Here is a 57,671-nt window from a genome sequence, read left to right as displayed (position 1 = left end):
ATGTTCTCGGCGCCACAAATGCGCAGTAAAGCAGTCACCGCCGCCATATTGCCTTCCGCAAAGCTCCCACCCATGGCGCCGTCGATGGCCCTTACCACATTCACCTTCAGCTCATGGTTGCGATTCACGAAAGGATCGATAAAACTCACTTGTACGCGCTGACCGGCGGTAAAGCCGCTATGCTTGAGCCGTTGAGCAGTCTCTGTGGGATAAGTGACATAAACGCCTTCCGGGCAGAAATCCGCAATTGTGCATGACAGGCCGCTCAATCCCTTAAAGTCGAGAGATGCGCTCAACTGTATGGGGCGCCGTTGACTCGCACGCCGCTCCTGTTCTCTGCCGCTGATTTCGGACATGGGTTTCTGTTGGTTAAGTTTATTAACTAAGAAGGCGCCGGTCGCCGTTATCGCTCCGCCCGCATCAGAGCGCTATTACCAGTATAGACAGCCAATAAATTTTTGGAGAAAGAGTTCGCCGATGGCTTTACTAAAAAAAACCTTTCCTTTATCTCCAGTTATAAAACTTTTACCTCTGTTACTGATGGGGTTGCTGGTTCTGGGAGGCTGTCAATCTACGGGGTTTATGCTGCAGGCGATTCAGGGGCAGTGGGAGATTTTGCAGAAAAAGCGTCCCATTGAAGAAGTCGTGCAGGAAGACGCGACACCCGCCAACCTCCGGGAACGGCTTGAGTATGTCATCCAGGTCAGAGAATTCGCCGCCTCCTTACACCTTCCCGTGGAGGAAGCCTATAGCGAATATGCTGATCTTGAGCGTCCCTATGTCGTTTGGAACGTTTTTGCCGCGCCAGAATTTTCTATGCGCAGTAAAACCTGGTGTTACCCCATCGCAGGCTGCGTCGCCTACCAGGGTTACTTCGCCGAGCAGCCCGCCCATCAGGCTGCTGAAGCATTGGCGAGTGAAGCGTTCGACACCCATGTAGGCGGCGTCCCGGCCTACTCAACCTTGGGCTGGTTCGATGACCCGGTCCTGAATACCTTTATATGGTATGACCCAGTGGATCTGGCCGGACTGCTTTTTCACGAGCTGGCGCATCGCAGACTGTATATAAAGGGAGACACCGCTTTCAATGAGAGCTGGGCGACCGCCGTCGAGCAGGAAGGAGTGCAGAGATATATCCAATACACTTCCAGCACCTCCTCTCAGAATACTCCACCTCTACTCAGCGCCTACTCTGCAGACGCCATTAACGCGCGCTACGCCGAACGCGCCCAGAGCCGGGAACAGTTCGTCGCCTTGGTGAAGCAAACGATTAGTGAACTGGAAGCGCTTTATAAAGAAGACATATCTGCGGAAGACAAACGCGCCCGCAAGACTGAAATCATTGAGGCATTACGCGCCCGATACGCAGAGCTGACGCAACAGCGCAAGATATCTTCAGGCTATGAGCGTTGGTTCAGTGCGCCAATTAACAACGCCAAGTTACTTACCGTCGCCAATTACCACCAATGGACGCCTGGATTACGTTACAAAATCCGCGAGCTGGGCGACCTCAATGCATTTTATCAGTGGTCGGGATCTTTGACTGACCTGACTAAAGAGGAACGCATGGAGGTATTGAGAAAACTGAATGAACTGGCGCAGCCAAGCGTGGCCAGTTCATTTGAGAGTGAGACAGATAAATAGAGGACGGCGAGCACTTAGTCCAGATTTTTCACAAACACCTTCGAGTTGCGTTGCAGGTTATACATGCTTTGCTTTTTCACCGGCAAATCCGCTACCTGCCCCAGCTGAAAACCCCGCTCGATAAACCAGTGGGCTGTTTGTGTGGTCAGAACAAAGAGTTTGCTCATATTGGCGGATTTGGCGCGCCGCTCAGCGTAGGCTAACAGCTGGTCGCCACGGCCCTGCTTGCGATAGCTGTTTCTGACCGCGACACAGGCCAGCTCCACGCAGCGCTCATCTTCGAACTGGTACAGGGCGGCGCAACCTATGATAGCGCCGTCGCGATCATCTACGATGAAGTTGCCAATTTCCTGCTCCAACAGCTCGCGAGACCGCCTTACCAGTATGCCCTGCTCTTCCAATGGCCGGATCAGCGCTAATATGCCGCCGACATCGTCAATGGTTGCAGGGCGAATCTCATCGTAGGAATCATCCGTGATTAAGCTGCCTACGCCATCACGCGTAAACATTTCTTGCAGTAAGGCGCCGTCTTCCGCATAGCTGATCAGATGCGCTCGCCGCACGCCATTTTGTAAGGCGCGACAAACTGAAGAAAGTTGCCGATATTCTTCTGTGTCGGAGGATAAATTTTGCAAATGCTGCAATGCATCATTCACTGACAAATCACGCAGAACACCGCCATCCGGCCCAGTCAGTCCACGTTTAGGGCCAAAAACGATCAGCTTATCCGCCTTCAACGCCACTGCAGCGGAAGCCGCTACATCTTCACAAGAGAGATTGAAGACTTCTCCAGTCGGCGAATATCCTAAGGTAGGCAACAGGACGATCTGTCCCATCGCCAACAGCTTGTGAATGGGCTCCGCCTGGACTTTACGCACAAAGCCCGTATGGCAGTGGTCAACTCCATCCACTACCCCCACAGGTTTGGCGATAACAAAGTTGCCGCTGATCACCTGCAACGCAGCGCCGTGCATGGGAGAATTCACCAATCCCAAGGACAGCTTGGCCTCCAACTCCGTGCGCAAACGTCCAACCGCCTCACACACGCAAGGCAACGCCTCCCCATCAGTAATACGCACGCCATGATGATGGTGGGATTGCAGGTCGGACTCCTGCAGTCTGGCCTCAATCTGCGGCCGGGCTCCGAAAGCAACGACCAGACGCAGGCCCAGACTGTTGAGCAGAGAGATATCCTGCACAATTGTGTTTATTCCAGCATGCGCCAGCGCTTCGCCAGTAAGAAGAATAACGACGGTCCGGCCACGATAGGCGTTAATATAAGGCGAAGAATGTCGGAACCAGTAAACCTGCTGCGCTGGATCGCGTTGCACGGCGCCGCCGGATTGCGCACCGAGGGAGGGAGGTTTTTCCTGATTTAATTCATTCATAGTCGCCAGTCTCAATTCTTTCCTGGGCGTATCCCAGGCGGTTAATCCAGCCATACGCTCATACTGAAGCTCTACTCACTCTCCAACAGAAGCGACTGCCGCTTAGCATAAGGCAATTTGCAGATTTGAAAAGTCCGGGGAAATAACTTATTCGGAGCACTATAGACACAGACGTCGTATAAGCTCTTCCAGCAGTTTCATCATAGGGGGAATTCGATCCAGAGACACGTATTCATCAGGCTGGTGCGCCTGATCAATGTCTCCAGGACCCAGGACAACCGTTTCCGCTCCCAACTGCTTGAAAAACGGGGCTTCCGTCGCAAACGCTACGGTTCCAGAGGCTTTGCCCGTCAGCTCTTCGCATATGCGAACCAAACGACTGTCTTCACGTTCCTGGAAACTGTCTACGCCGTCAAACAGAGGACGTAACTGAATATCTACTTCATGCTTTTCCGCAATGCTACGCAATTGGCTGCGTATGCTGTCACGCACCGTCTCCATGGGCATTCCCGGCATTAAGCGCACGTCGTACTGCAGTTCGCAACTTTTACAGATTCTGTTGGGGTTGTCGCCGCCATGGATGCACCCCAGATTTAAGGTTGGATAAGGGACCTCAAAACCAGGATTGCTGTATTGCTCCACCCATGACGAGCGCAACTCTCTCAAACTGATCATCACATCCGTCATCGCCTCCAGCGCATTGCGTCCCAACGCGGGTTGCGACGAATGGCCAGAGCGGCCTTCTACTTTGATGGCGTCCATCAAAATGCCTTTGTGCTGCCGAATGGGCCGCATACCGGTCGGCTCACCGATGACGACGTAGTCGCCGTAATTTTTGGCCGCCTGCATAAGCCGTCGCGCGCCATCCATCGAGCTTTCTTCATCCGCAGTAGCGATCAATGTCACCGGTTTGCGCAGATACGGCAGAGCTGGCGCCAAGGCGGCCAGCGCCAGAGCGAAAAAGCCTTTCATATCGCAAACGCCCAAGCCGTACCACTTGCCATCCCTTTCACTCAGCTTGAACGGATCGCTATTCCAGGCGCCATCGTCATAGGGCACTGTATCCGTGTGCCCCGCCAGCACCAAACCACCTTCGCCCTGCCCGGCCTTGGCGACTAAATTCCATTTATCGCCTGCTTCGTTCACTGGCAATAACGCAACATCCATCCCCAAGGTTTCGCACCATTGCGCCAATCGCTCCACCACAGGGCGGTTACTTTGATCCCATCGCGGCAATGTGCTGCTCACGGAAGGAATGGCGACTAGCTCGCGGATCATGGTTTCCAGCTTCGGCAGTTCGGGCATGCGCACTCCTCAGGCTTGAATGTTATAACGGCCCCCTTCAGGCAGCCGCGTTATGGCTATTTATATACCTTAATCTCTGCAATATCGCGCTTCTTGATATGGAAGCTCACCGACCCCGTCTGCAATGGCACAGCTACGTCTATCTGGTATTCCAGCACTTTTTCGATGCTGCCTTCGATCAACTTACCGGAATTTTCCTTCAGCCTAACGGGATACCCCACATATGCATCAAGCTCTTCCACTTCGACTTGACGATAAGCCTTTTCAACCTTGGGCGGCGGCGGTTTGGGAGCTTCCACAACCACAGGCGGCGGCGACAGAAACGCCTTCAACTTAGCCTGATCGATGGTTGCGCTCAAATCCGGGATCATGACTTGGTTCATGCGGAGTTGCAGCCCCAGCGCATCTACGATGGAGCTCATGTCCATAAAGGCCAGCAAGCTGTAGTCCAGTTCCTCAACAGGATTCAGAATAAACTCAAAAGAACCATCGCCTTTTAAGTAGTCTGCATACGCATTGATCATATCAGCGCTTGGCGTGACGCCGGCCTCAGCCATAATTTGCTGGCTCTTCTCCACACTTCCTTCTACGAATTGCGCAGGGCTGTCGCCTGTTTTCTTAGTACAGAACAAAGTCAGGCGTTTGATAAAGGATGCATCTTCATACAAATACGTTAGATATTTGAGGCGTGGCAACTTGGTTCCTTCAGATGGAGGCCAAGAGAAGTTTCGGTCCACATCAATATCCAGGCGCCCCTGGATATTGCTTACACCTTGGATATCTGTGTTAAAAAACAGACTCAACATGGAAGACATTGAGTTGTAGTTATATCCCCAGGATGCGTCGACCTGAAGGCGGTCATATCCCATTTCACGCATCTCTTTAACATCGACGCCATCTACGTCACCGCAGTCGATCGCCAGGAACTCCCCAATATCATGGGAACCATTGGGCTCCGATTTGTAGTTCTCCCAAGAGTCCACCATCGGCAGATTAGCGTGAACCACCGAAATTTCCAGCGAATCAGGCATCGCTGCATCCGCGCTTTGCGGCGAACGACGATTCAACGGAGAGTAGTAGTCAAGCATGGCGAATACAGAAGGAAACTTCAGACTAATTTCCTGAATAGGAATAGTCTCCCTTAACTGATAAGGGGTAACTTTAATATCCTTAATAATTATCTCGCCTTCCAGGTTGGAGCTGATCCAGCCATAATCCACCGCCATATGAAGCGCCGTCGCTTCTTTAAATCTAGCGATAGCCTGATCCGTCTGATACCAGACCAATCCTTTGAACGCCCCATAGGCCCCTAATACAACTAAAAAAGTAGTGACTATAAATTTCTTCATGAGGTCAGCATCCGAATATTTGCTTACTAATCAATGCGCGACTTAATTAAAGCAGCCTAGTCCGCAAAAACAAACAGGCCCGGTGTGAACCGGGCCTCAGCCTGAAGGCTTTTCTGCGGTTTGGCGCTAGATCAGGCGTCGTCGCAGCCTTTGCGGGTTATCAAGGTGCCTACGCCTTCATCGGTAAAGATTTCCAATAGCGTGGCGTGGGGAACCCGGCCGTCGATGATATGGGCGCTATGCACGCCATTTTTCACCGCTGACAGGGCGCATTCGATCTTGGGCAGCATTCCACCGTGAATAGTGCCGTCAGCGATAAGTTCGTCGACTTGCTTTGTGCTCAGGCCAGTCAACACTTTGCCTTCCTTATTCATCAGGCCGGCGATATTGGTAAGCAACATCAGCTTTTCCGCCTGCAGTACTTCAGCAACTTTACCTGCGACCAGGTCGGCGTTGATATTGTAGGACGCGCCATCCTGACCGACGCCAATAGGCGCAATAACAGGAATACAATCGCTGTCAGTGAGCATGGTGATGATATCTTTGCGTACGCCCGTTACTTCCCCGACATGCCCAATGTCGATGATCTCCGGCTTTTGCATATCAGGCGTGGCGCGGGTGACTTCCAGTTTTCGCGCAGTAATGAAGTTGGCGTCTTTGCCAGTCAAACCGATAGCTTTACCGCCATTGCGGTTGATCAGGGCGACGATGTCTTTGTTAACCGAACCGCCCAGCACCATTTCCACCACGTCCATGGTTTCACTGTCCGTGACACGTAGTCCGTTTATAAAACTGGATTTGATATTAAGTCGCTGCAGCAAATCTCCGATCTGCGGGCCGCCGCCATGCACAACGATAGGATTGATCCCTACCAGTTTCATCATGACCACATCTCGGGCGAAGCTGTTTTTCAACTCTTCATCCGTCATGGCGTTGCCGCCGTATTTGATCACAATGGTTTTCCCCGCAAAGCGCTGTATGTAAGGCAGCGCTTTGCTCAATACCGCCGCAACCTGGAGGGCGTTATCTCGATCAAGCATAATTCCGTTAGTCTCCTGCGAATCTCAACGCACAGTTTCAGCGAGCCCACTCCCGGACCCGCTGTGATTTAAAAAGGAATAGACAAAGAAGGGTCCACGGCCAACAACTGGTCGCGGAAAACTTTTTGAATGCGCGCCAGCGCTTCCTGACTCTCCGCTTCAAAGCGCAGCACCAGCACTGGCGTGGTATTGGAAGCCCTGCACAGGCCCCAGCCATCAGCGTACTCAACTCTCACGCCATCAATACTGGACACGTTACCGTCGCCCCAGGATGCGTTTTGAGACAGTTTTTCCATGACCATAAACTTGCTGCTGTCACTGACCGCAACGTTGATTTCCGGGGTGGAAACATCTTCCGGGAACTCGTCAAACACAGCGTCTGCGTTGCGCTCATCGATACCAAGAATTTCCAACAGACGAGCGGCGCTGTATATGCCATCGTCAAAACCGAACCAGCGCTCCTTGAAGAAAATATGGCCGCTCATCTCTCCCGCCAACAATGCGCCCGTCTCTTTCATCTTGGCCTTGATCAGGGAGTGTCCGGTCCGCCACATGATCGGACGGCCGCCATAGCTGGAAATAAGGGAGTTCAGTCGGCGGCTGCATTTCACGTCGAAAATAACATCAGCGCCGGGATTACGGGAAACGACATCCTTGGCGAACAACATCAACAGACGGTCCGGCCAGATAATCTTACCTTTCGCCGTAACCACGCCTATGCGGTCACCGTCGCCATCAAAGGCCACGCCAATATCCGCCCCCACTTCCTTCACCTTGGCGATAAGCGCTTGCAGGTTCTCCGGCTTGCCCGGATCTGGGTGGTGATTTGGAAAGTTGCCATCCACCTCGCAGAACAGCGGCGTTACTTCGCAGCCCAGTTCTTCAATCAGCTTGGGCGCAATATCGCCAGCAACGCCATTACCCGCATCCAACACCACTTTAAGCGGCGCAGCAACAGCAATATCATTGACGATGGCGTCGATATAATTCTGGCGGATATCCTGATTTCTCAGCTCCCCCTGCCCTTTAATATAGTTCTGCGTACGTATCCGCTGCAGCAGCTTCTGAATCTCAGCCTGCGCCAACGTGTCTCCCGCCAACATCATCTTAACGCCGTTATACTCGGCGGGATTATGGCTGCCAGTCACCATCGCGCCAGAGAGCGTTTGCGTATGATGCGCAGCAAAATAGAGTACTGGTGTAGGCACCAGCCCCACATTAATGACATTAACGCCGGTCGCCATAATCCCTTGCGCCAGCGCCTTCGCCAAAGCTGGGCTGGATTCACGGCCGTCATAGCCCAGGCACATGTCCGTCACATTTTTCTGGCGCGCTTCAGAGCCCAGCGCTCGCCCGATCTCGTACACCACTTTAGCATCCAGGGTATCGCCCACTACTCCGCGAATATCATAGGCTCGGAATATGGTATCGGAGACATTCACAACCTGGGATTCGTTGACCTCCATTGACGCGCCCTCGCCAAAGTCTGAGGCAGGCTCGTCATCGTGTAACCCCAGCAGATCGTCGTCCTCTCCCAGCATGCTGATATCCAGCGCATCATCATTAAACAGCGGCGCAGCCTCCTCTTTGGCAGGCTGAGGCGCTTTCTTAGCCGGAGCCGCCTCAGCCCCTGAGTCAGCAGCCGTGGCTTTGGATTTAGTGGGGATTGAGCGCTTCACAACTGTCTGACGCGCCTGATCCAGCAACACGACCATAGAATGGAACGCAAGCAAAGAGATCTTGGGCGAACTCGGCTTTTCTCCCATGATGCAGGCTTGGCCAAATGCAGTGACCGCGGAAATATCCTTGCGCACCTTCTTCGTAAGCAAAAACACGGGCGCAGCCGCTAATCCCGCTGCTAATAAAGCAATAGCGAGCGCGACGATCCACAACATCTGGTCGCTATATGAAAAGCGGGCGGACTCGTTGGGGTAATACGCCACTTGCCATTGCGGCAGCGCCGTACCGCCCACAAGCTTGTCGCCTGAGCCTTGGCCATGTTCTATCACCACTCGTTGCTGTCCGCCAACGGACTGCAGCAGCTGATACTTCCCACCGCCAGTCTGGCGCCAGGTCGGCTCCAGAATCTCAGTGCTGAACATCACTAAAACCGTGCCCACAATCACGTTGGAATCTGTTTGCACCGGCTTTACGACTTGAATAAACCATTTTTCGTTAGATACGAAGGCTTCCAGGCGCACCGCCTTGCCTTGTTCTACATTACGCACCATATCCAGGCTGGCGAAGCTCACCGGCACCGGAGTTTCCGTGTCGCGCACGCCTCTTCCCTTCTGAAACGCCACCGCCCGCACTGCGGCAGGCAACGTTTTAGTAGCGATACCTGTAACTTGCGCACGCACTTGATCATCCACAAATCTGGCAGCGTCCACACTGCCCGCCAAGACTGCGACCTGATCCTCGATAAATTTCAGACGGTTATTAATGACGGACACCGCCGCATCCAGATTACTCTTCTGGGTCGCGGCATTGACTTCATCCATCAAGGGCTGCAGTACCGTGGCTTTTAATACAAAAGCGGTGACGACGACGCAAACCGCCGCCAAGGCTGCGCTCAATCCGGCAAAAAGCCCCGGACCGGCAAGCCCTTTGGTTTCCGTCTGTTTGCTTTTATTCGCTGGGGCCGGCTTGGGCTTCTTTGCGCCGTTACCGTTCGCTTTGCCGTTAGTCTCCGCCTGCTTCTTTTTCATCGGTTTCATTGATAAGCCAATTTACCTTTTGTTCGCATTTCGCCACATGGCCTCAGCACGCCCTTCGCACACTGAAGCTAACGTCATGTAAAGAATACACATTTACTGCAACTCGGCCTACGCCGCTTAGTTGCGGCGGTTATCAAAACGAGCAAATGCTTATTTAGTTCCCGTTGAACCAAAGCCGCCTGCGCCACGAGAGCTGTCATTAAAATCGTCAACAATCTCAAAACCAACCTGCACCACAGGCACAATCACCATCTGCGCTATGCGTTCGCCAACATTAATGGTGAATGCCTCGTTCCCTCTGTTCCAACACGAGACCATGACCTCGCCTTGATAGTCCGAGTCAATCAGACCAACCAGATTCCCCAGGACGATTCCGTGCTTATGTCCCAAGCCTGAACGGGGCAGTAGCATAGCCGCCAATCCGGGGTCAGAGAGATGAATCGCCATTCCCGTGGGTATAAGCGTAGTCTCCCCTGGTTGAAGCGTGACAGGTTCCGCCAGACAGGCGCGCAAATCCAGACCAGCGGAGCCGTCAGTTGCGTATGCGGGTAGTGGGATTTCCTTGCCCAGACGTTTATCCAGAACCTTCACGAGTAATGCTTGTTTCATGAAACTCAGACCAAATTCAATTATCAGTAGATAGTGTTTTTCGATATTGCTGGACGATGTGAGACATTAGTTGTCCCGCCAGCGCCTGCTTGGATTGTTTAGCTATTGGAATCACCTCATCCCGGCTAATGAGGGAAACTTCGTTATCATCGCTGTTAAAACCGATGTCTTTGCGAGAAACATCATTCGCGACGATCAGATTAATATTTTTACGCTCCAACTTGCCGCGCGCGTACTCTTCCACTTTCTGGGTTTCCGCAGCAAAGCCAACCGTAAATGGAGCGTTTTGCAAGGCGGCGATATCCGCGAGAATGTCAGGGTTGCGCGTCAATGTAATCTGTAGCTGCTCAGCGGTCTTTTTCATTTTTTGGTCAGCCGTAGCTACAGGCCGATAATCCGCGACCGCCGCTGCGGAAATGAAGATATCAGCACCCGCCTGCACCGCAGCCAAGGCTTTCGTATGCATTTCCAATGCGCCTTCCACATTAACGACCTTCACTCCGCCGGGCTTAGCCAAGGCAACCGGACCGGAGATCAAAGTGACCTGAGCCCCCATCCCGGCCGCAGCCTCCGCCAAGGCATACCCCATTTTTCCTGAGCTGTCGTTACTGATGTAACGCACCGGGTCAATACGTTCACGGGTCGGCCCAGCAGTAATCACGACGCTGCAGTTCCTAAGCTGATCTCCCAAGGCGAAATACGCTTCCGTCAAAGCAAGCATAGCAGCCGGCTCCAACATCCGCCCGGGCCCCAAGTCTCCACAGGCTTGCTCACCTGCATCAGGCCCCCATATAAAGGTACGAGGTCGCAGCGAAACCAGTTTTTGCACATTCGCATGAGTCATTGGATTGCGCCACATGGCTTGGTTCATCGCAGGAGCCACCGCCAACGGCGCTTCACTGGCGAGCAGCACAGTGGTGAGCAAATCATCCGCTAATCCGCCCGCGATTCGGGCGATAGCATCCGCGGATGCCGGCGCAACAATGATTAAGTCCGCCCAACGGGCCAATTCGATATGCCCCATCCCCATCTCGGCTTCGGGGTCCAAAAGACTGTCTCTAACGGGTCTGCCTGATAGCGCCTGGAAGGTTAACGGGGTGATAAACGCTTTTGCGCCTGACGTCATCAACACTTGTATTTCAGCGCCGCTTTTTACCAACAATCGGGTTAGTTCAGCGCATTTATAGGCGGCGATTCCACCCGTGATCGCCAGTAAAACTTTTCTGCCGGTAAGCATCGCGTTACTTCACTCTGTCCCCGTTTTGACTGGGGCTACGATAGCACCAGTCCGTTTTTTTTTCATCGCATTTGTATATAATAGCGGCCGTTTTGATTGCCGCAGCATATCAAAGCAAAGATGTATTTAATGGATGAACAAATCAGTAAAGGGATTTTGTATGCCTATCTCCGATTGGCCAAAGGCCGACCGTCCTCGCGAAAAGCTTATCGCCCATGGCGCCAGCAAATTAAGTGAAACCGAACTTCTCGCTATATTCTTCCGAACCGGCTCTCGCGGCCGCAGCGCGGTGGATCTTGCTCGCGACACCATTAACCAGTTCGGCGGGCTTCGCCCCTTACTGGACGCCAGCCTGGATGAATTCACCCAGGTTCCTGGTTTAGGCGAAGCAAAATACAGTCAATTGCAGGCGGCGACGGAACTCGCCAAGCGCTACCTGCAGGAAAAAATGCAGCGAAGCCATAATCTCACCAGCCCCGAACTGACGCGGGAATATCTGAGCGCCCACCTGCGACATTATCCTTATGAGGTTTTCGCCGCCTTATTTCTGGACAACCAACATCGCGTCATCGCCTACGAAGAGTTATTCCGCGGCACTATCGACTCCGCCAGCGTGCACCCACGGGAAGTGGTGCGCAGAGTGCTAAAACACAACGCGGCGGCTATAATATTCGCTCACAATCATCCGTCCGGCGTCGCAGAGCCGAGTCTTAGCGACAAGGAAATCACAGAAACTCTCCGCAAAGCGCTGAGATTGGTTGACGTGCGAGTTCTGGACCATATGATTGTCGGCGACGGAGAAGTCGTTTCTCTGGCGGAGCGGGGTTGGATTTAAACTCTCCGCCCATATAAAGAAGCGCTTGCGACTGAAAAGCATAAAGAGATGCGCCAAGCCCTTTGGAAATTGTGCAAAAAATGCAAAATATTTTGCCTTGAAAGCCTCTTTCTGCTATAAAGTCGTGCTCATTTTTACGGGTCTGGGTAAAGCGGGAAATTCTCCACCCAGAAGCAGGAATTTTTCAGTACCAACGTTTGGTTGGAGGCGAGTCAAATGTCTAGAGTTTGTCAGGTTACGGGCAAAGGCCCAATAACTGGTAACAATGTTTCTCACGCAAACAACAAAACCAAGCGCCGTTTTCTTCCGAATCTGCAAACTCATCGTTTCTGGGTCGAGAATGAAAAGCGCTTCGTTAAGTTGCGTGTTTCTACTAAAGGTATGCGAATCATCGATAAAGTCGGCATTGATAAAGTGCTGAGCGATATTCGCGCACGTGGCGGCAAGGTTTAAGGAGCTATATTATGCGCGAGAAGATCAGATTGGTTTCTTCAGCTGGAACCGGCCATTTCTACACTACTACTAAAAATAAGCGCACTATGCCTGAGAAAATGGAGATCAAAAAATTTGATCCTGTTGTTCGCAAGCACGTTGCTTATAAAGAAGCCAAGATCAAGTAAGCATCTTACTTCTTCAAGATAACGGCCAAGCCCTTTCAGCTTGGCTGATGAAAGCCCGGCCTAGTCGGGTTTTTTTACGCCTGTCCTTTTCCATACCCTACTGGCAACGCCACATCTACCGCAACAGGGAGGTGGTCAGACACGGGAAAACATACCACACCAGCGTTTCTGATCTGCAACCCGGGGCTAACCATAATATGATCAAGGGAGCGCTCAGGACGCCAGCTCGGAAAGGTATTCACTCGCTCAGGTAAAGACACCAGAGTCGTGCGTCCCAGCGCCGTAGAGCTTAGCAACTGTTCCGCATGGTTGTTCAGATCCCCCATCAAAACAACATGCTCATATCCGTCAATTAACTCGCAGACATGCTCCAATTGCTGACATTGCGCCTTTTCACCCAATGACAGGTGCAACATCACCACAACAAGAGGATTAGTGGGATCGCCATAAGTTGCGATAATCGCGCCCCGTCCAGGAATAACGCCAGGCAACTTATGTTGCGTAACCGAGTTCGGCCGATAACGACTCAACAGCCCATTACTGTGCTGAGCAATACGCCCAAGATTTCGATTCAACTGTTGGAACCAGTATGGATGCCCGCTCTTCTCAGCCAGATATTCCACCTGATTGACAAAGCCGCTACGAATACTGCCGCCATCGCACTCCTGCAGCGCTACCACATCATACTGGCTCAGCAAAGCAGCGATACGATCAAGGTTTTTATTACGGGACTGACTAGGCAAAACATGCTGCCAGCTACGCGTCACATAATGACGATATGCCGCAGTCGAAATGCCTACTTGAATATTAAAACTGAGAAGACGGATATGTCTGTGGTGGGGAAATTCTTCAGCTGCATTCATGTCGCCCTCCATGACGGGAGAGCGACGAGGTAGTAGGGCGCCGAACTTATCTCTGAACTTTTGATACACGCCCCAGCACTCCTACTACGTTAGTTTAGTTAGCGCCCTCTCAAGAACCTTTTGCTTGGCGCTCTTTATCTATCAGGAAGTCGGCAACCTTCAGCATATCCTCGTAAGTACCGCCACGAATAGCGTCTATGCGGTATTTACCATTAACCACCAACGCAGGCACCCCTGTCGCACGGGCAGAAAGCGCACGTGAAGCGGCTTGCTCAACTTTGGACTTCACACTGAAAGAATTATAGGCCTTTTTAAACTGTGCTTCTTCCACGCCATACTCAGCGAAGAATTTAGCCAAATCATCTTCGGAGTTGATGGACTGGTGATCTCTCGCCAGCGCATCGAACAGCGGCTGATGCATTTTTTCTGAAACGTCCAATGCTTCCGCCGTGTAGAAAGCCTGAGCATGAGCCTTCCAGATCTTATTGAAAGCCGCTGGCGAACGGAAGAAGCTTACATCTTCCGGCAAACTCTTTTTCCAAGCGTTAACCAGAGGATCAAACTTGTAACAGTGAGGACAGCCGTACCAGAACAACTCCACCACTTCGATCTTAGAAGCGTCGCGCACCGGAATCTGCGCCGGCAACGTTTTATAGTGCTGTCCTTCAACATAAGTCTCAGCCCTGGCCGCCAGAGCAACCAGACCCAAAGTCATTATTAATAGAATCCTGGCGAACTTCCGCATTTACGATCTCCGAGCTCCGTTGATTAGAAAATATTTGCAGGCATGCTGTAAGGAAAAAAGTTTTACCTCTTAGCATTCATTATGCAACTCCAGAGCCGCGCTTATGACAAACAATTAATATGGCTGCAAGCTGCGATAACAAAAAAGGCGGCCAAAGCCGCCTTTTTCGAACTGGTATATTCCAGGCTGCGATTAGTGCAGGCCCAGAATATAGTTAGCTAATGCTTTGATCTCTGCATCGCTCATATTGGCGGCGATGTCGCGCATGATGCGGGTCTCGCCATCATTGGAGCGGTCGCCAGAACGGAAGTTCTGTAATTGCTTGGCGACATAGTCAGAATGCTGGCCGCTTAGACGAGGAAATCCTGCTGGGAAGTTGCCTGCACCATTGGGAGAATGGCAACCGGAACAGGCGGGGATGCCTTTGGCGGCGTTACCTGCGCGATAAAGCGACTCGCCCTTCTCTAGAGAAGCCTCACTGGCGGAGCCGACTGTTGCAGGCTGACTGGCGAAGTATGCGGCGATATCCTCGATATCCTGGTCTGACAGGTTATCTGTCAATCCAGCCATTTCCGGCACTGCGCGATTTCCGGACTTGATATCGTGAATCTGTTTGATCAGATATCTCTCCCCCTGCCCCGCCAGTTTGGGGAAGTTGGGAACGGCGCTGTTACCGTCAGCACCATGGCAGGCCGCGCAAACTGCAGATTTGGTCTGTCCCGCCTTAGGGTCTCCCTCAGCGTGCGCCAGGCCAACCATACCCATCGCCAGCACCAAACCAGTTACGAAAATTCTCATTGTTGACCCCATCAGCTACCTATTTAATTTGCAATTACATTGTTGAGGCGCTTTGATCCAAGATACCCCAAGCACAATCAGTATCTTATTTTACCAATTCGCGCATGCTGCAATTACGTGAAAAGAACTGGATTATCTTTCCACGCCCTTAAAACGGTCTGGTATTATACATAAAACACTCAAAACATGAACGAATAAACAACGCGACATCGTCATTCAAAAACGCAGCCTCAAAGCGATGCTGCATCCACTCATTTTTCAATATTTGCAAGCATTAAAGGTATGACCCAAACCACCAAACGCCCCGTCTCATATCAAAGCGCCCGCTTCCTTATGAGCGCAGAACAGTTGCAGCAGTGTCCGCCTGATATGGGCGTAGAGGTCGCCTTCGCCGGACGCTCTAATGCAGGAAAATCCAGCGCTCTGAACGCGATCACCCAAAATGGGAAACTGGCGAAGACATCCAAGACGCCGGGCCGCACTCAGCTTATTAACTTCTTTACCCTGAATAGCGAAGGCTGCCGACTGGTCGATCTTCCAGGTTATGGCTACGCCAAAGTACCAAAAGCCATGCTTGAAAAGTGGCGGAGCAATTTGCAGCGCTATTTAGAACACAGATTGACGCTAAACGCTTTGATCCTGGTCATGGATATCCGACATCCTCTCAGCCCCTTTGACTGCAGCATGCTTGACTGGTGCGAAGCGCGGGGACTGCCGACACTGGTGTTGCTAACGAAAGCAGACAAACTCAAGTTCGGCCCCGCCAAAAGTGCGCTTCAAGAGGTAAGAAAAGAGCTGAAGAAGAATTGGAAGTTCCCTGTCGAAGCGCAGCTCTTTTCCTCCGTCAGCAAAACGGGAGTTGAAGAAGCCCACGCATTTATGGACCGCTTTTTTATTCCGCCTGACGACACGGCTTCAGATATTGAGGAAACCGCTGAGCCCCAAGCATAAGCATCTCACGACCAGCGACTCATAGACCCAGGTCATTGAGAACGCTGGGGGAGTAATTCTGCTGTAATCCGGTCACTTGATCATAAAACGCGGGCTGCAGATACGGCGCTTCCAGACAAATAACCTGATATATCCCATGCTTGAGAGTGTCTTTACGGATCAAGGCGCTCTCTTCGCCTGCGGCGGTTTTTAGAAACGACATCCAGTTCGTCACCACCAGCCAGACATTTAAAGCCAGAGATCGACGCAAGTGGTCGGAAACCGGCCTTAAAATACCAGACAGCTCCATTCCCCTGATGATATTCACCACACTGCCGATACAGCGCTGCGTGAATTTACGATAGTCAGCCTTCAAGCGCTCATCTGACTCAAGATAATGCTCCAGATCCCGATGGAAAAAGCGGTAGCTCCATAAGCCATCGAATACTGACTCAAGATAATCAAACTGATCCTCAACAGTCAGAGGCCGCCCCTCCGGGGCTTGTAGATAGTGATCGACCAGCAGCTGATACTGTAAAAAAATCTCGTAAATAATGTCCGTTTTATTGCGGAAGTGATAATAGAGATTGCCCGGAGAGATGCCTAAGTGAGAGGCGATATGATTAGTAGTGATATTGCGTTCTCCGCGCTCATTAAATAAATCCAGACTGGCTAAAATTATCTTTTCTCTAGTGTTCATTACGACTGCTCTGATCCAAACCGGCGGCTTTCATTATGAATAGTTCCTTCTACACATCCAGGCCTTGACACCTAGAGTATATACTCTAAAAATATAACCACTGATGCAAGCGTAGAAAAACAAAAATCAGCACCATGGGGCAAGACGCCCAGGAGGCGATAATGGCGGCGGACGTTCTCACGATCACAACTAGCAAAAAAGAAATTCAGCACCTGCACCGGGCGTATCAAGCGCAAAAGCGCGCGTTTGACCACGACCCCAATCCCAGTTACGAAGTGCGGCGCGACACCTTGATTCGCTTGAAAAAAGCGTTGCTGAACAATCAAGAGGCGTTGCTTGACGCCATTAATGAAGACTTTTCCTCCCGCTCTCGCGACGAAACGCTTTTAGCGGAGTTTATGCCCGCCATTCAAGGCATCAACTATACGCTGAAGCACCTTAAATCCTGGATGAAACCCTCCCGCCGGCAGGTTGGCCTACTGTTTTTCGGTTCCGAAAATTCAGTCCACTACCAAGCGCTGGGCGTGGTAGGCGTCATCGTTCCCTGGAATTATCCTCTCAACCTGGCGGTTGGTCCTCTTATTACCGCATTAGCGGCAGGCAATCGGGCGATGATAAAAATGTCCGAGTATACGCCGCGCACTTCCCAGGTATTCCAGGACCTCATGGCCAACACCTTTAGCGAGGATCTGGTTTCCGTAATCGTTGGTGAAGCGGATGTCGCCGCCGAGTTCTCTCGCCAGCCATTTGACCACCTGATATTCACTGGCTCCACTACTGTCGGACGCATGGTCATGCGCGCCGCGGCGGAAAACCTGACGCCCGTGACGCTTGAACTAGGCGGCAAGTCTCCCGCAGTCATCTCGAAAAACCTTCCGATTACTGACGCAGCGGAGCGTATCGCATTCGGTAAAGCCTTTAACGCCGGCCAAACCTGCATTGCGCCGGATTATGTCTTGTGTCCTGAGGATAAGGTCGAGCCTTTTATAGACGCCTTCAGGGAAAAGTTTCGCAAGCTGTATGCAACATTGAAGGACAACCCGGACTACACCGCGATTATCAACGATCGCCAACACAAACGTCTTTGCGGCTATTTAAAAGATGCGGAGGACAAAGGCGCTACATTGATTGAATTGAATCCGGCCAATGAAGATTTCAGCCGCGGCACCCGCAAACTCCCATTGACGCTGATTATCAACGCCACGCCAGAGATGAAAGTGTTGCAGGAGGAAATATTCGGACCTCTGTTGCCGATAGTTCCCTACCACTCCATCGATGACGCCATTCGCTACATTAACAACCGTCCTCGCCCTTTGGCGCTCTATTACTTCGGCTACAAGAAAAGCGAGCAGAAACATTTGCTGGAGCGTACTCACGCAGGCGGCGTCTGCATCAACGATACGCTAGTGCACTTCGCCCAGGACGACCTTCCGTTTGGCGGCATCGGCGAGTCTGGCATGGGGCACTATCACGGCAAGGAAGGCTTTCTCACCTTCTCCAACCACAAAGCCGTGCATACAAAGCAGCGCTTCCACAGCGGAAAAATCATCTTTCCCCCCCATGGCACACTGCTGCATCAATTGGTATACAAGCTGTTCCTGCGTTAGCAGGAGCAGCCGAACGTTCGCCGATAGACGCCTCCAGCGACTCAACTTGCGCCGCGCCTTCAGGGCGCGTAGCCTATACGCGAATTGCGCGCCGTATAGGCTATGCGCCCACTTAACCCCATAACACCTCTTTAGCTGACGCCGGAATCTTCCGTCTATGAATACCGTTATCTACCCAGGCACCTTTGACCCTATCACCAATGGTCATAAAGACTTGATCGCCCGCGCTTCGCGCATCTTCGATAAAGTGGTGGTGGCCGTTGCAGCCAGCCCGAAAAAGAATCCTCTGTTTTCACTGGAAGAGCGGGTGGACCTGGTGCGTCAGGTCGTCAAGCCGTTCTCCAACGTAGATGTAAAAGGGTTCAGCAACCTGTTAGCGGATTTCGTACAACAAAACCAGGCCAATATCATTCTCCGCGGGCTGCGCGCCGTGTCCGATTTTGAGTATGAGTTCCAACTCGCCGATATGAACCGCAAGCTGGCTCCAAACGTAGAAAGCCTATTTCTGACCCCTGCCAACCACCTTTCCTACATCTCCTCTACGCTTATCAGAGAAATCGCTGTGCTGGGCGGCGATGTGACGGAGTTTGTAGATCCAATCGTCTCTAAGGCCTTGCAACAACAATTCGCATTGCGCAAGTGATTCCAGGGTAGTGTTTTTGATACAATCGGCATGTTTCTAGAGCACTGTATAGTCGGATAGGGCAATAAAAGAGTGGCGGCGGCCACCCTGTCCGACAAGCATGAGGTACCTTATGGCGCTAATGATTACGGACGACTGCATCAACTGTGATGTATGCGAGCCGGAATGCCCGAATGAAGCGATTTCGCCGGGCGAAGAAATATATATTATCGACCCCAGCAAATGCACTGAGTGCGTCGGCCACTATGACGAACCACAGTGCCAGCAGGTATGCCCTGTCGACTGTATTCCTCTGGACCCTAACAAGGTGGAAACCGAAGAGGAACTGATGACGAAATATTACAAACTGACAGGCAACACGCCCGCTTAATATGCTTACCGGGACGGACGCATAACTGTCCGTCCCCACCTTTATCTACTCATCCCCTTTCTATATAAGTTCGGCAATATATCCTCACTCTCTTTTACTTGTTTTTACCTGATATAAAGGACTTACCTTTATTAGTTCACGACATCTTTAAGCAATGTGAGCTAAACTTATAAACTGGAAATGTATTTCCAAACGGCGAAGCCGTCTCATCATTGTGTTTTTGCTGGAGATAGATCATGGCTACCCGTGAGCGAGAAAAAGAAGCGGAAGACGAACAAATGACCGAAGCACAACGGCTGACGCTGCTTGAGAAAAGCATGTCGCTGAACCGCTTTTTCTTGCTGTTACTCGCCATGCTGATCGTCGTGACCTTATCCGTCACTATCACCGTCTCCATTATCAGTGCCATGGACAGCGGAGGCGATTCCGCAAAAACGGCGGAAATCACTGATCTGCAAAACAAAGTGCAGGAGCTGCGACAGGAACTCCAGGCGACCCGCGAGCAGGTCGCAGCCCTGAATGCCGAGATTCCCACTATTAAAACCTCCATTGCAAACGGCAGCGCCCCCGCTTTTCAGCGCCTGTTGCTGAAGCAGGAAGCGAGCTACCAGGAGTTTATTCGCGGCGTCAAAGAAGGGATGTACGATCTGGCGCGCATGGTGCCGGGATCTCGCACGTGGCTGGAACTCTATAATGAAAAAATGGACCGCGCGCTCCAGTTTAGTCAGGAGCGCCAGCGTGAACTACAGCGCCTGAACACAGGCGGCGTGCTTATTGAGCCCGGCGGCTGAACAGGCCTGGTTCATTCGCCTTCGCTTTCAGACCCCATCAGAATGGACATCCAGCGGGTTTCTTCGCTGGAGTCCAACGCAATCTTCAACATCATGGTTAACGGAACGGATAGCAGCATCCCCACCGGCCCCAGTATCCATCCCCAGAATACCAATGACAGAAACACCACCAGCGTAGACAGGCCCAATCCACGCCCCATGAACTTGGGCTCGATAATATTCCCCATCACCACATTGATCACGACATAGCCCGCGCCGGCGATAGCCGCATGACCCGGTCCCAGTTGGATCAAAGCCAGCAGCACAGCGGGGATCGCCGCGATGATCGACCCAATATTAGGGATAAAGTTGAACAGCAACGCCAGCACCGCCCATAGCAGCGCATAATCCACTCCCAACGCCAACAACATGATCCAAACTGTTAATCCCGTCACCAGACTGATGATGGTCTTTATCGACATGTAACGTTTTACGTTGTCGAGAAACAAGTCCATACGCTCAAAAGCCATGCGTCCCTCAAAGGCGCGATGTAGCTTATTGGGCAGCACCGTAGCCTCAAACACCATAAAAATTACGGTCAAAACAATGAGAAACGCGTTGGACAACACGCCCCCTAGTCCTCCCAGCATATTCACGGCGGTCTTGAGCAGCGAGCCAGGGTTGAAGTAATTCTTCACAACTCCCTGCGAGATATGTATCCCCAGTGAGCTCAACCAATTAATAAACTCCCCGCTAATCCCTTGCAGGCGCTCCTGGTAAAAGTCCAGGTTTTCCTTAAAGTCCGCCAATGACGAAGCAATGACGCTCACTACCAGCAACTGCGCGCAGGTGATTCCCACCAGCACCAGTATTAATGAAAGCCAGGCGGGTACGCCCTTGGACTGAAGGAAGACAAAGGGCGGCGTACACAAGATGGCGAAAAAAGCGGAAAGCAGAAAAACAGAGACAATAGACTCCGCCTGCTTAATACCGGCGACGACAACGATAAACGCCGCCAGGGTAATTAAAAATCGCGCGCCTGCAGAAAATCCTGCCTGCTGAGACATAAAAGTGCTCCTGGAAATTACGGAGAGGGCTTCCTAGACGGAAGCCAGCTGAGTAAGCAAAAAGTTCTGGGCGTTGAAGCGCTCTTCACCCTCTTCCATCACCTTGCGCTCATAGGAGCCATCCGGCTGTAGAAGCCAGGCGTTGGAGTTATCCCGCAAATAGGCGTCCAGCTCACTTTTGATACGCTCCGCCAACTCTTTTCGCTCGATGGGGAAACAGGTCTCCACCCGATTCAACAGATTGCGCACCATCCAATCCGCGCTGGAAGCGTACACTTCATACTTGCCATGATTGTGGAAATAAAAGGCGCGCGTATGTTCCAGAAAACGCCCGACAACTGAACGCACCTGAATATTTTCAGACACGCCGGGAATCCCCGGACGCAAGCAGCAAATGCCGCGAATAAGCAGATCAATACGCACCCCGGCCTGGGACGCTTCATACAGGGCCGTGATAACTTTAGGTTCGGTCAACGCATTGAACTTGGCGAGGATATACGCCTCTTTGCCCGCTTTGGCGTTTTCCGCTTCACGACTGATCAGTCCAAGCAATTTGTCATGCAACGTGAACGGCGCATGGAACAGCTTCCTGATTTTGAGCGCTTTGCCCATTCCGGTCAGCTGCAGGAATATCCTATGCACATCCTCGCACAGGGCGTTCTCCGCGGTCAGCAGGCTGTAGTCAGTGTAAAGTCTGGCGTTGCTGGCGTGGTAGTTGCCGGTGCCGAGGTGCACATAGCGCCGAAGCTGACCTTCCTCGCGACGGACAATCAAAATCATTTTGGCGTGAGTTTTAAAGCCCACCACGCCGTATACCACAATCACCCCCGCCTCCTGCAGGCGGCTCGCCAGCTCCAAGTTTTCCGCCTCGTCAAAACGGGCGCGCAGTTCGATAACCGCCGTCACTTCCTTGCCGCGACGAGCCGCATCCGCCAACGCCGCAACTATTTCAGACTGGCTGCCGGAGCGATACAGCGTCTGGCGAATGGCCAGCACGTTAGGATCTTTCGCAGCCTGACGCAGCAGGTCAATGACCGGCGTAAAACTCTGAAATGGATGCAGCAGCAGGATATCCTGCTTAGCGACGACCTCGAACAGGTTTTCTTTATGCCGCATTTCTTTGGGCAACCCTGGGGTGAATCCTGGGTATTGCAGATCAGGCCGATTAACGAAGTCATTTACGGCAAGCAAACGCGTCAGGTTTACCGGGCCAGCAACGCGATAACACTCCGTCTCCGTCAGACCAAACTCTTGCAACAGAAACTGCACCAGTTCCTCAGGGCAGTTATCCGCCACCTCTAACCGCACCGCATCGCCAAAACGACGGCTGAGCAGCTCCCCGCGCAATGCCTGCGCCAAGTCCTCCATATCGTCTTCTTCCAGCACCAAGTCCGCGTTACGAGTAATGCGGAACTGGTACATGCCCTTCACCGTCATACCAGGGAACAGGTCGTCGGCATGAGCGTGAATGACGGAAGAAAGGAAAATCAGGTTATCGCCGCCTTCGCAGACTTCGTCTGGTAACCGCACCAATCTTGGCAACGAACGCGGAGCCGGGACGATCGCCATGCCTGTCTCACGACCAAAAGCGTCTTTGCCGTCCAGCTCAACGATAAAGTTCAGGCTCTTATTGACCAGACGGGGAAAGGGGTGGCTGGGGTCCAGTCCGATAGGGTTGATGACTGGCAGCAATTCGCGCTCGAAATACTGGGCCACCCAATCCCGCTGGGTCGGCGTCCAGTCCGCACGGCGTAGAAAGAAGATGTTCTCCTGCTCCAGAGCGGGAATCATCACATCGTTCAGCTCACTGTATTGCTGCTCGACCAGCTTGTGCGCCTGCTCAGCGATGTGCTGTAAGGTCTGCGCCGGCGACATACCATCAGCGCCGACCGTTTCCCGTCCATATTTGATCTGTTGCTTAAGGCCCGCCACACGAATCTCGAAAAATTCGTCCATGTTGCTGCTGAAGATGCATGAAAACATCAGCCTCATCAGCAGCGGGTGGGAAGAATCCAAGACCTGATTCAACACTCGGGCGTTAAACTGCAGATGGCTCAGTTCACGGTTGAAGAAATACTCGGAACTGTTCAGGTCTATCACAGGGACCTGTGAGGAGTCAGCCTCCCCTTCTAACACATCATTAACGGCAACCGTTGTCGAATCGGTACTCATGAAACTGTAATCCTTAAGCGTTTGTTGGTTATGTCTGTTTTAAATGTTGCGCCGCCTTCTTGGCGAAATAGGTCAAAATCCCATCGGAGCCGGCGCGCTTGATGCAGGTCAGCGACTCCATCATCACCGCGGTCTCGTTCAACCAGCCCTGCTGGGCCGCCGCCATATGCATGGCGTATTCGCCGCTGACCTGATATACAAATGTCGGAACCTGAAACTCGGATTTGGCTCGACGCACTATATCGAGGTAGGGCATACCAGGCTTGACCATGATCATGTCAGCGCCTTCGGCCAAATCCAGCGCGATTTCCTGCATGGCCTCATCGCTGTTGGCGGGGTCCATCTGATAGCTGTATTTATCGCTTTTCCCCAGATTGGCCGCCGAGCCGACCGCGTCACGGAATGGCCCATAATAAGCGGACGCATACTTCGCCGAATAAGCGAGTATCCTTGTATTAATATAGCTTTGTTTTTCCAAAGCGCTGCGCAACTCGCCGATGCGTCCGTCCATCATATCCGACGGAGCTACGACGTCCGCGCCCGCTTCAGCATGGGTAAGGCCTTGTTTGACAAGTACTTCTACAGTCTCATCATTGAGCACATAACCTTTGTCGTTAATCAGGCCGTCCTGCCCATGCGTGGTGTAAGGGTCCAGGGCCACATCGGTGATCACGCCCAGTTCGGGAAAACGACTTTTAAGCGCCCGTACCGCTGTCGGGACCAGTCCTTCAGGATTATAGGCCTCCGCCGCATTCTCGCTTTTGCCAGCAGCCGGGATCACAGGAAACAAAGCGATAGCGGGAATCCCCAAGCCCACCAGTTCCTCCGCCTCACGCAACAAATCCTCGACGTTGACCCGCTCAATTCCTGGCATAGAATCAATCTTCTGCGCCTTCTCCTGGCCAGGAAGAACAAACATCGGGTAGATCAGGTCATCGACGGTAAGCGTGGTCTCGCGCATCAGTCGACGGGAAAAGTTATCGTAACGCATGCGTCTCATGCGCACAGCCGGATATTGACGGGGGGTAAATGCCACGTAATCGCCCTCTATGCTGTCAGAAAATTTATCGCATCATGATAAGCCTTTGTTTTCATGAGCGCCACGCCATTTCCTCACCTCAGAGAAGGGATTTCAGGCAAGATAAATTGAACTATTCTCCTCAGTACGAGGTCTATTTCATCACTGACTTTTTAACGCCTTTGGGTTTCGGAAATAAGACATGAAAGCAAAAAGACTTGGCCTGTTATTGCTGTTGGCGTTGCTGATCGGCGCATTTTTCCTGTTCGATCTCAACCGCTACTTCAGCCTCGAGTATTTTGCGGAGCAACGGGAGGCGATATCCGCCTACACCACAGCCAATCCGTTCACCGCCGCCGCCATATATTTTGTCGTCTATGTGGTGGTTACAGGCCTGTCTTTGCCGGCGGCGACTGTTTTAACCCTGGTTGGCGGCGCTGTTTTCGGACTGTTCGAAGGGACCTTACTGGTGTCATTCGCCAGCGTAATCGGCTCCACCGTCGCCTTTTTAGTTTCTCGTCTTTCCCTGCGCGACTGGGTGCAGGGCAGATTCGGCGACTCGCTGCAAGCTATTAACGCCGGCGTCGAGCGAGAGGGGGCGATGTACTTGTTTGGGCTCCGGTTGGTGCCGCTATTTCCGTTTTTCGTCATTAATCTTGTTATGGGGCTGACGCCAATTAAAACCCGCACTTTTTTCTGGGTCAGTCAGTTAGGCATGCTCCCCGGCACCATTGTGTACGTCAACGCAGGCACTCAACTCGGACAAGTGCAATCCGCTTCAGGTATTTTGACTCCAGGACTGATTGCATCTTTCGTACTGCTGGGAATATTTCCTTTTATCGCCCGACGCATCCTGGACGCGCTGAAGGCGCGCAAAGCCTTGGCGGGGGTAGATAAGCCAGCTCACTTTGATCGTAATCTGGTGGTTATTGGCGCCGGCGCGGCGGGGCTGGTGACGTCCTACATCGCTGCGGCGGTAAAAGCCAAAGTCACCCTTATTGAAAAGCACAAAATGGGTGGAGACTGCCTGAACACGGGATGCGTGCCCAGCAAAGCGTTAATCAGGTCAGCAAAGATCGCCAATTATGTCGAGCGCGCTGGCGAGTTTGGCGTGCAAACCAGTAGCCCTACCGTGGATTTCGCCGCCGTCATGGAACGCGTGCAGTCCGTGATCAAGCAGGTTGAGCCTCACGACTCCGTGCAGCGTTACACTGACCTGGGCGTTGAGTGCCTCGAAGGCGAAGCGACTATCCTCGATCCTTACCGGGTAAAGGTAAACGGGCAGGTTTTGACTACTCGCAATATCGTCATCGCAACCGGCGCGCGCCCATTTATCCCGCCAATCCCGGGCCTGGACTCAGTGGAGTATTACACCTCCGATACAATCTGGAGCCTGCGCGACAAGCCAGAGCGTCTACTGATCATTGGCGGAGGGCCTATTGGCTGCGAACTCACCCAGGCGTTTCATCGCCTGGGCGTCAAGGTCACGCAACTGGACATGTCCCCTCGACTGATGCCAAGAGAAGATGCGGATGTATCCGCAGCGGTGGAGGCGCGTTTTCGTAACGAGGGCGTTGACTTGCGCTTGGGCTATAGCGCAAAAGCATTCAAGCGAGACGCTTCTGGAAACAGCTTGTTGGTCTGTGAAAAAGACGGAGAGGAAATAGAACTCGCCTTCGATAAAGTGCTGCTGGCGGTCGGGCGCAAAGCCAACACCAGCAATCTGGGCCTGGAAAAACTACAGCTAAACGTCAATAAAGACGGAACGCTAAGAGTAAATGAGTACTTACAGACAGAAATACCGACGATCTACGCAGCAGGCGATGTCGCAGGCCCTTATCAATTTACCCACACTGCCGCCCACCAGGCCTGGTACGCAGCGGTAAACAGCCTGTTTGGCGTCTTTCGAAAATTCAGAGCGGACTACCGGGTGATCCCCTGGGCGACTTTCACTGACCCCGAGGTCGCGCGCGTTGGATTGAATGAGCAAGACGCTATCGCTCGCAATATTCCCTACGAAGTCACCCGTTATGGCATTGACGACCTGGACCGCGCCATCGCCGACAGTGAAGCACATGGATTTATCAAAGTATTGACCGTCCCCGGAAAAGACAAAATCCTCGGCGCCACTATCGTCGGCTACCATGCGGGCGAGCTGATTACGGAGTACATCACCGCAATGAAGCATGGCATTGGCCTCAACAAAATCCTGGGGGTTATCCACATCTACCCGACTTTGTCAGAAACCAATAAATACGCCGCTGGCGAGTGGAAACGCGCGCACGCGCCGCAAAAAGCGTTGCAATGGCTGGAGAAATGGCACCGCTGGAGGCGCAAGAGCGACACCGATATGAACTCTGCATTAGGGCAAAGCAACAACGAAGTTTAGTGCGGAGGCAGTTTGGGCGGCGCTCGGCAAACCGAGAAAGAGCCGCCCTCCTCCAACTCAGTTAGCGCCCCTATAAGAGCTAGTTTCTAATCACCGTATGCTGCACGACGCGGCTTGTCGCAGGTTGAACAAACTCGGCATCCGCTGTGAACTCGCCGCCCGATAATTGCGGGGCCAATCCAGCGCCGCCAAGGAAAAAAGCGGCCGCGAACAGAAATGCTCCCGTCGCCAGACAGCCTCCACCCAGCACCCGGGACGCCCAAATGCGGCGACGCTGTCTGCGATTGGTAAATAAAGCGCGCCAATGACATACATTGGTGGGCTCCTGCAAAAACACGCAGTTAAGCACGCGACGGCGCACGTGATGAACACTGTCCGCAGCGGTTTCATCCTGCTGACGCAGGTAGAGCACAATGATAAACAGGCAAATTGCCAGCACCACCGACCCCAGCAGGATATGCAACACGTCCACCTGTTGCCCTAACAGCATAGCGCCACCAAGAATACCGGCGACCAGCATGGTCATTGAGGCGATCATCAGCGCCACTAGACGGCCGATACGAGTGTGCTTGCGACGAGAGCGGGAGAACGAGAGTTGAACTTGGTCGCCAATCTGCAGACCAGCGATACATTTATCGTCAAGAGAAGTGAAGCGAATTCTATCGCCTTGCCATTGATATTCGATAACAGGAAAAAAGCTATATGACGCTTTGCCTGGCTGCGCGATTTTTTTACGCATGCCATAACCGGGCTCAAGCGAGACGACGCGCCCTTGAACGGCGTAAGCGCAGTGGAGAAACCGGGTGAACTCCCATATCAGGACCCACCCTGCAGTAATGAGCGTAAGGCCCATAAGCAGAATCAGGACGTCCATTGTGTTTTCCTTATTATTATCTTGTTTTCAACGCAATTTATTATTTGATGAGTGCACGCTGCGAAGGGAGAGTATAAAGAAGGAAAAATCTCACAGCAATAGCGTGACGCAGGTCTCAGGCAAGGAATTAAAGAAAAGCAAGGAGGGGGAATATTATTGACAATCAGAACAAAGACTTAATAGCAAAACCCGTAATCGCCGAGTCACCCGTCCGACGCCTACCTGGCATCGAAACGGGCCTCATTTCGCCACACAACCATATCGTTAAATAGGGTTGCTGCCGTACTGCATATCCGGTTTTCGAGGCGGATCCGCGCGCACATCGTTAGCGATGGTTTGCACCTGACCTCCACGTTGAAGGAAGGCTTCAATATCGCTATGCAATTGCTCCCGAATCTTGTTTTTTATAGCAAGCGACTGAGACTCTGAATCCGCCGCCTGTTTAACAGCAGGGCCCTCATCATCAGAATCAGCCGCACCGGAATCGTAGGTCGGCTCCAGTTCCTCAAAGTCGTCGTTATCAATGTCGCTCATGGGGTTACCTCCAAAAGACAGAGTAGGTGGTCGCTATCCTTTGTTGTTATGTCCTCTGGGAATTTTCAACCTATTTATAGTTGAGCCATGAAACTCTGCAAATGTTCTATGAGAAGAATTTTGTATCAAACTGTGATTTTCTGTAAGCATTGGCGGACAAGGGATTGAGGCCAGTCGTCATAACGCAAAACCTCACATCCCGTCACAAAAGCGCAGAACACAAAATATAGGGGGGATACCGCAAACTAAGAAGAAAATGTAGTAAGGCGGGGGTTAAAGATCCAACAATGGAACCGGTTTACCAACGATATATCCTTGCACCCAGTCCACGCCAATTTCACTCAAGGCTTCGAGCACTTCCACGCTCTCCACGCACTCGGCGATTGTCGCCATGCCCATGAAACGTCCCAGCTCATTAATGGAGCGCACCATAGCGTAGTTGGTCATGTTCTCGTGTATATCGCGGACAAACACACCGTCAATCTTAAGAAAGTCTACGGGCAAACTTTGCAAATAGGCGTAGGAAGAGAAGCCCGTACCGAAATCATCCAGGGCGAAGCGGCAGCCCGTGCGTTTCAGTTCACGGATAAAGTCAGCGGTGTAGTGCAGACTGGCGACCGCAGCGGTTTCAGTGATTTCGAAACACACTTTCTGTGCAGGAAAGCCGCCTTTGCGGAAGTGGCCTTCAAGAAACTCCAGGAAGCCGTCGTCACTGAGCGAATGTCCTGACAGGTTGATGGTGAAACCGCCCATATTTTCCAGCTTGGCGGGATTGGCGCGCATCCAGGCCAGCACGTTATCCACCACCCAGCGATCAATGTATATGGAGCGCTTATAACGCTCTCCCGCCTCGATAAAGGCGGCAGGAGAAATCGGTTTGCCGTTCTGATCGTTCAGACCCAGCAAAATTTCATAGAAATGCTCATCGCTGGATTTATCCATCGACTGAATACGCTGTGCGCGTAACCACAGATCGCAATCGTCTATCGCCTGATCTATCCGGGAAACCCAATGCAGGACTTCCTGCTGGAATACCTGATCGCGGTCCTCTTCCAGGAACAGTTTTACCCGGCTGCCGCCCGCGCGCTTGGCGGAGCGGCACGCCAGACTGGCGTGATTCAATAAGGCGCTGGCGTCAGTGCTGGAGCCATTAATCATGACGACGCCGACACTGAGCGCTGCGGAGAAGTGCCCTTCCCCAGCTTCAAAGCGATGTTTGGAAAACTGCTTGCAGACTCGCTCCGCCGCGTCCAACGCGACATCCTGGCTTGCAGGAGAAACCAAAAGGGCGAACTCATTGCCGCCGATACGTCCCAACTTAAGTTCAATACGCAACTCATCCAGCCAGCTATCGACCAGCAGGCTGAAGTCGCGCAGTAGCCGGTCGCCAATGGCGTTGCCGTAGTTGCTGTTGATTGCGCCAAACTGATCAATATCAAAAACGATCAGCGCCGCAGTTTCGTCGTTGTTTTTCACCCAGGTGGAGAGATACTGCAGTTGCTTTTCGAATTCGTGCCGGTGCATGCACCCGGTAAGCGGGTCGTGAACGGCCTGAATGGCCATCTTGTGGTAGAGGTCCTGGACGATTGAGTAAAGGCTTTGGTCGACAAAAGGTACTTCTCCCTCTTGCACACGCGCAAGCTGCCCCCGATCCATCTTTGTCACCAAATCGCTATAGTCCAAGTGCACCTCATGTAAACCCTGGGGGGTTAGAAAGACAAATTTATAAGCATCCTCACCAACCCACACCAGACGCATGCGTTGAGAAGTATCCGCCTCGCACATTTCCACCCAATCCCCCACCTGCAACTGGTGCGCTCTTTCCTGCCAGCGTTCCGCCAGCTCAGAATCGCTCTCAGCGCCGATTTCATCGGCTTCCTCGGTAGTGGGGTAAGCGGCGACCAAAGTGTAAGTAACCGCCAAATCATCTGCAAATATGGCGCGTAACTTTTTGCAAACGGCGGAGGCCTTCTGGGGGTCCGGGCTGCTGGCCAGTTCTTTTTCAATCAAATCCAGCATAGCGGGACCTTCAAGCTCGCGCTCAAACGCCAGGTCCTCGCTGTCATTATCCTTACCAAGCCAGTCGTGCAACTGCTCAATAACGGCGAAGTAGTCCGCTACGCTGTCGCTATCGCCGCCTTCTTTCAGCAGCGCCAGCACCATAAAGTTTTCCCATCCCGCCGCCAGCAACTCCAGTACAACATCCGCCACCTGGGCGCCCGCCAATAAAGTGCTGATGCGTCGAGAGACCGCCTTACGCGCCCGCTTCAGGCGGTCGCGACCCTCACAGGTCTTGGCGATGCGTTCCGCGTTGCGAACGAAGGCGCGCTCCTGCCGCTCCACCAGTTGCTCCAGCCGGGTGGAGACCGACTCCAGCAACGCCGCATCCAACCGGCCAGCGGAAAGCTCATCAATGACTTCATTGAGTACTTTTTCCAGGCTCTTGCTGGATACCCGGTCTGCGGAAGCCAGAGCCATAAAATGGTTGAGCACGCTGCGGGCGGGATGGCGGCTGTCATCCAGGAAAGAGCTGTCTTTCAGCAGCAAAAACAGCAACGGCATACGCAGCTGGTTGATCAGCCCTTTCAATTCTGTCGGCATATTACGCGAGGAAAGGGGCGCGAAAATACGGTCAACCAGATCAACGCGATCCCAGACTTCCTGCGAATCGGAAGGCATATGCACACGCCCGCCTTCCGCCATAATCTCGACTACTTCCCGAATGGTTCCATCCTGCTGCGCCAGAGAACCTAAGAGTTCGCGCTGGTTTTGCTGCAAATCCTGCAGAAGCTGGGTTGCGCCATACTCGTAGTCCGCGCCGGGCTCTGACACGCCTCGAGAAGGCGTATACCCTCCGCGCTGCATCCTGACCAGACTGAGGATGCTGCCGCGAGGCGCGCGCATTCTGGGATGCAAAGGCGCTGAAGCGACAGGGGCGTCTTGAGAGAAATCCAAACTATCCAGATCCGAAGCGGCTCCTTCGATGACTTTTGGTTCCGGCGAGCGCTGTTTGGCGCGGCCTTCAGACCAGTTCGTACGCATCTGATCCAAGGGTACGGCTTTAAGACCATGCGACTTGAACATATCAATAAATTCGTCGGAAGAATCTCCCAATTCCCGCGAAAGCAAACGTTCAAACGCCAGATAGAGCACCGGCTTCGCTGGATCCGGCGTCTGCAGAGAGTTCACTGCGTAATGCAGGCACTGACAAAGCACCGCCGGTCCAATCGGGTTCCAGCGGTCATCAATATCCTTACCGGATACCTGACTGAGCATCTGGTTCAACATGAACAGACGGGTGCGCTGTCGGTTCGCCACTGCGGTCGCCACCATCTGCACTTCCAGCCAGTCCTCGAACTGCGTCTTATCCACTAACTCCAGCTCGCTGGACGTCCATTCACCCATAGGCCGGGTGCCAAAGAGTAAATCCAGTTCCTGATGCCAATGCTCGATGAAATCTTTTTTGAATTTTTTGCGTCCCTGGGTAAACAGGACTTTCGCGTCCCTGAACGCGTTGATGTCACGCAACACCGCGCTGGAGGCGATGCGGGTATTCAACTCAGTTTCGATATTGGTGAAGAATGTTTCCAGCATGTTGCCGATGAGGCGTTCCGCCGCATTCTCAAACCATTCCTTCAGCTTCTGTCGTTTGCTGCGGGTAGTATAGGAAGGCATGTTGGGCGCGCTTTGCCGGATCTTGAGCATCATTTCCACCAGCTGCGGCTGGGACTGCAGAAACTCAATCCCCACTTTACGCCCCTCCACCCTGCGGGTGTCGGCCAGCAACCGGAGATGATGCTCACTACCGTTGTATTGGCAGAAAATATGTACTTCCACCCGGCAGTCGGGCTTTTCCCTCAAATGATGGGCCAGCTTCTCCGAATCAATATCGGACAACAACATACCGCCAGCACAAATGTTGGCCACCCCGCAGGAAGCAGGGGTGAACCCTTTGGCCACGATAAGCGCCTCATGTTGCAGCGAATAACGGGGGTGTTGGCGTTTGTTGTTTTGCATCAAAACAATACGGGCGTCATATGAAGGTTCCCTTAAATCAGTTTAGTCATCGCCCACGATTCAGCAACCGCCAGCCCCTTGGGCCGCCGAATTTACAGAAGTCGATTATCACCGGACATTCCTGGGCGACGGATTTTCCGATGGAGCGTCAATCTGACGCCGCATGGGAAAATCCGTCGCGGCTTACTGCGGGGAACAACTCATCAGGGAAGGAAACCTCTTTTATATTTATTGAAACTTCGTAATACTTTCACGCACTTACTTTTCCCTTACTGCAACAGACCGCGTCAATCGCCCCATGGCTTACCGAGAAACAGAGAAAGTGCGGGCGCGCAAAGAAACCATCAAATTGCGCCTGTTCAAAGCCGCGGAGGAACTCATTTCCGAAGCCGGCTTCAAAGGAGCCTCTGTAGCGGCTATCGCCGCTCGCGCCGGCGTCGCCACAGGAACTGTGTATCGCTACTTTCCGGACAAATCCACGCTCTGCGCCGAAGTCTTTCGCCATGTCACCCAACGCGAAGTGGATCAGGTCGCCGCCTCTCTCAACGCGCCGGGCGGCATTGATGTCCGTCTGCGTCTTGCGATCGCCACCTTCGCTCGCCGGGCCTTGCGCGGCAGACGCCTGGCCTACGCACTCATAGCAGAGCCCGTGGACCCGGTGCTGGACCAAGAACGTCTGAACTACCGCCAGGCTTACGCAGAACTCTTCAGCCAAACCATAGCGGAAGGCGTCAAGTCAGCGGCGCTACGTCCACAGAACCCGGAGGTCAGCGGCGCAGCGCTGGTTGGCGCTTTGGCGGAATCCCTGATCGGCCCCCTCGCCGAACAGATCAAGTCCTACGTCCCCGGCCTAAGCAGCGACATGCAACCGCCCATCACCGCAGACCACCCGATCGTCATGGATATTGCAGAATTCTGCATTAATGCAGTCGGGCCTATTCCAAAGCGCTGATAACAAAAACTCTCCGTCATGTTTTAAACAATGCCCTTGGAGGGGCGCAATGATCGCCTAAAACAAGCCGGAACGCTACTGGCGCAGGCCTGACAGGTCTGTCAGAATGCCATGGCTCTCAAGTAAGGTCCTGACGCGGATCAACAATTATTTATCGCAATCGATGGCATATTAATATCAACCAATTAGACTAGACCCAACCAAAAACGCTCATGGCTACTCAGAAAAAACCGGTTCCCGCTCTTTATATCGGCGTAATTATGTTTGCGCTTGGTCTCTTGATCGCCACGCTACTGCACTCGGCCCGTTTCTCTCAAGGAGCCCTGTCAGCCCCAACGGCAGGCGATTCGTTGTTCACACTACAAGGCGAGGAATATACGCCTGAGCAACTGCCGTATGCCGAGGCCGCCGCGTTATTCGAGCTTGAGCAGCAGGTTTTTGAACGTAAGTCACAAATTCTGGAAAACGCTGCGCTTCAGGTGCATTTTCAAAACTTGGCGAAGGCGCGGAATGTTTCCAAAGAGCAGGTTCGTAATGAGCTGATTGAAATCAAACCTGTCACTGACGAAGAAGTCTCACAGTTTTTTGAAGCCAACAAACAGCAAATTCAGCGCCCTTTCTACGAAATCAAAGACGCGATCAAGGACGCCCTGCAGAAAGACCGCCTGCAACGTGCAGAACACGACCTCATCGCAAGTCTGAAGAAGCAGGGACAGCTCAGTTTGCACTTGGTTGAGCCCAATGCTCCCGTCGCAGACCTGCAACTGGAAGGCTACCCCGTCCGTGGCGCCGCCCAGGCTCCCGTCAGTATTGTTGAGTTTGCGGATTTTCGTTGTCCTCATTGCAAGCACGCCTCGCATACCTTACGCAAAATACTTGAGAAACAAAGCGATAGCGTACGCTGGACCATGGTGGACTTTCCGGTGACCGGAAAAACGTCCGTGTATCTGGCTCAGGTCGCCTACTGCGCCGGCAAGCAGGACAAATACTGGGAGTTCCATGACGCCTTCTTTGACTATGAAGGTAAACTAAACGAGGCCTCCGTGGCTGGCGTCGCTGAAAAGCTTGGTCTTGACGGAGCTAAAATCGAAGAGTGCGCCTCCAGCCCAGAAGCCGTGCAGTTCGTGGAAAAAGAACAAAATCAGGCGATGGCGCTGGGATTGCGCGGCACGCCTGCAATCTTCATCAATGGCCTCCCATTCCATGGAGATAACCTGGAAGCCGCGTTGGAAGAAGCCGTCAATGCAGCCGTGGCGCGCTCCCGCGCAGGCTGAGGCAATAACAAGATTATACGGGTCGCGTCATGCACGGTTTCGTCATCAGGTTAGAGTTTCAGCTACAAGGGTGCGCGTCGCTAAAAGAAAAACGCCAGCGCACCAGCGGCGTTCGCGAGAAACTGGGACGACAGCCGCACTTGGCGATTATCGAGTCCGGACAGACAGACGCCTTGCAAACCGGCGAGTGGACGTTAATTCTGCTGGCGCCTAACCGGGCGACAGCGGACAGACACCTGTCGCAACTTGAGCAAACACTGGCGCAAAGTTTGGACGCGCGCATTACGCTTTTCGAACAAGAGCCTTTGTAAGGCGACCGAGCCCCATATCGGTGGGCTCGACTGGATGCCGGATTGATGCAAAACAGCAGCTAACTGGTGTAATATCGGGCGACTGGCGCTTGTATTTGACAACCTCTATACTTGCGCGTCGGCTCGGTCCGCCCCCTGCGGCCAGACCAGAGCCCAGGAATATTGTTGCTGGACACGCGGGGGCGACTCCGCGCGTCCCGAAAGCGCCATTAAGCGGTAGCGGGGTCCTATGTCGAAGACCAAAAAAATCGCCAAAGCCAGTTTGGAAACCATGTATCGGGTGTTCACCATCCCCGAGGCGCCGAATTCCACACTGGGTCGAATCGACCAGAAAATCTCACAGAATCTGGCCGGATTCCTACAGGATCACATTGTGGCGGTGGAAAAAGATCTCAGCGAAATGGAAAAAGACTTCGCCGAGTCCCGCATTCCGGAAGAGCCTGTGTTCGTCTCCGAGCAAACCCAGTTCCTACTGGATAAGCTCGTTTCCCAGTCCGTGCACACTGCCTCCCCCAGTTTTATCGGTCATATGACGTCGGCGCTGCCTTATTTCATGCTGCCGCTGTCGAAAATCATGATCGCGCTGAACCAGAATCTGGTGAAAACGGAGACCTCCAAGGCGTTTACGCCGTTAGAGCGTCAGGTTATTGGGATGATGCATAGGCTTGTCTATGACAGAGACGACGCCTATTACCAAGAGTGGATGCACAATAGCAGCGCGGCGCTGGGCAGTATGTGCTCTGGCGGTACGGTGGCCAACATCACCGCGCTCTGGGTGGCGAGGAACCTGTGCTTTCCTGCTGACTCCGTCTTCAAAGGCGTACGCCGCGAAGGCATGTTCAAGGCCCTGAAGCACTACGGTTATGAAGGCGCGGCGGTGCTGGTCTCCAAGCGGGGCCACTATTCTCTCAGTAAGTCCGCCGATCTGCTCGGTCTGGGCAGCGACAATATCATCGCCATCCCGACTGGCCCCAATAACAAAATCGACCTGCAAGCCTTGCGCGCCACCTGCGAAGAGCTGCGGGACGCCAAAGTGCGCATCATCAGTCTGGTAGGCATCGCCGGCACAACGGAAACCGGTAACATTGATCCGCTGGAGGAAATGGCCGCCATCGCCAAAGAGTTCAACACCTACTTCCATGTTGATGCAGCCTGGGGCGGCCCCACTTTATTCTCCAATAATTACAGGCACTTGCTGAAGGGCATCGAGTTGGCGGACTCCGTCACTATGGACGCCCATAAACAGCTTTATGTGCCAATGGGCGCTGGATTGGTCGTATTCAAGAACCCATCCACCAGCAACGCCATTGAGCATCATGCCCAGTACATCATTCGTCAGGGGTCTCGCGACCTCGGCAGTAAAACACTGGAAGGTTCGCGGCCCGGTATGGCGATGCTCATCCAGTCCGGCTTGAAAATCATTGGCCGCACGGGTTACGAGATCCTGATCGACCTCGGCATCGAAAAAGCCAAAGCCTTCGCATCGATGATCAATCAGGCCGACGACTTCGAGCTCATCAGTGAACCAGAACTCAACATTCTCACCTATCGATATTGTCCCGCCTGGGTGAGGCAGGCCCTGGAGTTGGCCGATGAAGAACGCCAGCAGGCCATTAACGACTGCCTGAGCCGAATCACCAAAGGCATTCAGAAAACCCAGCGGGCGCGGGGCAAAGCGTTCGTTTCCCGTACGCGGCTCAATCCCGCCGCTTATGATGGGCAGGCCTGCGTCGTCTTCAGGGTAGTGCTGGCGAATCCGCTAACGACAGCGGAAATTCTGCAGGACATTCTTGAGGAGCAACGGGCGATCGCCGCAGAGGATCTTCTCACTGATCGCATGGATGAACTGCGACATCTCTGCGCCATTTCAACGGCCAAAGCAGCGGCGTCCTGAGACGCCGCATTCCTGAAAAACGGTAAAACAGCGCAAAATTCGATCAAGGTCATTGCGCCCGCTAATAATTCAGTGCACATTAAAGGCTTCCCGGCAGTATCACTATGGGAGAAGCTTATGCGTCTGGATTACCGTTCCCCTCTTGCTGACGACGCCAAATTCTGCGCCCTCTCGGGCAATGACCGGCAACGGGTAGAGTTATTTATCAAAGATACAGGCGACGCCACTTACACCCTGATCGCACTGGCGGGGCAGGAAAGCAAACCCGCAGTAAAGGTGAAACTGCAAGGTCCCTATCACAGCTTCATGCAAGCCCGCGCCGCGATGAACGCAATAGCGGGGTCACTGCTGAACATCAATTTTGATCTCCTTGAGAACGCTGTCAGCATCTGGGGCCTGCAAGCTCAAGCGCAAGTACGAAAGCTGCGCCAAGAGCGTAAGCAAAACATGGGCGACTACCGATTCAATCCTGACGACGTCTATTTTTAACAGCGCTCCGACGCGGCGATTCGTCCCCCCCTGCAGCCTGAAGCAGACGAATCTGGCGGCGACGGGTTTTGACATGTTTTTACATTAGCCACACACACGAAGAAGATATTCCTGCTAAGATAACAGCCATATCGACGCTTTTCCCGTCGTACAAATCATAGGCGCGTCACAGTAAAACTGAACGCCGCTCACCTTATTATCCTGGCGCCGCTTTTGCCGGGATACATCCTGTTACACAGTCGTTGTTATTATTCGCCGCGTAAGTGTCTATACTAGCCGTTCCGGCCAGTTCGTGGACGCCCCCTTGCGGGATCATCCAGGTCTTGTTTGGAGTATCGTGGAAGGCTCTCACGCCCTCTTCGACTTTCCAGCAAAGGACGCCTTCCAGGTTTGGTAAGGCCCACTTAAATCGTATGGAGGCGGCCTCGTCTACCGGCAACACCCTAGATAACCAGAAAAACTACGGAGCGTGAATCACATGGAATGGAACATTGATTCAAAACTCAATATAGCTCGTCATATAAGTGGTTTCGAAATGGCATTTGAACTACGGAACGGGGAAATTGTGGAGCTGAGACCTATCCAGGTACCCAAGCACCTGTCGCCGGTTCAAGTATGCCAACTTATACGCGAGTCTAAATCCGCCATTGAAAGTACTGCAAGGACAGAAGACCGAGGCCATTATTATGGCGGCAGGTCAGCCCCGGCCCACACGCCGAAGGTTGTTGTGAAAAGGAAAAGAACGTTAGTGCTGAACAACGAAACCAATTAGGTTTTCGTGATCAGCGCCTCTTTTACGCCTGCTCTAACACTGGCAGCAGTATCCGCCAGTTGCAGGCGAAGTCAGGGCTAACGCAATATTCCGCTTTCATGGCGGCTTTCCCTCCCGGCTTATTGATAATACTTTTCCCCTGGTGACCGAACGCTTCGATTCCAGCGACGTTTAGCCATTTGGCCCTGTCGTTTCCTGCCCTGAGTTAATACAATACCGTTTCGTATTTGAGCGCCATTCAGGAATACAGAACGATCAAAAGATCGCATTTGAATCCCTTCTTTTAACCGCGCTCCAATATAAAGGCGTCCGCGCGTATCCTGTCGCGGCGCAGAGTGAAAAGCCGCCAATTTATGCTTTTCCTCAAGACAGCCTCTACTATAGGAAGACCATTCCATGAAATGCACAAGCTGTAACTCAGGCGCACTAAAGCCCGGTTTCCTCGAAGACTTACTGGCCTGCCATATCTGCGATAGCTGCGGCGGAACCCTGATTTATCTGCAGGATTACCTTCGCTGGTTAAACTCGGAACATTCTTTAAGCGAAGTGGACTTTGATCTCGCAGTTAATGCGGAAGACTCCAAAAAAGCGCTGCTCTGCCCCAAAACCGGTCGCCTGATGCTGAAATATCGTATTTCAAAAAATACTGATCACCGACTCGACCTCAGCCCGGAAATTCTCGCCATGTGGTTGGATAAAGGCGAATGGGAATTGCTGAAGCGGGAAGGACTCGCCACCAAGTTGAATGCGATTTTCACCGATCCCTGGCAGCGCAAGATTCGCGAAAGCAAAGCTCGCGATGTCTTCGAAGCGTTATATGAAGAAGAGTTCGGCAAAGAAGAATACGCCAAACTACGAGAAATTCGCGAGTGGCTGGACAAACAGTCCAAACAGAAATCAATGATCGCTTATCTACTGGCGAAAGATCCTTACTCCGCCAACCGATAGCACAAAAAAGCGGGCTTAACGCCCGCTTTTGTTTATCAACAGAATCCGTCTTTCCCGCCTGTTAAGCTTCCGGTTTTTTCAGCTCAAGTCGCAGACTCTCTATTTTTGCGTTCAAGTCCGCCATGCGCTTATGGGTCTCCAGGTCCAACTGCAGCTTACCATCCATCGTTTTTACCAGGGGATAAATACTGTTTTGAATGGTGTCAGCCAGAGTCGCGAGAATTTTATCCAGTCCAGGCATGGGCTGGTTGACGACTTCCACTTTGGGCCCCACATCCACTTTTGGCGCAGCGTCTTTCAACTCGCTCATGGCCTTGACCATTCTGGCCAGTTGCTTGACCACATCAGCGGAATGATCCTTGGGCGCTTCCACCGGCAAAGCAGGTTCATTCCTTTGACCGACAACCTCAGTAAGACGACTCAATCCATCCGTCATTTCCCGCAGTTGGCGCACCGCCTGCTGTGACGCATCCATGTCCTTCAGGCCCCGATTTTTAGCGAACTCTTCTTTGATCGCTGACCAACGGGTTTGTTGCTCAGCCGTCAGCGTTCCACGCAATTCCGCCAACTTCAGCAAGTTCTCTTCCGCCCCCTGGGTTAACAACTGCGACTCTCCTTGATAGTGGTCTTCCAACAGTTGTTGTAGTTCATCCCCAGTCATCACCGAGGTGATTTTTTCCGCCAACTTATTCATGTTGCGATAACTTCCCTGCAACTTAAATGTTGGCTCGGAGCGGTATGCGTCAGCCTGGGCGCTGCTGCGAATGTATTCCTGATTAACCCGCAGCACGACTTTTTGCACATCCATCAGCTTGTCCAATACATCGACAACTTCTTTGAACTCAGCGCCACTATAGGTGTGCTTCATATCCGTCGCGGCGACTTCACGGCCCTTGGCGGCATCAATGAACTTGTAGAAATCCTCCATATCCCGGGTCGCCAGCGGCGCCAAGACGGGGTTGGACGTCATCGCGTTCTCGATATAGCTCATCGCAAAGGCGTCTTCCATGCCGCCAAGAACGTCGCCAAGGTTATAGATGTCAGCCCGGTTGGCGAGCATATCCGGCACTTTGAACGTTTCACCGCTCTCCGTGTAGGGGTTGCCCGCCATGACGATGCAGAATTTCTTGCCGCGCAGGTCGTAAGTCCGGGTTTCTCCGTTCCAGACCCCCTCTACTCTTCGCGTGCCATCGCAGAGGGAGATAAATTTCTGCAGAAACTCTGGATGCGTATGCTGGATATCGTCCAGATACAGCATGACGTTGTTGGCCAGCTCAAAACCAAAGTTCAGCTTGATCAACTCCTGTCTGGCCGTCGAGTGCGGCGCCTTTTCAGGGTCCAGGGAGACCACGTCATGGCCCAGAGAGGGACAGTTTACTTTGACGAACGTCAACCCCAAACGGCTGGCGGTATACTCCATCAAAGTGGTCTTACCGTATCCCGGCGGGGATATCATCATGAGCAAGCCCATATTATCCGTACGCTTGCTTTCGCCAACGGTCCCCATCTGCTTGGCGAGGTTATCGCCAATGAATTTCAGATAGTGGTCATTGATCAGCTTGTTGCGTACGAACGAGGTCAGCGGCCGAGGCTTGAGTTCACTTAGACGCAGCATCTTGCGAGCCTGATCCAGCTTCTGCTGGCGCAACTTGAGGAAACGCTCATAACCGGCGATGTCCTCTTCAACATGACGAGTCATACGCGCCATGAAGTCGTCTAACGCCAGCTGCAGCGCTTGCTCCTTGATCCGTGGATGCGAACCCAGCAATCCGGATACGGTGAAGCGTAAGTCGACCTCGCGCTTATCCCTGGGGATTTCCTGCTCCGCCGCCAGAATCGCCACCGCTTCGTAATGAAAATCCTCGAACGCCTGCCCCGTAGACTGGATGAACGCCTGCAGCCAGCTCTGCGCCAAGCGCCAGCGCGCGCCCAGGTCGCCGCCCAGAGACTTCATACTCTCCTGCAGCATATTCCAGGCATTGGAGGTCTGCAGATTGAGTTTCATGCGCTCATAGCAATCCAGGGCGTACTTGCCGGTTTCGAATGCGAGCGCATCTTTGCCCAACTCAGCCGCCAAATAAGCCGCCGCCTGCGCGATATCCACCTCACTGAAGTCCAGACGCTGTTGCGCCACAAATTGCGTCAACTTCTCTCCCAATGCGCCTTGTAACTGCGACATCGCCTGAGGGCTGTTCAACACATCCAGCATGATCTGCGCCGCGCGGGCCTGCGCACGACGGGCGGCGCTGCCTTCATCATACTGCCAGGCCGACCAGAACAGGCAGGCCAGCGCCCGAATTCGACCGGTATATTTCAACAGCTGCGCCTGATTGATGACTGGCAGAATCTTAGCCAGAATCAGCGCCGCATCATGGTCATGAATGCCTTTTTCATAACCTTCTTTATAGCGAGGACCGGCGAATTCGGTGACAAACGGCTGTATCTCATCCCCGGCCGCCAACGCCTGCATGACCTTATCCTTGAAGGCGACTTCTTTGGGATCGCTGAGACGCTCCAGAAAACGATGCGCCAGAAACTCCGCGCGATACACATCCGGCGTTTCCGATATCAGCGTCATATCCCAATAACGACGGCAGGCATCCAGCTCCGCATCGTCAATCGGCTGGTAGTAGTCGCTACCGGTCACATGAATGAACAGCTTGTCGTCCCTGGGCAAAATGGACAGATCCAGTTCCTGCGTATTAACGCTGAAGCGGTGACGCGGCCCTAACTTGATGACCTTGCCGCCCTCCTCGAAAATGTCCGTTTTGTCCCGCAGTCCTCTTACCGCTTGTTCCTTGGCGGATTTCAGGCGGCTTTCCAGGTCGTCTGCGGCGATTTGATCACCCAGCTCACGCAACTGCTTCACTATTTGCCGGACTTTCTGCGCCAGCGCATCGGATGCGAAGAAGGTGTTCACCTCATCCATTTGCTGGAAGCGCTGACACCGCTTGCCGACGCTTTCCAGAATGCGCCCGGCGGCGTCCGCCAGTGTGTGCGTCTTGCGTTGACGTTCTTCGATCAGGCGCTGCTTATGCTTGTCGAAGGCGTCATACACTTCATCGCGCTTGGCGAGGATGTCGCCCAGAAACTCATCAAATTCGCCGAATTGTCCTTCCAGCTCCTGCAATTGGTTCAGCAGCCGTGACAGCAGCTCGTCGCATTTATCCGGCGTATCCGCCAGACCGAGAGCATTGCTGAGGCTTTGCTCAAACAAGCGAAACTGCGCGGCGAATTGCGCAGTCGCCTCTTTCGAGCCCAGCGACTTGGCTTTGTTCTGAACCTTGGCTTTCTGCTGGTTAATCTTGGCGTACAGCTCGGAAATGCCGTCGATGATATGCGTGCGCTGTACGGCGTCCTCCACTTCCAGTGTCGCCACCAGCTCCGACAGCAAATCCAGCCCGGCGCTGATTGCGCCGAATTCTTCCAGCAAGGGTTTCAGCTCGGCGCGGGTTTCCAGTTTTTCCGCCTTCTCCGTTAGCTCCTCCAGGCGCTCGTAATAGCCATCAAGCGCTTTGGGGGTCGCCAGGAACTTGACGGTTTCCTCCGCCAGCTCCTGCTCGGTCTCCACCAATTCAGCTTCCATTGTGTCAATCGCAGAGAGGTCGATATAACGGTAATCACGCAGCGTCATCAGTCTGCCGCGCAACTTGCGGGCCGCGTCCAACGCGTTGACGAAATCTCCCGGCTGGCTCCAGGATTCCGGCGACAGGCTTTGAATCAGCTTTTTCTTATCCGCCGCCGCCTGTTCCAGTGCAGTGCGCGAACTCTCCTGAATCGACGCGACCTTTTCATACTCGTCCAGCACCAGCTCGCCGCTGGCGACCAGCTCTTTCAATAGCCCGTGCACCTCCGCCAACTCTTTGGAGTCCAACCAGTAATACTGATCGAACAATCGCATGGCGGATTTGATGAGCGAATTGTAGTGCTCGAAAGAGGCGACATTCTGCTCTACCAGACGACAAATGCTGAGCAGATCGGAAATACCGCGCACCAGCTCCTTGTTGCCGATACGCCCCAGAAACGTTTGACTGGCGGATTCCTGCGCCGCAAACGTCTCACTGAAGTAAGGGGTCTTCCAAACCTGCATGGGATGAATGCGCGTCGGCTCGTCGTCCGCCGTGAACACCACCATCCGACCGTCGTTAAGCAGCGCGTAGCCATGACCGACGATGGGGTTCTGCAGGGATTTGGTGATCAGGTTATAGCTGTATAATCCACTGATGCCCTGAGGTATTTCATAGAAGACAAACAGCACGTCCTCGCCGTTGGGCGAACGAATCGCGCGTTTAAAGCGAAAGCCGTCAATCTCTTCGTCAAAGTGCTTAAGTTCGCCGGTTTCCAGGTAATAGCCGCCGGGGAACATCAGGCCATGATCTTCCGGCAATTGAACGCAGGACTGCCCGATGGCGTCAATGCGCGTCACTTTGCTGAGGCGCTTGTTGAAAACGTAGTAACGCCAGCTATCTTCCCGATATGGCAAAATCTTTATCAGGATCAGCTCACCCACTTCCGCGTAAAAAAACTGGCCGTCGTCCAGAGACTGATTTTCATCGTCAACTGGATCGGAAAAAATGCCTTCGCCGGTGCGGGTGTTATTTTCGATCTTGAACGTCAGGTCGCCGCGAATATTATCGACGAACAGCGTGTCGAGGATATTGATATGTGGATGCAGCCCCTCGACCACTTGCTCCCGTTTGATCTCAATCCATTCAAAGTCATGGCGGGGAGGCAGTTGGATATAGCGCTCGCCGCGGTTGTCGATGTAGCTCTCCACCTCGCCGGCGGCGTTAACCGCCCATTGGAAAACTCGCAGGTCTTCCAACCGCTCGCCGATTTGAAACGCCGCCAGCAGACGCCCCTGGCGCACCACCAACTGCAGCAACTTGGCGTTTTTATAGTATGTATACAGTTCATTAAAATCAGAGAGGAACTTGGCGTCCGCCAGAAAGGTTCCGTCTGAAGAATGCTCGCTGAGCTCCAATCCCTGCTCAGTTTCAGTCAGTTGATACAACGCAAAGACATCAGAAACTTTGGTTTCTTTCTTCAGGCCGATAAAAACGTTGTATCCGAATAACAGAAAGTCCCCAACCCGAACGATGTCACGGGCGACGCAATTATTTTCGGTACGCACCCGGATACGACTGAGGATATCCATATCAGAACTGCCGAACTCCTGCAGACGCTCCTTGTTAAGCGCCTCCACCAGTTCGCGCAGGCGAAGCCCCTGTTCCTGAAGGCGTTTGCGCAAGACTTCGTAGGCGCCTCCTTCAGCAACGGCGTTTTCAACCAGATCATTGGTTTGCGATGTCATAAAGACTCCATCCAAACTGCGGTTCTATCAGATCAGGCCGACGGGCGACCAAGGCCGCCCGTCTGACTGCAAAGAAAGGGTCGAAGGGTTAGTGGGACTTCTCGCCGGACGGTTTGCCGGTGATGGACAACAGCTTGTCCAGCGCCGCTTGCACCGCCTGGCTCTTGCCAGCTACGCCATCGATGGCTTTGCCGACAGCCAGGGCTTTGGAGAAGCTCTCGAAGTATTCTCCGCCGCCGCCGACGATCTCGATATTGGACTTCTGCAGCGCTTGCGCCAGCACCTGAGCCTGATCGGTTGCAATAGACTTGTTGGCTTCGATGCTCGCCATAACTTCCTTGATCGCAGCGTCCATACGCATACGGAACTCTTCGAACTCGCGGGCTTCTGGGGACATATTGCCCATCGCGTTGAATTTCTCCACCAGGCCGTCCGCTTCCGCTTTGGCTTTCTGACGAATGATTTCCGCTTCGGTCGCGCCCAGCTCTCTTTCCGCCCGCGCCTTCGCCATACCAATGCTCTCGTCCCCGCGCGCTTTGGCGGTGAGTTTCTCTTCCAGCACTTTGGCGTCCGCCAGACCACTCTTCTCGTTGGCCGCCGCCTGGGCTTCGACGACTTCTGCTTTCGCCAGGCCTTCCGCTTTCTGAGCATTCGCCTTCGCCTGACCTTCGCGCTCGTAGGCGGCCGCCTTGGCTTCCGCTACACGGGCCTGCGCCAGTCCAGACGCGGCTTCCATCGCCTGGATGCCCTCAGCTTCCTTCTTGTTGGCTTCCGCTTTCTTGGAGGAGGCTTCCAGCTCCGCCTGAGCAATGGTGTTGATCTCCTGGGCGCGGAACACGGCTTTTTCTTTCTCTGCTTCCGCCGCCTTGACCTGCTTGACCAACTGCTCGTCCGCTTCCGCCTGGGCCGCCAGAATGCGCACTTGCTTCTCGCGTTCCGCCATAGACACTTCACGAACTTCTTTGATGCGCTCTTCCTCTTCCGCCACTTTCTTCTCGACGGAGATACGCTCACTGATCGTCAGCGTGATGACTTTACGCTGCTCTTCCAGCTCTTTCTCTTTGGCGATGCGCTGCAGCTCAACTTCGCGCTCGCGGTTAACCATTTCCAGCTGGCGGGCTTTTTCGACTTTCTCATGCTCGATCGCCACTGTGCGCTCACGGTTCTTAACCGCAATTTCCACCTGACGTTGCTTGTTCTCTTCCGCAATCGACAGCTGCTCTTCGGTCAGAATGCGCGCCTCTTCCGCTTTCTTGCGTTCTTCTTCGCGAACCTTTTGAGTTTCGGCGGTTTCACGAGCCTGAATGGACTCCACCTCACGCTTCTGTTTCGCTTCGGCGTCAGCCTGTTGGCGCTCCAGCTCCAGCATGGCTTCGCGCGTGGCGACGTTCTTACGCTTGATCTCCAGCTCTTCGTCACGCTCCAGACGGTTGGTGTGGATATTGTGCTGAGCCGTGATTTCGGTAATCTTCTTGATGCCCTCGGAGTCCAGAATATTGCTGGAATCCAGACTGGACTTAGGCGTTTGCTCCAGATAGTCGATAGCGACGTCTTCGAGCACATAACCGTTCAGGTCGTTACCAATGGTCTGAACAATGCGGTCACGGAAGCCGATACGGTCTTCAAACAGCCCCAGAAACTCCATTTGCTTACCTACCGTCTTCAGCGCTTCGGAGAACTTGGCGTTGAACAGCTCATTGACGGCGACGCGATCTGACGCGCGGGACACGCCCACCGCCTTCGCTACCTTCAGCACGTCTTCCGCCGTTTCATTCACTCGCAAATAGAACGCGACAGTAATATCAGCGCGGAGGTTATCCTGACAGATCAGGCCGTCTTTACCGCGACGATCAATCTCCAACGTGATAACCGAAATTTTCATGGTTTCGGCTTTGTGAATAACCGGCAGCACCATGGCGCCGGTAAAATACACTTTCGGCTGGGTCGACATATCGTTAACGATCAACGCCTGCCCTTGCTCTACCTTTTTATAAAATGCTTTAAACAGGGCGAGTATTCCCATCAGGAATAGAAAAATGCCCCCTATGATGGTTAAAAGTCCAAAAACAGCCCCTGCTTCCACTTCCATAAGCCACTTTCTCCTAGCTCTATGCCTAGTTGATTTATGAATTTAATTAGTTCGAAATATTGCAACGGCGGCTATCAAGAGTCCGCCAAAAAGTCTTCTTCGGGCATCACCTGATAGGCGTTTTCCGCTTCCAGGTATTTAACGAATATGACTTTATCTCCACGCTTCAGATTCAAGCCCGCTTCACCTCTGGCCTTCAGAATGAGATGCGCGCCGTCGATGGTTATTTCCGCTTCCCCAAACGTTTCACTGACGCTCCCTGACCGCACAGTCCCGGTTCTTCCGATGACGATGACTTTAGCGCTCGCCGTACCATAAGCTTTGCGAAACAAAGGACGCAAAGGACGTATGGTCTTAGCCGTCAACAGGATCGAAATTCCAAAGGCGATAGCAATAACGCCTGCGCCGGCGATGTAGAGGATAACGCCCCCAAACATGGGAATCAGGATATAAAGAGAAACGAAATAAGTGAGAGCCCAGCCGTACATTGCCAGAAAACTCAACACCAGGGGCAATGGAACGCCGGTTAAACCCAGGGTAACCATGAGTCCCGCCAGCCCCTGCGCGTCGGCCACATCCAGATCAAGATCCAAGTCGAAAGGATCCAGGTCAAGCAAGCCGATAATGGCGAGAATCCAATAGCAAACGACAATCCCTAAAAAGACTGTGAAAACCACAGTCGGAAACGAAAAAATTGTTGCCAAGTATGCTTCCATATCTCACCTCTTACGACATACTATGTCATTAATACTCAGGACGGCCATATTATGTCAACAGAAAATTTCGTCCTTCAAACAAATCATTTAGCGATTAAGCTTAGCTGTAAATCCGACGCTTTTTTTAGATTGACATGATATGGCGCGCGCTTTAGGATCGACGCGGGACATATTATGTCGCGAGGAGACAACGGTGAGCTTAATTAACGATTTAGCCCTCAAGTTATCCGACGCCGCCTACGAAGGCCACACGTTCGACTGCCTCCCAATCAGGGGAGAAGTGGAAGTGCTGCAGGTGCAAGTGTCGGAACTGGATGCATTACCGATATACGTGACCGCTACAGAGACCCAAATCCTATGCATCAGTTATTTGTTTCGCAAGGGCGAACTGCTGGAATCCCGTCTCGCGGAGTTAAATGAATCGCTACTGGAAATGAGCTTGCCGATGCCCCTTAGCGCTTTCGCCATTGTCGACGACTTCTACGTCATTTACGGCGCCTTGTCGCCTCTATCCATTCTCGAAAACGTCCTGAAAGAGCTGGTGACGCTGGCCCGCAACGCCAACGATTGTTTCCAGGCCTTTGAAGAGTATTTGAAATAGATCACCGGAGGTGTTCCATGAGCAGCATCATCGAAAAGCTACTGACCGCACTGCGCGGGGGCGTGAGGGAAATGGGAGAGGCCGTAATGGATGCGGACGGCGTACGCGCCATCGAAAGAGAGATTGAGATCGCCAAAGGCCATATTGAAGACGCCAAACGCAGTCTGACGGATGTCATGGTCCATAAGCTGGAGGCTGACGCCACAACCAAATCTCTGCGTCTGGATATCGCCAAGCGCGAAGCCGAAGCCCTGACGGCGCTTAACCAGAATGACGAAGCGCTCGCCCTGCAAGCAGCGGAGCACATCGCCAGGCTGGAGACCAGCGTGCATGAGCAGCTGACGATCAGCCAGCGCTATAACGAACAGATCCAGCGTCTCAAGAGCAACATTCAAAAAGCCGAAAAGTTAATCGCCGATAACGAACGCGATCTCGCCGTCGTGCAAACAACGGATAAAGTGCAAAAGGCGACCTTACAGATTGCGGACAACGCCGCCGCCCACAACGCGAATCTGGGATCGGCGCGGGAAACCCTGGAGCGCATCAAACGCAGTCAGCAGATGACGGATTACCAGATAGAAGCGGGCGAAGAGCTGCAGGCTGAGCGCAATGAAGATCCATTAGCCAAGCGTCTTGAAGCCGCCGGTCTGACGGGGGATTCACGCAGCGCCCGCGACATTCTCGAACGCCTCAAAGCGCAAAAGCCCTGAATTGAATTACGACGGAAATTGCTGATGACTTTTATGCAGCCCCGAACAGGCTGCTTTTTACTATCAATGAGAAAACCATATGAAAGGCGACCAGACGGCCAGAGCGGCGCCGGGAGATAACGTTGAACAAAGGTAAAGATCGTTGGCTTGAAGAACAAAAAGCGGTAAGAGCCACCCAACTTGCTTTTGACGTATCCAAAGAGGTGCAGCAAGTGTTGAAGCGGGCGGCGCTGGATCAGGACCTGAATCCGCCGGACATGATCCGCAAGATACTGGGACTCTCCTATAACAAAACGCCGATTCGCCCGCGCCTGACCGTTTCCTTGCGCTCGGAAGATTTCACTCTGCTGGCGCAGAAATATGGCATTGACCCGGAGGACACGCTGGCCATCCGGGAAAAAGCGGCGGAGGAGCTGATCGCCTTCGCGCAGTCGCTATTAGATTGATTTTGTATGGGGCGCAGCGCTCAGGCTGCGTCCTGACTTTGCGACTGAGCGCTGACCTGCCCGCCGAAATAGGCGACGCTCAATTCCTCATGCGTCTGCGCAAACCCTACCTGCAATTGATCCATAAAGTTCTGTAGTTCCGTCTGCTTCAGCTTGGCGATCTCCACATTGTCGATCTGCCGGTTGATGCGATGAATCACCAATTGCGCCTTTTCGTGGTTCGGCAGCGACTCCAGCGATTTCTCAACTTCCGACATGGCATGGGCGATCGCCCTTGGAAACACTTTTGACTGAATCAGGAATTTCAGCACTTCCTGACGCTGGATGCGCACCTGCATCTCGCGTCGATACATTTGATAACCGGTCAGCGACTTGAGCACGCTCATCCATTGCAGGTTATCGTTAGTGGCTTTGGTCACTATGGCGTCCGGCACCAAGTTAGCGGAACGGGTGTCGATTATGCGGCTGGTCATATCCGCCCGCTCCAGATTCCGCCCCACTTTCAGGAAGGTATATCCTGCATCGTGATTCATCGTGCCTGCCAGAATGCCGGTTATATGCTGGCATTCACTGATGATTTCGAAGAGGAAAGGATAACGTCCACGCTTGGTCAACGCCTGCTGCGCATGGTCTTTGGCGTAGAGATAAACCCGGTTGATCGCTTCCCACACTTCACGGGGGATGACATCGCGAATAGTGCGGGCGTTTTCCCGCGCATAAGCCATACAGGACAGGATGGAAACCGGGTTGTTGTTTTCTGCAATCAGGAATTTCAGGACTGAGCGTTCGTCGAATTCGCCCTCATAAAGCTCGCCCACGCCCGTGATGGCGATAAGTTGTCCCCAGATTGGCGACAAGCCTTTCGGCAAGTCCAGGGTCAGGTTGGCGTTGACGTTGATCAGGCGCGCCATGTCCTCCGCACGCTCAAGATACCGGGCCATCCAGTATATGTTTCCGGCTACTCGTGAGAGCATTTCAGGCCTCCTCGTCTATGATCCAAGTATCTTTACTCCCCCCGCCCTGGGAGGAATTCACCACCAGCGACCCTTTTCTCAACGCTACCCGGGTCAGTCCGCCGGTGGTCACGTAAATCTGATCACTGGAAAGAATGAAAGGACGCATGTCCAGATGTCGCGGCTCCACCTTACCGTCCACCAGCGTAGGCGCGGTGCTGAGATTCAGCGTCGGCTGCGCGATATAGTTGCGCGGATCGGCTTCGATCAGCTCCGCGAACTTTTCCCGCTCTTTCTTGGTGGATTTGGGGCCGACCAGCATGCCGTAGCCGCCGGATTCATTGGCGGGTTTCACCACCAGTTCCTCCAGATGAGAGAGCACGTACTTGCGGTCTTCGTCTTTCATACATAAATAAGTGGGCACATTGGGCAGGATCATTTCCTCGCTCAGGTAGTACTTGATCATGTCCGGCACAAACGCATACACCACCTTGTCATCCGCCACCCCCGCGCCCGGCGCGTTGGCCAGCGCCACATTGCCCTTCAGCCAGGCCCGCATCAGGCCGCGCACGCCCAGCACTGAGTCAGGGTTGAAGGCTTCCGGGTCCAGAAACAGATCGTCCACGCGACGATAGATCACATCGACCCGCTCCAGGCCATATATGGTTTTCATATAAACGCAGTCGTCGTCAGTCACCACCAAATCCGTGCCTTCCACCAACTCGCAGCCCATCTGCTGGGCGAGATAAGCGTGTTCAAAATAGGCGGAGTTATAGATGCCCGGCGTCAGCACCACGACCTGGGGGTAATCCGCCGGACGCGGCGATAGCGCAGCCAGGGTATCGAATAGCTGCGAGGGGTAATCGTCCACCGGCAAGATGCTGAAGTCGCCGAACAGGTCTGCGAATACGCGTTTCATGACCTGCCGGTTTTCCAGCAGGTAGGACACGCCGGACGGCACCCGCAGGTTGTCCTCCAACACGTATATCTGGCCATCTGAGTGCCGCACCAGATCCGAGCCGCAAATATGCGCCCACACGCCGTGAGCCGGGCTCACGCCAATGCATTGCTTACGGAAATTCTTGGATTTGCTGAGCAGCTCTTTGGGGAAGACTTTATCTTTGACAATCTTCTGGTCGTGATAGATGTCGTCGATAAACATGTTGAGCGCTTTGACGCGCTGTTTGAGTCCGGCGTCGACCACATCCCACTCTTTCTTGCTCATCACTCTGGGGATAATGTCGAATGGCCACTGTCGGTCGATGGAGCCGCCTTCCTGATCGTAGACGGTAAAGGTAATGCCCATTTCCTTGATCGCCAGTTCGGAAGTGCTTTTCAGCCGATCCAGCTCCTCGTCCTCCATTTCCGCCATATGCCTGGCCAGTGTTTCCGCCACTTTCCTTGGCTTCCCTTTCCCGTCAATCAATTCGTCATAGAGTTCCGGGTATTTATAGTCTTTCCATTGAATGCCCATGGAAGAGATCCTCTCGTTTTATTATGTCTACGGTTACCGCAACTTCAGGCTGCTGCTGGCCCCCTCCGTAACAAACGCCCTTGAGCGGCGGTACGTCGGTGTAATTCCGCCCTATCGCCACGATGATATGCTCTTTCGCCACCCACATATTGTTGGTCGGGTCCACATGAATCCAACCATAGCCCGGCGCATGCACCGCAAACCAGGCATGAGAGGCGTCCGCGCCCTGACGCTTTTTCTCTCCTTCCGGAGGATGCGTGAGCACATAGCCGCTAACGTAAGCGGCCGCCAACCCGATGGCCCGCAATCCCAATACCGCCAGATTGGCGAAGTCCTGGCAGACGCCTTTGCGCAACTCCCAGAATTCGGTAACGCTGGTGTCCACCTGCGTGGCGCCGGACGTGTATTTGAAATCCCGATAGATGCGGGCGGCGAAGTCTTTCACTGCTTCATTCAGCGCCCGTCCTTTTTGAAAGCTCACCAACGTATAGTCGATCACTTCATCAATGATCGGAATCGAAGCGTCCGGATACGCGAAAGAGCACAGCGCAGCGCGTTCCGCCGGGTCAGACGCAGCGGCGTAGCGCGCACGCTCCCATGGCGCCGCGCAGGCCCCGTTATGCGGCCTCGGACGACGCTCCACAATCGCCTCGCTCACCACTTTGAGCGCAGAATGCGGCTTATGCACTTCAAAGTAGTGCATCTGATTACCGAAGGCGTCTGTCCTCAGGTTCTGGAATTGCGGCTTGGGGTCTACCTTCAAGCGATGCTCAATGCGCATCTGACCGTCGCCGGACAACGGCTCCAGCCAGGCGGCGTTATAGGCGAGCGAGGCCGGTCCCGGATAGCGGTAGACCGTCTCGTGCTTCACCCTCAGCAATACGCCGTCAGCGCATGAATCGGGTGAGGGGTTGGGCGTGCTTGAAGTATTGGTGCTCAATATTCAGACCAAACTGATTTAGTTGTTGTGTCAGGTTTTGCAAAAAGGGAGCCAACTCTGTCTGAGTCAATTCGAGGTCGCGCCACTCCACCGCATCCGCCAGTCGCAGCGGCGTAAGAATCGCCAGAACGTTCTTCTCGAGCCCGATGAGTCCTTGTTGCGGCGTTGGGTTCAAATAGCTCAGCAAGGGCTCCAGCTCACTGACAGCATAGACCAACGAACGCGGGTTGGTAGGCTCCAGTAGTAAATGTTTCCATAACGTGTAAAAAGGCAACTCAGTGCCATAACGGCGGCGATGGCTGCTCAGGCAGTCATGGGCTTCGAGCAACATTTCCCGCAGCCCCGCCTCGTTGTCTTCGTCCAATTCCGCGCAAATTTTATGGGTGCTGGATAGCGTGTTTTGCGCCCGTTCCAGGCGTCGCCCCAATTGCAACCAGAGGCCTCCCTGGTTCAACGCCAGACTCTCCTGACTCGCCCCTAAAAACGCCAACAGAGCCGTGAGAAACGGCTGGATAAACTGGTCCAACGCCAGCACGCTGCGGTTTTTTTCGCTGTACTCCAGCAACTCCTCAAGCTCCTCCACCGCGCGCCAGCAGTCGCCGGACCACAGATCCCGCACGGTGTAAGCGGAGTTGATAGCGCCGCGCAGATTGAAAGCGACGCCTCCCACGCGGGTGGAGTCCAGCACATACTGTTTCAAATCCTCAACGGTAGGCAGGCCTTCGCGACCAAGAGCGCAGAACGCTTCCACCGCCGGCAACATGCCTGCCAGCACGGCTTTATCCGTATCGAAGCCATAGTCGATATAATTTTCCAGGCGTCGCACATAAGCGCGAATATGGCGTAGCAGTGATTCCGTGCGCTCCAGATAGCGCGCCAGCCAGAACAGGTTTTCCGCCGCCCGGCTGGTAAGCACCGCGGAGGCGATACGACGTTGTTTGGTTGGACTCAGCCGCAGCACATCGCGCATGGAGCCGGAACTTTTCAGCAGCCATGTGTCCTTACTCCATCCTCCAGATTGGCCGGACACCAGAAAGGTATGCGCATCCGGCGAGACCCGTGTCAGACCGCCAGGCATGACGTCGTACTGTTCGCCATCGCCGGCGGCGAATCCACGCAGCACCAGATGCCGCGGCTGAATCTCGGAGCCGACCAGGGTCGGCGTGGTGGAAAAGCTCAGCAGTTCCTGCCCAACATAGCGCCAGGGCTCCGCCTGAATGCGCCGTTTTAGTGCGTCGCGTTCCCGTGCGCTCATTTTGGGCCCGAAACACACCAGTGCGTGGCGGTCTACCGTCTTGATCACCAAGTCATCCAGATTCTGCAGGACGTGTTTGAGTTCTTTCTCCTGCCCGCACCACCAAGTGGCCACGTTGGGCAGCTTGAGCTCTTCCGCCAGAAAATGCTTCGACAACGCCGGGAGAAACGGCAGCATCGCCGGCGATTCCAGAAAGCCGCCGCCCAATGGGTTGGCCATTCCCACCCGTCCAAGCGCCTGCGCCTGCGCCAGTCCCGGCACGCCCAGCATGGAGTCGGCGCGAAAGTTCAGAGGATCGCAGAAAGCGTCGTCTACCCGGCGGATAATGACATCCACCTGCTGCAGGTCATCCACGGTTTTGAGGTAGACCTTCCCCTGACGCACCGTCAGATCATCGCCCTGCACTAAGGTGATGCCCAGTTGCGCCGCCAGATAAGCATGTTCGAAATACACTTCGTTGCCGATACCCGGCGACAACAGCACGATCGTGGGCTCTTTTTGCTGGTCCGGAGCCAGCGCCGCCACATGACGTTTGAAGTGATAGAAAAATTGCGCCAGCGGCGCGATGGCGTAATCCACGGCGTTTTGACTTAAAACGCGCTTGGTCACCATTCTGGCTTCCAGGACGTAGCCGGCGCCGGAAGGTCCCTGAGTACGATCCGCCAGCACCCACCAGGAGCCGTCAGGGCCTCTGGCCAGATCCGCGGCGAACAGACTCAGCGGCAACGCCGCGGAGCCCATCATCGAACGCAAAAACCCCGGATGCTGCAACACCAGTTCCGGCGGCAACACCCCTTGCTTCAGACAGGTTTGCGGTCCCAATAAATCCGCCAGCACCCGTGAGTACAAATGCGCCCGCTGCTGTAATCCCGCTTCAATCGGGTTCCAGTCCGCTTCGGACATCACCATCGGCAGCGGGTCCAACTGCCAGGTTCGACGCATGCCCTGCGGGTCGTCGTATACGTGGTAGTTGACGCCCTGCTCTTTCAAACGGCGCAGCGTGTCGCGACGCAATTGCCCGAGATCGTCCCGGGATACCCGAGAAAAATATTCCGCAAAGGCGCGCCAGTGAGGACGCGCCTCGCCACCGGAACCCAGCATTTCATCGAATGCGGTGGCGAGGGGGGAATATGGCAACCCAGTCAGATCCAGACTGGGTTGCGTAGAGGGCGCTATGTTTTCTGACATAGCTTAATCGTAGCGTAAATCCAAGGTTAAGGGATAGCTGGCGTTGGGCTTGGGCCGGGGCGGCGCAGCGCCGACGCGAGGCTCGCGACGAGGATAAAAGCGCCCGCCGCCATTGACGACTGGCGGCGCAATCAGAGGGCCATGGGTGTGGCCAATATCCTCAAAACGACTGATGCGACGCGCTTCCGCTTCCAGCGCATTGACCGGGAAATGCTCGTAACTACGGCCCCCCGGATGCATGACGTGGTACGTGCATCCACCCAGGCTGCGGCCGTTCCAGGTATCGAAAATATCAAACACCAGGGGCGAGTGAACGCCAATAGTGGGATGCAATGCAGACCAGGGCTGCCAGGCCCGATAACGCACCCCCGCGACATAGCAGCCCTCCTCTCCGCCAGGAGACATAGGGACGACGCGCCCATTGCAGGTCAGCACATGGCGCTCAGGCGTCGCCAGTCTCAGCTTGACCTGCAGCCGCTCCATACTGGAGTCCACGTAGCGCGCCGTTCCCCCTGCCGCGGCTTCTTCACCCAGCACAAACCAGGGCTCCAACGCATGCCGCAGCTCCAGTTCAACGCCCTCCAGCTCCATGGTTCCGACACGTGGACAACGAAACTCCAGAAAAGACTCATACCATTGGGATTTAAAGGGGTAGCCATTATCCGCCAGAAACTGCAGCACATCCGTCAGATCACGCCACAGGAAGTGAGGCAACATAAAACGGTCATGCAAGCTGTGTCCCCATTCAATCAACTTATGCTTGTAGGGACGCTCCCAGAATAGAGCCACACAGGCCCGCAGCAACAGCATTTGCGCCAGGCTCATGCGCGCATGAGGCGGCATTTCAAAAGAGCGAAACTCAAGAATGCCAAGGCGACCTGTGCTGCTGTCCGGGGAATACAGTTTATCGATGCAGAATTCACTGCGATGGGTGTTGCCGGTCAGGTCAGTCAGTAGGTGGCGGAGCAGCCTGTCCACCAGCCAGGGTTGCGGCACGTCTCCCGCAGGCATATGAGAGAAAGCGATCTCCATCTCATATATCCGCTCTACCCGTCCCTCGTCCAGACGCGGCGCCTGGCTGGTGGGGCCGATAAACATACCGCTGAACAGGTAAGACAGACTGGGATGATGCTGCCAGAAAGTAATCAGGCTGCGCAGCAGATCAGGACGCCGCAACAGCGGACTGTCCGCCGCCGTAGGCCCGCCCAGCGTCACATGATTGCCGCCGCCGGTGCCGCTGTGCCGACCGTCCAACATGAACTTTTCCGTTCCAAGGCGGCTCAGGCGCGCTTCGTGGTAAAGCGTTTCTGTAATCTGCTTAAGCTCATTCCAACTCGAGGCGGGTTGAATATTCACTTCAATCACCCCTGGGTCCGGCGCCACCACCATTTTCACCAGTCGGACATCATGAGGCGGAGGATAGCCCTCGATACGCACCGGGCGCTTGATCTTGGTCGCCGCCCGGGACAGGGCATCCAGCAACGTCACATATTCTTCCAATGTACTGACCGGAGGCATAAAGGCATGTAGATAGCCGTCGCGCACTTCCGTGCACATTGCGGTATGGATGACCATCTCCGCCAGTGGACGGCTTTCAGCTTTTGCGTGAGGCCTTATTTCCTGCGGCAACGGAGCGAACGGGTCACGTTCATGCACTTCGTACTCGTCGCTGAGCTCATGGGACGAAAGGCTCGCCAAAGGCAGCCTGAAACCAAGAGGAGAATTACCGGGACTCAGGTACAGCGCGCCCTGTAAAAAGCGCCAGAGACAGGTGCGCCAAACGCCTGTCACCTGATTCAGACCGATTGGCAGACAATAGCCCACTGTCTGATTCAGTCCCCGTTGCATGACCTGCGCCAAAGTGCGGCGCGCCAGTTCCTCATGATCTCCGTGCGGACCGTCTCCCGCCGGCAGTTGAGCATGACGCCACATGTAGTAGAAAGGGTCTTCGTAACAAGGTTGCACCGCACTGTCGGACAGACCCATTTCCTGGCAGAAAGCCGCCATGAGAGCACGCGCGTCATCCGGCTTGGCGTCGTGGCTCAGCGCATCTTCCGGCCCCTGCCACAGGGGGGCGCCGTCTTTGCGCCAATACAGGGCGTACTGCCAGCGCGGCAGCGGCTCCCCGGGATACCATTTGCCCTGACCGTAATGCATAAAGCCGTTTTCCGCGTACTGCTTTTTAAGCCGCAGGGACAGGTCAAAAGCCAGACGCCGCTTTTCCGGCCCATCTGCATCCGTGTTCCATTGCGCCGACTGCATATCGTCAATGGAAACGAATGTCGGTTCGCCGCCCATCGTCAGACGCACGTCATTACGAGTCAGCGTCTCATCGATATGTTGACCCAGGGCGTCAATGTCTTCCCACTCTCGCTCAGTAAAGGGCCGGGTAACGCGTGGATCTTCTTTTATTCGGGTCACCTGGTTGAAGAAACTGAATTCGACTTCCGCCTCATCCACAGACCCCAGGATAGGCGCCGCTTCTTCCGGGTTAGGAGTACAGGTGAGCGGAATATGTCCCTCCGCGGCGAATAAGCCGGAGGTTGGGTCCAGCCCCAGCCAGCCCGCGCCGGGAACAAAGATTTCGCACCAGGCGTGTAAGTCGGTGAAGTCATTCTCCGGCCCGCTGGGACCGTCCAACGATTTCTGGTCCGGCGTCAATTGCACCAGATAACCGGATACAAACCGCGCCGCCAACCCCATCCGCCGCGACAACTGGATCATCAGCCAGGCGGTGTCCCGGCAGGAGCCCCGCTTTATCTCCAGCGTATGCTCTGGAGTCTGCACTCCCGGCTCCATACGGATGTTGTATTGGATGTCTTTACAAAGGGTCTGATTCAGCTCGACCAGAAAATCATTGATCGGCTTTTTCTTCCGGGGCAGCGACTTTAAATAAGACTCAAAGCGAGGCCCCCACTCTTGCGTCGCAAGAAAAGGCTCCAATTGGGCTTTCAGTTTATCCGGGTATTGGAAAGGGTAATGTTCCGCGAAGCTTTCAACGAAAAAGTCGAAAGGGTTATAGGCGGTTAAGTCCGCCACCAGATCCACATCCACTTCCAGCTTGGACGTCTTCTCTGGAAAAACCAGCCTCGCAACGTAGTTGG

45 protein-coding genes (2 of these 45 cut by a window edge) are annotated in these 57,671 nt (G+C 53.7%); 19 read left to right on the top strand and 26 right to left on the bottom strand.

Translation table 11 applies throughout. The annotated features are described in order from the left end of the window. On the bottom strand, positions 1–356 hold the 5' portion of the coding sequence (locus ONV78_RS15510) for a DUF1631 family protein (protein ID WP_279504366.1). It extends 3,532 nt beyond the left edge of the window; the window shows 356 of its 3,888 coding nt (coding positions 1–356); it begins with the start codon at positions 354–356; its stop codon lies beyond the left edge, outside the window. Between the two features lie 121 nt (positions 357–477). Between ONV78_RS15510 and ONV78_RS15505 the strand changes: the two genes are divergently transcribed. After that, positions 478–1,644: an aminopeptidase gene (locus ONV78_RS15505; RefSeq protein ID WP_279504365.1), complete on the top strand. Its 1,167-nt coding sequence runs from the start codon at positions 478–480 to the stop codon at positions 1,642–1,644. Between the two features lie 14 nt (positions 1,645–1,658). Here ONV78_RS15505 and argA read toward each other — a convergent pair whose 3' ends face one another. From argA to coaBC, 7 genes are all read right to left on the bottom strand, one after another. Further along, on the bottom strand, positions 1,659–3,086 hold the full coding sequence (gene argA, locus ONV78_RS15500) for an amino-acid N-acetyltransferase (RefSeq protein WP_279504364.1): 1,428 nt from the start codon (positions 3,084–3,086) through the stop codon (positions 1,659–1,661). A 105-nt stretch (positions 3,087–3,191) separates the two neighbouring features. Next, a complete protein-coding gene (argE, locus tag ONV78_RS15495; protein ID WP_279504362.1) occupies positions 3,192–4,337 on the bottom strand; it encodes an acetylornithine deacetylase in 1,146 nt (381 codons plus the stop codon). A 56-nt stretch (positions 4,338–4,393) separates the two neighbouring features. Next, positions 4,394–5,686 carry a hypothetical protein gene (locus ONV78_RS15490; RefSeq protein WP_279504360.1) on the bottom strand — a complete coding sequence of 431 codons (1,293 nt, stop codon included), beginning with the start codon at positions 5,684–5,686 and terminating at the stop codon, positions 4,394–4,396. A gap of 131 nt (positions 5,687–5,817) precedes the next feature. Further along, positions 5,818–6,726, bottom strand: coding sequence for an acetylglutamate kinase (gene argB / locus ONV78_RS15485; protein ID WP_011394984.1), 909 nt, complete (start codon positions 6,724–6,726; stop codon positions 5,818–5,820). Positions 6,727–6,794: 68 nt separating this feature from the next. Then, entirely contained in the window at positions 6,795–9,443 is a 2,649-nt protein-coding gene (locus ONV78_RS31930; RefSeq protein ID WP_347815416.1) for a phosphomannomutase/phosphoglucomutase, read from the bottom strand. Positions 9,444–9,593: 150 nt separating this feature from the next. Beyond that, positions 9,594–10,052 (bottom strand): dUTP diphosphatase, encoded by a 459-nt coding sequence (gene dut, locus ONV78_RS15475; RefSeq protein WP_279504357.1) that lies wholly within the window; start codon positions 10,050–10,052, stop codon positions 9,594–9,596. A 16-nt stretch (positions 10,053–10,068) separates the two neighbouring features. Then, positions 10,069–11,289: a bifunctional phosphopantothenoylcysteine decarboxylase/phosphopantothenate--cysteine ligase CoaBC gene (coaBC, locus tag ONV78_RS15470; protein ID WP_279504355.1), complete on the bottom strand. Its 1,221-nt coding sequence runs from the start codon at positions 11,287–11,289 to the stop codon at positions 10,069–10,071. Between the two features lie 160 nt (positions 11,290–11,449). Between coaBC and radC the strand changes: the two genes are divergently transcribed. The 3 genes from radC to rpmG all read left to right on the top strand — a co-directional run bounded on the left by radC (position 11,450) and on the right by rpmG (position 12,744). Continuing rightward, complete coding sequence (radC, locus tag ONV78_RS15465; protein ID WP_127968586.1) at positions 11,450–12,124, top strand: DNA repair protein RadC; 675 nt, start codon at positions 11,450–11,452, stop codon at positions 12,122–12,124. 216 nt (positions 12,125–12,340) lie between these two features. Beyond that, a complete protein-coding gene (gene rpmB, locus ONV78_RS15460; protein ID WP_127968585.1) occupies positions 12,341–12,577 on the top strand; it encodes a 50S ribosomal protein L28 in 237 nt (78 codons plus the stop codon). An 11-nt stretch (positions 12,578–12,588) separates the two neighbouring features. Further along, positions 12,589–12,744 (top strand): 50S ribosomal protein L33, encoded by a 156-nt coding sequence (rpmG, locus tag ONV78_RS15455; protein WP_011394978.1) that lies wholly within the window; start codon positions 12,589–12,591, stop codon positions 12,742–12,744. 74 nt (positions 12,745–12,818) lie between these two features. On the opposite strand, the gene ONV78_RS15450 is transcribed toward rpmG, so the two are convergent. The 3 genes from ONV78_RS15450 to ONV78_RS15440 all read right to left on the bottom strand — a co-directional run bounded on the left by ONV78_RS15450 (position 12,819) and on the right by ONV78_RS15440 (position 15,150). After that, on the bottom strand, positions 12,819–13,676 hold the full coding sequence (locus tag ONV78_RS15450) for an endonuclease/exonuclease/phosphatase family protein (RefSeq protein WP_279504350.1): 858 nt from the start codon (positions 13,674–13,676) through the stop codon (positions 12,819–12,821). A gap of 40 nt (positions 13,677–13,716) precedes the next feature. Then, positions 13,717–14,352: a thiol:disulfide interchange protein DsbA/DsbL gene (locus ONV78_RS15445; RefSeq protein ID WP_216736517.1), complete on the bottom strand. Its 636-nt coding sequence runs from the start codon at positions 14,350–14,352 to the stop codon at positions 13,717–13,719. A gap of 192 nt (positions 14,353–14,544) precedes the next feature. Next, on the bottom strand, positions 14,545–15,150 hold the full coding sequence (locus tag ONV78_RS15440) for a c-type cytochrome (RefSeq protein ID WP_279504348.1): 606 nt from the start codon (positions 15,148–15,150) through the stop codon (positions 14,545–14,547). A gap of 282 nt (positions 15,151–15,432) precedes the next feature. Between ONV78_RS15440 and yihA the strand changes: the two genes are divergently transcribed. Continuing rightward, entirely contained in the window at positions 15,433–16,101 is a 669-nt protein-coding gene (yihA, locus tag ONV78_RS15435; protein ID WP_216736515.1) for a ribosome biogenesis GTP-binding protein YihA/YsxC, read from the top strand. A gap of 19 nt (positions 16,102–16,120) precedes the next feature. Here yihA and ONV78_RS15430 read toward each other — a convergent pair whose 3' ends face one another. Beyond that, entirely contained in the window at positions 16,121–16,780 is a 660-nt protein-coding gene (locus tag ONV78_RS15430) for a TetR/AcrR family transcriptional regulator (protein ID WP_216736514.1), read from the bottom strand. Positions 16,781–16,941: 161 nt separating this feature from the next. Between ONV78_RS15430 and ONV78_RS15425 the strand changes: the two genes are divergently transcribed. From ONV78_RS15425 to ONV78_RS15410, 4 genes are all read left to right on the top strand, one after another. Then, a complete protein-coding gene (locus tag ONV78_RS15425) occupies positions 16,942–18,387 on the top strand; it encodes a coniferyl aldehyde dehydrogenase (RefSeq protein WP_279504344.1) in 1,446 nt (481 codons plus the stop codon). A gap of 157 nt (positions 18,388–18,544) precedes the next feature. Beyond that, positions 18,545–19,030: a pantetheine-phosphate adenylyltransferase gene (gene coaD, locus ONV78_RS15420; protein WP_279504342.1), complete on the top strand. Its 486-nt coding sequence runs from the start codon at positions 18,545–18,547 to the stop codon at positions 19,028–19,030. Between the two features lie 112 nt (positions 19,031–19,142). Further along, positions 19,143–19,400, top strand: coding sequence for a YfhL family 4Fe-4S dicluster ferredoxin (locus ONV78_RS15415; protein ID WP_279504340.1), 258 nt, complete (start codon positions 19,143–19,145; stop codon positions 19,398–19,400). 236 nt (positions 19,401–19,636) lie between these two features. Further along, entirely contained in the window at positions 19,637–20,191 is a 555-nt protein-coding gene (locus tag ONV78_RS15410; protein WP_279504338.1) for a hypothetical protein, read from the top strand. Between the two features lie 11 nt (positions 20,192–20,202). Here ONV78_RS15410 and ONV78_RS15405 read toward each other — a convergent pair whose 3' ends face one another. The 3 genes from ONV78_RS15405 to hemB are packed head-to-tail and all read right to left on the bottom strand — an operon-like array spanning position 20,203 to position 24,445. Continuing rightward, on the bottom strand, positions 20,203–21,237 hold the full coding sequence (locus tag ONV78_RS15405) for an AI-2E family transporter (protein ID WP_279504335.1): 1,035 nt from the start codon (positions 21,235–21,237) through the stop codon (positions 20,203–20,205). Between the two features lie 33 nt (positions 21,238–21,270). Then, positions 21,271–23,409, bottom strand: a complete 2,139-nt coding sequence (gene ppk1 / locus ONV78_RS15400) for a polyphosphate kinase 1 (RefSeq protein ID WP_279504334.1) — start codon at positions 23,407–23,409, stop codon at positions 21,271–21,273. 28 nt (positions 23,410–23,437) lie between these two features. Beyond that, positions 23,438–24,445 (bottom strand): porphobilinogen synthase, encoded by a 1,008-nt coding sequence (gene hemB / locus ONV78_RS15395; protein WP_279504332.1) that lies wholly within the window; start codon positions 24,443–24,445, stop codon positions 23,438–23,440. A 184-nt stretch (positions 24,446–24,629) separates the two neighbouring features. On the opposite strand from hemB, the gene ONV78_RS15390 reads away from it, so the two are divergent. After that, positions 24,630–26,816 carry an FAD-dependent oxidoreductase gene (locus ONV78_RS15390; RefSeq protein ID WP_279504331.1) on the top strand — a complete coding sequence of 729 codons (2,187 nt, stop codon included), beginning with the start codon at positions 24,630–24,632 and terminating at the stop codon, positions 26,814–26,816. Positions 26,817–26,895: 79 nt separating this feature from the next. On the opposite strand, the gene ONV78_RS15385 is transcribed toward ONV78_RS15390, so the two are convergent. From ONV78_RS15385 to ONV78_RS15375, 3 genes are all read right to left on the bottom strand, one after another. Next, a complete protein-coding gene (locus ONV78_RS15385; protein WP_279504330.1) occupies positions 26,896–27,690 on the bottom strand; it encodes a DUF3592 domain-containing protein in 795 nt (264 codons plus the stop codon). A gap of 264 nt (positions 27,691–27,954) precedes the next feature. Then, positions 27,955–28,224, bottom strand: a complete 270-nt coding sequence (locus ONV78_RS15380) for a hypothetical protein (RefSeq protein ID WP_279504329.1) — start codon at positions 28,222–28,224, stop codon at positions 27,955–27,957. A gap of 273 nt (positions 28,225–28,497) precedes the next feature. Next, the gene (locus ONV78_RS15375; RefSeq protein WP_279504328.1) at positions 28,498–32,241 is read right to left on the bottom strand and encodes a DUF1631 family protein; all 3,744 of its coding nucleotides are present in this window, start codon (positions 32,239–32,241) and stop codon (positions 28,498–28,500) included. A gap of 298 nt (positions 32,242–32,539) precedes the next feature. On the opposite strand from ONV78_RS15375, the gene ONV78_RS15370 reads away from it, so the two are divergent. The 6 genes from ONV78_RS15370 to ONV78_RS15345 all read left to right on the top strand — a co-directional run bounded on the left by ONV78_RS15370 (position 32,540) and on the right by ONV78_RS15345 (position 38,881). Next, on the top strand, positions 32,540–33,193 hold the full coding sequence (locus ONV78_RS15370; RefSeq protein ID WP_279504327.1) for a TetR/AcrR family transcriptional regulator: 654 nt from the start codon (positions 32,540–32,542) through the stop codon (positions 33,191–33,193). A 212-nt stretch (positions 33,194–33,405) separates the two neighbouring features. After that, a complete protein-coding gene (locus ONV78_RS15365) occupies positions 33,406–34,467 on the top strand; it encodes a thioredoxin domain-containing protein (protein ID WP_279504326.1) in 1,062 nt (353 codons plus the stop codon). Positions 34,468–34,496: 29 nt separating this feature from the next. Then, positions 34,497–34,778: a DUF503 domain-containing protein gene (locus ONV78_RS15360; RefSeq protein WP_279504324.1), complete on the top strand. Its 282-nt coding sequence runs from the start codon at positions 34,497–34,499 to the stop codon at positions 34,776–34,778. A gap of 229 nt (positions 34,779–35,007) precedes the next feature. Continuing rightward, a complete protein-coding gene (gene panP / locus ONV78_RS15355; RefSeq protein ID WP_279504323.1) occupies positions 35,008–36,672 on the top strand; it encodes a pyridoxal-dependent aspartate 1-decarboxylase PanP in 1,665 nt (554 codons plus the stop codon). A gap of 117 nt (positions 36,673–36,789) precedes the next feature. Further along, complete coding sequence (locus ONV78_RS15350) at positions 36,790–37,161, top strand: hypothetical protein (protein WP_216736500.1); 372 nt, start codon at positions 36,790–36,792, stop codon at positions 37,159–37,161. Positions 37,162–38,329: 1,168 nt separating this feature from the next. Then, complete coding sequence (locus ONV78_RS15345) at positions 38,330–38,881, top strand: zf-TFIIB domain-containing protein (RefSeq protein ID WP_279504322.1); 552 nt, start codon at positions 38,330–38,332, stop codon at positions 38,879–38,881. Positions 38,882–38,942: 61 nt separating this feature from the next. Here ONV78_RS15345 and ONV78_RS15340 read toward each other — a convergent pair whose 3' ends face one another. From ONV78_RS15340 to ONV78_RS15330, 3 genes are all read right to left on the bottom strand, one after another. Beyond that, positions 38,943–44,195, bottom strand: coding sequence for a DNA repair ATPase (locus tag ONV78_RS15340; protein ID WP_279504321.1), 5,253 nt, complete (start codon positions 44,193–44,195; stop codon positions 38,943–38,945). Between the two features lie 88 nt (positions 44,196–44,283). Continuing rightward, positions 44,284–46,284 (bottom strand): hypothetical protein, encoded by a 2,001-nt coding sequence (locus ONV78_RS15335; protein WP_279504319.1) that lies wholly within the window; start codon positions 46,282–46,284, stop codon positions 44,284–44,286. Between the two features lie 74 nt (positions 46,285–46,358). Beyond that, positions 46,359–46,988, bottom strand: coding sequence for a hypothetical protein (locus ONV78_RS15330; protein WP_279504318.1), 630 nt, complete (start codon positions 46,986–46,988; stop codon positions 46,359–46,361). A gap of 205 nt (positions 46,989–47,193) precedes the next feature. Here ONV78_RS15330 and ONV78_RS15325 point away from each other — a divergent pair, with 205 nt between their 5' ends. From ONV78_RS15325 to ONV78_RS15315, 3 genes are all read left to right on the top strand, one after another. Continuing rightward, positions 47,194–47,601, top strand: a complete 408-nt coding sequence (locus ONV78_RS15325) for a DUF2170 family protein (RefSeq protein WP_127968560.1) — start codon at positions 47,194–47,196, stop codon at positions 47,599–47,601. A gap of 17 nt (positions 47,602–47,618) precedes the next feature. After that, the gene (locus ONV78_RS15320) at positions 47,619–48,311 is read left to right on the top strand and encodes a PspA/IM30 family protein (protein ID WP_279504315.1); all 693 of its coding nucleotides are present in this window, start codon (positions 47,619–47,621) and stop codon (positions 48,309–48,311) included. 122 nt (positions 48,312–48,433) lie between these two features. Next, positions 48,434–48,757, top strand: a complete 324-nt coding sequence (locus tag ONV78_RS15315) for a hypothetical protein (RefSeq protein WP_127968558.1) — start codon at positions 48,434–48,436, stop codon at positions 48,755–48,757. A 20-nt stretch (positions 48,758–48,777) separates the two neighbouring features. Here ONV78_RS15315 and ONV78_RS15310 read toward each other — a convergent pair whose 3' ends face one another. The 5 genes in view from ONV78_RS15310 to ONV78_RS15290 are tightly spaced (at most 16 nt apart) and all read right to left on the bottom strand, a layout consistent with a single transcriptional unit that may run on beyond the window. Further along, positions 48,778–49,731: an alpha-E domain-containing protein gene (locus ONV78_RS15310; protein WP_216736494.1), complete on the bottom strand. Its 954-nt coding sequence runs from the start codon at positions 49,729–49,731 to the stop codon at positions 48,778–48,780. Between the two features lies 1 nt (position 49,732). Continuing rightward, positions 49,733–51,184: a circularly permuted type 2 ATP-grasp protein gene (locus ONV78_RS15305; protein WP_216736493.1), complete on the bottom strand. Its 1,452-nt coding sequence runs from the start codon at positions 51,182–51,184 to the stop codon at positions 49,733–49,735. After that, complete coding sequence (locus ONV78_RS15300) at positions 51,159–52,055, bottom strand: transglutaminase family protein (RefSeq protein ID WP_279504312.1); 897 nt, start codon at positions 52,053–52,055, stop codon at positions 51,159–51,161. Before ONV78_RS15300 ends, ONV78_RS15305 begins: the two co-directional genes overlap by 26 nt. A 16-nt stretch (positions 52,056–52,071) precedes the next feature. After that, positions 52,072–54,567: a circularly permuted type 2 ATP-grasp protein gene (locus ONV78_RS15295; RefSeq protein WP_279504310.1), complete on the bottom strand. Its 2,496-nt coding sequence runs from the start codon at positions 54,565–54,567 to the stop codon at positions 52,072–52,074. Positions 54,568–54,570: 3 nt separating this feature from the next. Next, a protein-coding gene (locus ONV78_RS15290) for a transglutaminase family protein (protein WP_279504309.1) crosses the window boundary here: on the bottom strand, positions 54,571–57,671 show its 3' portion. The gene runs 178 nt beyond the window's last position; the window shows 3,101 of its 3,279 coding nt (coding positions 179–3,279); its start codon lies beyond the right edge, outside the window — the gene reads right to left on this strand; the stop codon is at positions 54,571–54,573.

The sequence above is a fragment of the Hahella sp. CR1 genome, assembly GCF_029813005.1.
In the GTDB taxonomy this organism is placed as follows: domain Bacteria; phylum Pseudomonadota; class Gammaproteobacteria; order Pseudomonadales; family Oleiphilaceae; genus Hahella.
The sequence above is the reverse complement of the archived record's forward strand: the minus strand, read 5'-3'. Positions and strand labels throughout refer to the sequence as shown.

What these genes read in the sequence shown, in the direction of transcription:
- ONV78_RS15505 (WP_279504365.1), top strand. Translation starts at nt 478, where the DNA reads ATGGCTTTACTAAAAAAAACCTTTCCTTTATCTCCAGTTATAAAACTT.
- argA (WP_279504364.1), bottom strand. Translation starts at nt 3,086, where the DNA reads ATGGCTGGATTAACCGCCTGGGATACGCCCAGGAAAGAATTGAGACTG.
- argE (WP_279504362.1), bottom strand. Translation starts at nt 4,337, where the DNA reads ATGCCCGAACTGCCGAAGCTGGAAACCATGATCCGCGAGCTAGTCGCC.
- ONV78_RS15490 (WP_279504360.1), bottom strand. Translation starts at nt 5,686, where the DNA reads ATGAAGAAATTTATAGTCACTACTTTTTTAGTTGTATTAGGGGCCTAT.
- argB (WP_011394984.1), bottom strand. Translation starts at nt 6,726, where the DNA reads ATGCTTGATCGAGATAACGCCCTCCAGGTTGCGGCGGTATTGAGCAAA.
- ONV78_RS31930 (WP_347815416.1), bottom strand. Translation starts at nt 9,443, where the DNA reads ATGAAACCGATGAAAAAGAAGCAGGCGGAGACTAACGGCAAAGCGAAC.
- dut (WP_279504357.1), bottom strand. Translation starts at nt 10,052, where the DNA reads ATGAAACAAGCATTACTCGTGAAGGTTCTGGATAAACGTCTGGGCAAG.
- coaBC (WP_279504355.1), bottom strand. Translation starts at nt 11,289, where the DNA reads ATGCTTACCGGCAGAAAAGTTTTACTGGCGATCACGGGTGGAATCGCC.
- radC (WP_127968586.1), top strand. Translation starts at nt 11,450, where the DNA reads ATGCCTATCTCCGATTGGCCAAAGGCCGACCGTCCTCGCGAAAAGCTT.
- rpmB (WP_127968585.1), top strand. Translation starts at nt 12,341, where the DNA reads ATGTCTAGAGTTTGTCAGGTTACGGGCAAAGGCCCAATAACTGGTAAC.
- rpmG (WP_011394978.1), top strand. Translation starts at nt 12,589, where the DNA reads ATGCGCGAGAAGATCAGATTGGTTTCTTCAGCTGGAACCGGCCATTTC.
- ONV78_RS15445 (WP_216736517.1), bottom strand. Translation starts at nt 14,352, where the DNA reads ATGCGGAAGTTCGCCAGGATTCTATTAATAATGACTTTGGGTCTGGTT.
- ONV78_RS15440 (WP_279504348.1), bottom strand. Translation starts at nt 15,150, where the DNA reads ATGAGAATTTTCGTAACTGGTTTGGTGCTGGCGATGGGTATGGTTGGC.
- yihA (WP_216736515.1), top strand. Translation starts at nt 15,433, where the DNA reads ATGACCCAAACCACCAAACGCCCCGTCTCATATCAAAGCGCCCGCTTC.
- ONV78_RS15430 (WP_216736514.1), bottom strand. Translation starts at nt 16,780, where the DNA reads ATGAACACTAGAGAAAAGATAATTTTAGCCAGTCTGGATTTATTTAAT.
- ONV78_RS15425 (WP_279504344.1), top strand. Translation starts at nt 16,942, where the DNA reads ATGGCGGCGGACGTTCTCACGATCACAACTAGCAAAAAAGAAATTCAG.
- coaD (WP_279504342.1), top strand. Translation starts at nt 18,545, where the DNA reads ATGAATACCGTTATCTACCCAGGCACCTTTGACCCTATCACCAATGGT.
- ONV78_RS15415 (WP_279504340.1), top strand. Translation starts at nt 19,143, where the DNA reads ATGGCGCTAATGATTACGGACGACTGCATCAACTGTGATGTATGCGAG.
- ONV78_RS15410 (WP_279504338.1), top strand. Translation starts at nt 19,637, where the DNA reads ATGGCTACCCGTGAGCGAGAAAAAGAAGCGGAAGACGAACAAATGACC.
- ONV78_RS15405 (WP_279504335.1), bottom strand. Translation starts at nt 21,237, where the DNA reads ATGTCTCAGCAGGCAGGATTTTCTGCAGGCGCGCGATTTTTAATTACC.
- ppk1 (WP_279504334.1), bottom strand. Translation starts at nt 23,409, where the DNA reads ATGAGTACCGATTCGACAACGGTTGCCGTTAATGATGTGTTAGAAGGG.
- ONV78_RS15390 (WP_279504331.1), top strand. Translation starts at nt 24,630, where the DNA reads ATGAAAGCAAAAAGACTTGGCCTGTTATTGCTGTTGGCGTTGCTGATC.
- ONV78_RS15385 (WP_279504330.1), bottom strand. Translation starts at nt 27,690, where the DNA reads ATGGACGTCCTGATTCTGCTTATGGGCCTTACGCTCATTACTGCAGGG.
- ONV78_RS15380 (WP_279504329.1), bottom strand. Translation starts at nt 28,224, where the DNA reads ATGAGCGACATTGATAACGACGACTTTGAGGAACTGGAGCCGACCTAC.
- ONV78_RS15375 (WP_279504328.1), bottom strand. Translation starts at nt 32,241, where the DNA reads ATGCAAAACAACAAACGCCAACACCCCCGTTATTCGCTGCAACATGAG.
- ONV78_RS15370 (WP_279504327.1), top strand. Translation starts at nt 32,540, where the DNA reads ATGGCTTACCGAGAAACAGAGAAAGTGCGGGCGCGCAAAGAAACCATC.
- ONV78_RS15365 (WP_279504326.1), top strand. Translation starts at nt 33,406, where the DNA reads ATGGCTACTCAGAAAAAACCGGTTCCCGCTCTTTATATCGGCGTAATT.
- ONV78_RS15360 (WP_279504324.1), top strand. Translation starts at nt 34,497, where the DNA reads ATGCACGGTTTCGTCATCAGGTTAGAGTTTCAGCTACAAGGGTGCGCG.
- panP (WP_279504323.1), top strand. Translation starts at nt 35,008, where the DNA reads ATGTCGAAGACCAAAAAAATCGCCAAAGCCAGTTTGGAAACCATGTAT.
- ONV78_RS15350 (WP_216736500.1), top strand. Translation starts at nt 36,790, where the DNA reads ATGCGTCTGGATTACCGTTCCCCTCTTGCTGACGACGCCAAATTCTGC.
- ONV78_RS15345 (WP_279504322.1), top strand. Translation starts at nt 38,330, where the DNA reads ATGAAATGCACAAGCTGTAACTCAGGCGCACTAAAGCCCGGTTTCCTC.
- ONV78_RS15340 (WP_279504321.1), bottom strand. Translation starts at nt 44,195, where the DNA reads ATGACATCGCAAACCAATGATCTGGTTGAAAACGCCGTTGCTGAAGGA.
- ONV78_RS15335 (WP_279504319.1), bottom strand. Translation starts at nt 46,284, where the DNA reads ATGGAAGTGGAAGCAGGGGCTGTTTTTGGACTTTTAACCATCATAGGG.
- ONV78_RS15320 (WP_279504315.1), top strand. Translation starts at nt 47,619, where the DNA reads ATGAGCAGCATCATCGAAAAGCTACTGACCGCACTGCGCGGGGGCGTG.
- ONV78_RS15310 (WP_216736494.1), bottom strand. Translation starts at nt 49,731, where the DNA reads ATGCTCTCACGAGTAGCCGGAAACATATACTGGATGGCCCGGTATCTT.
- ONV78_RS15305 (WP_216736493.1), bottom strand. Translation starts at nt 51,184, where the DNA reads ATGGGCATTCAATGGAAAGACTATAAATACCCGGAACTCTATGACGAA.
- ONV78_RS15295 (WP_279504310.1), bottom strand. Translation starts at nt 54,567, where the DNA reads ATGTCAGAAAACATAGCGCCCTCTACGCAACCCAGTCTGGATCTGACT.